This window comes from uncultured Ruegeria sp., assembly GCF_947497005.1.
Lineage (GTDB): Bacteria > Pseudomonadota > Alphaproteobacteria > Rhodobacterales > Rhodobacteraceae > Ruegeria.
On sequence record NZ_CANMFF010000015.1, the window covers coordinates 1 to 54,266 of the forward strand.

Consider the following 54,266-nt stretch of genomic DNA (forward strand, 5'->3'; position numbering starts at 1 on the left):
CGTCGACAACGCATACGGCGACAGAAACCTAATCTGCACATGCCCCCCAATGGAAGCGTACGAAGAAGCAGCAGAGTGAAGCCACCAAACCCTGCCGGACATCGGCGGGGTTTTTCGCCAATCGGAAACTCGTGTTCTGATTTGAGCCCCTTTCAGATGTCGTTTTTACCTAATGAAGTGTCTTTTCCACTTGCTGCAGGTGCGAAGGGCCCATAGGTCTGTCCGTGGGACACCCCTCCCCAACGAGGGGCGTGTATCTGGAAGGGTAATACACATGACGATTGAACAACCGGTGTCGCAGGACACCGTGCGCAAACCTGATATGCGGCCGACGAATCCGCGTTTTTCTTCGGGCCCCTGCGCCAAACCCCCCACATTTGATCTGACCAAACTGGCCGATGCCGCCCTGGGGCGTTCGCACCGTGCTGCTGTTGGCAAAGACAAGCTAAAGGCCGCCATTGAAGGCACGCGTGAGATCTTGGGTATTCCTGAGGATTATCGCATAGGCATCGTTCCCGCGTCTGATACTGGCGCGGTTGAAATGGCGCTGTGGTCGCTACTGGGCGAGCGCAAGGTCGAGATGTTGGCCTGGGAGAGCTTTGGTTCGGGCTGGGTCACGGATGTGATCAAGCAGCTTAAGATTGATGCTGAAGTCAAGACCTCAGACTATGGGCAGATTGCCGATCTGGGTTCTGTCGATTTCGCGAAAGATGTTGTCTTTACATGGAACGGTACGACCTCAGGGGTGCGCGTGCCAAATGGCGATTGGATTGCCGATGACCGTCAGGGATTGACGATCTGTGATGCAACATCGGCGGCTTTTGCGATGGACCTGCCCTGGGACAAGCTGGATGTCACCACGTTTAGCTGGCAAAAAGTGCTGGGCGGTGAAGCAGCCCATGGGATGCTGATCCTGTCGCCCCGTGCTGTGGAGCGGCTAGAAAGCTACACCCCCGCGTGGCCGTTGCCCAAGATTTTCCGCCTGACCAAAAGTGGCAAACTGATCGAAGGCATCTTTACCGGTGCCACGATCAACACGCCCTCGATGCTGGCGGTTGAGGATTATCTGTTTGCGCTGGATTGGGCGCGCTCGGTCGGAGGATTGCAGGGGCTGATCGCCCGTGCAGATGCCAATGCCGGAGCGGTGCACGCTTTTTGCGATCAGAACAACTGGATTGCCAATCTGGCCGAAGATGCGGCGACGCGGTCGAACACATCCGTGTGCCTGAAGTTCACCGACGCCCGAATTCAGGACGGTTCGGCATTTGCCAAGGCCGTTGCCAAACGACTGGAGGCTGAGAACATCGCGCTGGATATCGGGGCCTATCGCGATGCACCCGCAGGCTTGCGCATCTGGTGCGGTGGCACGGTCGAAACCTCAGATATTGAGGCGATGTTGCCTTGGCTGGCATGGGCTTTTGAGGCCGAGATCGCAGCGCAAGCCGAAGCTGCCTGACCTTTTTACCGGGCCGCTTTAGGCCCGGACCCTCCATATAATTCAAGGACCAGAGAACATGGCCCCCAAAGTACTCGTATCTGACAAGCTCAGCGAAACCGCCGTGCAGATCTTCCGCGACCGTGGCATTGACGTGGATTTCATGCCCGATCTCGGCAAAGACAAGGACAAGCTGGCCGAGGTGATCGGTCAATATGACGGCCTTGCCATTCGCTCGGCTACCAAGGTCACGCCAACTCTGCTGGAGAATGCAGATAATCTGAAAGTCATTGGCCGCGCAGGAATCGGCACCGACAATGTCGATAAGGATGCCGCATCAAAAAAAGGGGTGATCGTGATGAACACACCTTTTGGCAATATGATCACCACCGCCGAACACGCCATTGCAATGATGTTCGCCGTGGCGCGGCAAATCCCCGAGGCCAGTACCTCGACCCATGCGGGCAAGTGGGAAAAGTCCAAGTTCATGGGAATCGAACTGACCAACAAGACGCTGGGTGTCATTGGCGCGGGCAATATCGGTGGCATCGTGTGCGAACGCGCATTGGGCCTGAAGATGAAAGTCGTCGCCTATGATCCCTATCTGGGCGAAGAGAAAGCCGCCAAGATGGGTGTGGAAAAAGTTGAGCTGGATGAGCTGCTGTCGCGCGCCGACTTCATCACCCTGCACGTGCCGCTGACGGATCAGACCCGCAATATTCTGAGCCGCGATAATCTCGCTAAAACCAAGAAAGGCGTGCGTATTGTCAACTGTGCCCGTGGTGGGTTGGTCGATGAACAGGCTCTGGCTGAAATGCTGCAATCCGGTCATATTGCCGGCGCGGCGTTTGACGTATTCAGCGAAGAGCCCGCCAAGGATAACGCCCTGTTCAACTTGCCCAACGTGGTCTGCACGCCGCACTTGGGCGCTGCCACGACCGAAGCGCAGGAAAACGTGGCGCTGCAGGTGGCCGAGCAAATTTCGAACTATCTGTTGACCGGCGCGGTCGAGAATGCACTGAACATGCCCAGTGTAACGGCGGAAGAAGCCAAGTTTATGGGTCCGTGGATCAAGCTGGCTGGCCATCTCGGCAGCTTCATCGGCCAGATGACGGATGAGCCGATCAAGGCGATCAACATTCTTTATGATGGTGTGGCCGCTGAAATGAACCTCGCGGCACTGAACTGTTCGGTGGTCGCCGGGATCATGAAAAAGTTCAACCCCGAGGTGAACATGGTTTCGGCCCCGGTTGTTGCCAAAGAGCGCGGGATCAAAATCTCGACGACCAATCAGGACAAATCGGGCGCGTTCGAGGGCTATATCAAAGTCACCGTTGTGACCGACAAGCGCGAGCGTTCGATCGGCGGCACCGTGTTTAGCGACGGCAAGCCGCGCTTCATCCAGATCAAGGGCATCAATATCGATGCCGAGGTCGGTGCCCACATGCTCTATACCACCAACGAAGATGTTCCGGGTATCATCGGCGCGCTGGGTCAGACCATGGGTGAAAACAACGTAAATATCGCGAACTTTACCCTCGGCCGATCCGAGGCCGGAGGTGAGGCGATTGCATTGCTCTATGTAGACGAACCGGTTCCGGCCGAAGCGCGTGCCAAACTGGCGGAAACGGGTCTGTTCACACAGGTCAAGCCGTTGGAGTTTGATGTCGCCTGACGCGGTCTGTTGAGTTTGAGAAACAGTTCAGGACCCGGTTATGTCAATACCCGGGTCCTTTGTTCTCACAAGCCGCGATCTGAGGCACAAGCGAGCTGAACCTTACGGTGGGAGGATGTCTATGACACAGCCTGTCTATGTTATTGGTGATCTGCACGGGCAGGTGGTCGAATTGGAGCGTGCGCTGTCTCTGATCCAACGCGACGGCGGACCTGATGCGCAGATTGTGTTTCTGGGCGACTACGTGGATCGCGGCCATGACAGTCGCAGGCTGATCGACCGCCTGATTGCCGGGCGCGATGCGGGCCGAAACTGGATTACACTGCTGGGCAATCATGACCGCATGTTCGCCTGGTTCCTGGAGGACACGCCGCGTCACGATCCGCATTTGCTTGTGGGGTACCACTGGCTGCATGACCGGCTGGGCGGCGTCGAAACCCTGCGTAGCTATGGGATTGAATTCGAAGGCCAGATCCGACTGGAGGATCTGCATCAGATGGCGCGGGTGGCTGTGCCGAAATCGCACCTGACTTTCCTGCGCGATCTGGTGCTGATGCATCAAACGCCCGAGCTTGCCTTTGTTCACGCAGGAATTCGCCCGAGTGTGCCGCTCAATGAACAGCAGGCAAGTGATCTGGTTTGGATCAGGCAGGATTTTCACCAACATAAAGGCCCGCACCCCAAGCTGATCGTGCATGGCCATACGCCCGTGGATCAGGCAACGCACTACGGCAATCGCGTCAATCTGGATACGGGGGCCGGGTATGGGCGCCCGGTGGGCGTTGCCGTGTTCGAAGGGCAGACCTGCTGGGAATTGACCGATCAGGGCCGCTTGCCATTGATGCCCTGAGTTACCTCGTTCGGGTAGGACACTGGAGATTGAATATGTATGTCGCCACTTTGCTGACAAACCCGGCAGCACCTTCGCTGGACCGCGCCTTGCCCGAGTCGCTGCGCAACGCCTGGGGCGGTGGGGATGTCCTCTGGCTCAGCCCGGATGAGGCGGCAGAGTTCGAACTGAGCGATATGCCCGACAATCGCTGGGATGTTTGGACGGACCTTCAGGGGATGGGTGTCGACCTGATCGTGCATCCAGTAGACGGGCGGCGCAAACAGATGCTGCTGGCCGATATGGACAGTACGATGATTCAGCAGGAATGCATTGATGAGCTGGCGGATGAGGCCGGCGTTGGTGAACGGGTAAAGGACATTACAGCCCGGGCCATGAACGGAGAGCTGGATTTCGAAGGTGCCCTGATCGAACGGGTGGGTTTGCTGAAAGATCTGGATGAAAGTGTCATCGATAAAGTCCTGAACGAACGGATCACCCTGATGCCCGGAGGCAAAGAACTGCTGGCGACGATGCGGGCGAATGGCGCGTTCGCCGCGCTGGTGTCTGGTGGTTTCACGGCCTTCACCTCGCGGGTGGCAGAACTGCTGGGGTTTAATGAAAACCGGGCCAACACTCTGCTGGCGAAAAACGGCAGGCTGACGGGTGGTGTGGCGCGCCCCATCTTGGGGCGTCAGGCCAAGATCGAAGCGCTGGAGCAGATTTCCACGCGTCTTGGGTTGTCTGAAGATGACGTGATCGCCGTGGGCGATGGGGCCAATGACCTTGGAATGCTGGGTCGGGCCGGAACCGGCGTGGCGCTTCATGCCAAACCTTCAGTAGCCGCGAAATGCGACGTGCGGGTCAATCATGGCGACCTGACGGCACTGCTTTATCTGCAAGGTTACAGCCGCACCGATTTTGCAGGCGATTAACTGAGACTATCTTTTATTTAACATTTGTGTTAAATATCGGTCATGAGCACGCTTCTGACCGCCTTTTCAGCTTTGTCCGACGCCACCCGCTTTTCGATTGTCGAACAGTTGATGGAGCAAGGCGAGCTGCCCGCAGGTGACCTGATCGAAGGGCGCGGCATATCCGGTGCGGCGATCTCGCGCCACCTCAGAGTGCTGCGCGAAGCGGGGCTGGTGCAGCAGCGCGTACAAGGAACGCAGCGGATGTATTCCATCCGGTCTGAAGGGCTGCGGGCGATTGCCGACTGGGCCATTTCCAAGCGGCATTTCTGGGAAGGCAGCCTCGACCGTTTGAATGATATTATCGAAAGGGAGAATTCATGGCCGACCTGAAACTGGAACGGGAATTCCCCGTCAGCCCCGAAGAACTGTTTGCGTGGATCAGCGACGGCACCAAGTTGCTGCAATGGTGGGGGCCCGAAGGGATGCACGTACCCGAACACAATCTGGATTTTTCTCGCACCGGTCCGTGGTATTCGGTGATGGAGAATGGCGAGGGCCAGCAATACAAGGTCTCTGGCCATGTCACGCATGTTGACCCGCCCAAATCGGTTGGCTTCACTTGGGGGTGGCATGACGATCAGGATCAACGCGGCGCAGAAAGCCATGTGACCCTTTCCGTCGCTGTGACGGAAAACGGTGCCCGCCTTGTGCTGGACCACCGCGAATTGGCCGATGCCGAAGCAGCTGCGAACCACAATCAGGGTTGGACGTCTTCGTTGCGCAAACTCGAAGCGAAGTGCAAATAGGATTTTATAAGGGAGAAGTAATATGCCTCAATTTTTGTTTGTCTATCACGGGGGGCACACCCCAACCGACCCCGCCGAGATTGAGGCGACCATGGCCGCCTGGGGCGCGTGGTTTCAGGGCATGGGCGAAGCCCTCGATATCCCCGGCAACCCGGTCGGGCAGTCCTACACGGTCAGCAACAGCGGGGTTGTTGACAACGGCGGCGCGAATCCGGCCTCAGGCTTCACGGTGATCAAAGCCGACAGCATCGACGCCGCGACCGAGATGGCCAAAGGGTGTCCTATGGTCGTCAACGGTTCGGGCTCGGTCGAAGTGGCCGAGGTGCACGAGATCGAGATGTAAAGACCTTAGCCGGGAAATCCCGGCGCAGGTTTGATCACACCACATTCCAGCCCGCGTCGGCTGTATTGCGTGGCGTTCATGAATTTGCGGGTGGCCGGGTGATCGGCCTCCAGCACACCAAGGCTGACCAGAATGGCAGCAATCGCGCATTCGCTGGCGCGGGTGGTGCCATCGGTGATCTTCAACGCAACACCCATGCGTTTTTCCGGGATGATGGCGACAAACACGGCCTCGGCCCCGGTCTTGATCGCAACACGTCCGTTCATCGCGCGCATCAGCTCCGTGCAGGCGCGGGTCTCACCCGCGACCAGTTCAGGGTGTTTGACCATCGCTGCAACCAGTTGCGCCGCCGCGTCGCTGGAGCGGTCGGACCGGTCTGCGGCAGAAGCAAACCAAGCCATCGACCGGGCCAGACCGGTTAGTGATGTTGCGAAATTCGGGGCCGAGCACCCGTCTATGCCATAACCCGGGCTGGTCTCGCCCGTCGTCTCTTCGATCGCTGACAGGCAGGCTTGCTGGACCGGATGGTCGATCTCCAGGTATTCCAATCCCGCGCCCATATGCTGGCCCAGTGTGAGAAATCCGCAATGCTTGCCGGAACAGTTGTTGTGAATCTGGCAGGGCGTATCGTCGGCCAAAATCAACCGGTCGCGTGCGGCAGTATCCGCTGGTTCTTGTGGGCCGCAGCGCAAGACATGCTCGTTCAATCCCAGATGATCCAACCATGCTGTCACGCGGTCCGTGTGGATCGCAGCCCCGTTGTGTGAGGCGCAGGCCAGCGCCAGATGCTCACTGGTCAGCCCGTATTTCGCCGCTGCCCCGGATGTGATCAGCGGAAGCGCCTGAATCATCTTGGCGGACGATCGCGGATAGATGACCGCGTGGGGGTCGCCCCAGCTGCGCACAATTTGACCCGCGTCGTCACAGATGACCGCGTGACCCAGATGCAGGCTTTCCAGCAGAGCGCTACGCCACAGTTCTGTCATTGGTACGGGCTGCGTCATCTGGACCTCCGAAATTTATGCGCAAAAATCTGCCAATCGCCCTTTCGCCTGTGGCGAAACCTGCGTTAGTGTGTGTATGTCGGCAATCATCGGAATACGCAACGTAATAGACGAACCGGCAGGGTTCGCAGCGCTTCCGATGGGTATGAGGTAAGGGTCGAGCTAGGAGGCTGGACAAATGGGATCAATGCTCGTTCGTACGATTGCGGGTCTGTGTGTGGCAGGCATCGCCGCTTCTTCCGCAATCGCCCAACAAGCGACAAGTACAAACCGTGTCGCGGCAAAAACGGATTGGAGCGTATTTGTCGAAGACGATCCTACCGAATGCTGGAGCGTCTCGGCACCGAAAGAAACCGTGAACACCCGAGGTGGGCGTGTGGTTTCAGTGCGACGCAGCGACATCCTGCTGTTCGTGTTCTATCGCCCTAATGCCGAGGTCAAAGGGCAATTGACCTTTACCGGCGGCTATCCGTTTGCCGCAGGTTCGACGGTGAACCTGAATGTGGACGGAACCGAGTTCGAACTGTTCACGGAAGGTGAATGGGCTTGGGCCGCGTCGGATGCGGATGATGCCAAGATCGTCACCGCCCTGAAGCGCGGAACCGAGGCTGTTCTGACCGCCCGGTCGGAACGCGGGACGCAGACGAAAGACACTTTTTCGTTGCTGGGCTTTACGTCAGCGATCGAAGACGCTGAGAAACGCTGCACCAACTGATCCCACAGCACCACATGATACTTCGGCCTCGCCCATTTAGCGGGGCCTTTTACGTTTGGTCATCTGCTTGATATGATCCCAGTCAAAGTTTCGAATGTGACAATATGGATTCATTGCTTCAGTCACCAAGAGAGGACATTGTGATGAAGCAAAACACCTGGATCACTCTGGTTTTGGTCGCATCGGTTACTGTGCTGGGCGCTTGCGAGAAAAACGCTGACTCCTACCCGATATCGGGTGAGCAATGTGGCCCTGAAGATCCGGTCCAGACTCTGGACGCAAACGACTGCTACACGCCGCCGCCGGTAAACTGATCAAAAGGGCCCGGCATGTTCAACGTGCCGGGTCTGTCAGCATAGGAAACCTTTTGATCTTTGCGCAGGTTCCTATATAGAGGCGCATCCCAAGCCAGAATCCTTCGAGATACGCCTCAGAGAGCTCAAAATGTCGCCCAAAGCGCCGATCACCCAAGACGTCATGACCATCCCGCGCAAACTGCCTGAAGGGAAGGTGAACCTTGTCGGTCTTTCACGCGACCGTTTGCGCGAAACCTTGATTGAACACGGTACGCCGGAAAAGCAGGCCAAGATGCGCACGGGGCAGATCTGGCAGTGGATCTATCAATGGGGCGTGCGTGACTTTGCCGAGATGACCAATCTGGCGAAGGCTTACCGCGCGCAACTGGCCGATCATTTCGTGATTGAAATCCCCAAGGTTGTAACCCGTCAGGTATCCGAAGACGGCACCCGCAAATATCTGTGCCGCATCGCGGGTGGGCATGAGGTTGAGGTCGTCTATATCCCCGAAGAAGATCGCGGCACGTTGTGCATCTCGTCTCAGGTAGGCTGCACGCTGACATGTACGTTTTGCCATACCGGCACTCAAAAGCTTGTACGAAACCTGACATCTGCCGAAATCGTTGGTCAGATCATGATGGCGCGTGACGATCTTGACGAATGGCCGACCCCCGGCGCGCCGAAAGACGAAACGCGCCTGCTGTCGAACATCGTTCTGATGGGAATGGGCGAGCCGCTTTACAATTTCGAAAACGTCCGCGACGCGATGAAGATCGCCATGGACCCGGAAGGCATTTCCCTTTCCCGTCGTCGGATAACGCTTTCGACCTCGGGCGTTGTGCCTGAAATCGCGCGTACAGCGCAGGAAATCGGTTGTTTGCTGGCGATCTCGTTCCACGCCACCACCGATGAAACCCGCGATGTTCTGGTGCCAATCAACAAACGCTGGAATATCGAGGAACTTTTGCAGGCGCTGGCCAGCTATCCCAACGTGTCGAATTCCGAACGGATCACCTTTGAATACGTTATGCTGGACGGGGTGAATGACAGCGACGAGGATGCACATCGCCTGATCGATCACATCAAACGCCATAATATTCCGGCCAAAATCAATCTGATCCCGTTCAACGAATGGCCGGGCGCACCGTACAAGCGCAGCTCGAACAACCGTATCCGGGCTTTTGCGAATATCATCTATCAGGCGGGCTATGCTTCGCCCATCCGCAAGACGCGGGGCGAGGATATCATGGCCGCCTGTGGTCAGCTGAAATCGGCCACGGAACGTGCCCGCAAATCGCGCAAACAGATCGAGGCGGAAACCGGATTGAGCGGGTAGCTCCTTCTGCTTGGAAAACCGGACAAGCGGCCGGTCTGGCGCAGGGTATGGTGATCGCGTTTTACCTGTCTGGGATTGCCGTTTGCACGTGATAAGTGTGCCTGTAAACTTAATGTTTCAGGTGCTGAAACCACATGCATAATTTGCTATGTTTACTGTATCCGGCGCTGCCCTGTTTTTTCAAATCGATGCACAAGGTGGTGAGATTACCGGATCAGAGCTGGCAAGTTATTCCGAAGCCGCTAGAATTGGCGAAGTACTGTCAGGCGGCGCTCAGGCAAACTGATTTCAGGTGGGTCAACATAATGGACTCGAGACTTCTAAGACTTTTCCAACAAGGAACCGCTGCGATTGCTCTTTTCGTGCTTCCAGCAGGGCTGGCATCGGCAGACGGTCACAATGCCCATATTGCGATAGAAAACCCCGCTGAGTTGAGCAAGGAAGAGGCTGTGGCCCACTACCGTTCGCTAAACCGACGCATGGCGCGCGGGTATGCTGCTGCGCAACTGGATCTGATTCTCAACTATCAAAGCTGGCCGCTTTTCAATGATGCGCCCTATATTTCTGCCACGCACGGGCAACGGTTCGTGAACAGCTATGCCAATCGTATGGCGCACAACTACGGAACGTTGCAGGAGGGTGAAGAGCTGCCCATGGGTTCGGTTCTGGCCAAAGACAGCATGACGGTGACAGATGAAGGGCACATACACCCCGGCGCCATGTTCATAATGGAGAAACTGGCAAAAGGCACCAGCCCGGATACGGCAGACTGGCGCTATATCATGGTGCTGCCAGACGGATCCGTGTTCGGCGACACGATGGGTGGTCGCGCCGACGCAGTCGCCTATTGCCACGTTTGTCACGAACAGATGGCAGAACGGGATTACACGTTTTACGTTCCCGAGGAGTATCAGGCAGGCAACTGACCCGTGTTACGCGGTTTCGCCCGGCAGTTTCAGCTCCGTCGCCTCGCGGCGGCTGAGTTGTTCACCTTGTTTTCTCTTTAACAACACCTCGCGGGCCAGCGCGTATGTCTCATCTTGCCAGAAGATCAGGCAGCCGTTGCAGCCCTTGCCACAACACCCCTCGGTACCGATGCGGTTGGTCTTGAACCGGCGTTCGTTTCCATCTTGGCCGATCTTTTCGACCAGTTCATCCCGGCGGCGATCGTAGGCTGTCGGGTTGTCGCGGCCAGTGGTTTCCAGCCCCTGAACCAACTTGTCGAAGCGGATGCGGCTCCAGTGTTCGTCGGTCAGGGCGCGCTCTTTGCGCAGCACTGAATAGACCGGGAAACGGGCGCGCAGGTCATCGATATCCTCGTGATCGAACAGGGTGAAAGGCAGGCGGATGACGGTTTTTGTGCTGCCATGCACTATGTCCAGCCGCGCGCCGTCTGCAGCCCTCTCGAAGTCATAGACCCGCAGCAGAACCGTGTCGCGTGAGATGGGCGAGACGAAATCCAGTACGTCGCCCGGTTCCAGCTTGTTTTTCACTTCGACGAGAAATGCGTCTTCGGTCACTTCGGTGACGATCCCGGCATATTCCCATTGCGCGATGGATGCCGTGTGCTCGTAGTCATGCGCATAGTTGGTCAGTCGTCCCTCGTGGAAAGCCAGTGTATAGCCCCGGTTCCCAACAGTTTCGAGTTCGCGCATATAGGGTTTCGGGTCCCAGTTCTCAGGGTCGGCATTGTAGTCGTCAATCGCCATGCGATAGGCCCGCGCGACGATGGCGGCGTAGTATTCCGACTTGCCGCGCCCTTCCACTTTCAGGCTGTCGACCCCGATCTTCAGATATTCATCCAGTTTCGGCATGATGCAGAGGTCGCGCGAATTGAGGATGTATGAGCCGCGATCATCCTCTTCGATGGGCATCAGATCACCGGGGCGACAGTCTTCTTCCAGCAGGAACTCGAACAGGTCGGCATTTTCGTCGGTGATGCGCAGCTCTTGGTGTGTGCCGTCCTTGAGGCGCAGTTTCAGGCTATAGTTCCAGCGGCAGGAATTGGCGCAGTTGCCCTGATTGGCCCCACGCTCGGCCATGAAATTCGACAGCAGGCAGCGGCCTGAATAAGTCATGCACATCGCACCATGCACAAAGGCTTCAAGCTTGATGTCGGGGCATTTCTCGCGAATCTCGACCAGTTCGGGATAGGAAACTTCACGCGCCAGAACCACCAGCTCGGCCCCCTGATCCTGCCAGAACTTCACCGACAGCCATGAACAGATATTGGCCTGGGTAGAGATATGCAGCGGCAGTTCCGGTGCCCGGTCGCGGACATACTGGAACACGCCCGGATCAGCGATGATCAGGCCGTCGGGCTGCACCTTGCGGACGGTATCGATGTATTCGTCCAACTTCGGAATGTCTTTGTTATGCGAAAACAGGTTCAGCGTCAGGTATGCGCGCCGGCCATGGCTGTGGCAGAACTCGACCCCTTCGATCACTTCTTCCAGCGAGAACTCGGATTTCGTGCGCAGTGACATATCCGGCGTGCCCAGATACACCGCGTCCGCCCCATAGAGGATGGCGAGTTTCAACTTGCGCAGATTGCCTGCGGGCATCAGCAATTCGGATCTGGACTGGGTCATGGGGCTACCGGGCAAAGGATCAAGGTGGCCTTCTACGCCAAAACCCTAGCGCCCAAAACCCCGTTACCTGCGGCGGAATCGCGCTGTGCCGATGACTTCGACCAGTTGCTGCCGCACCGGTTCAGGTTGCGTTTCAACCGCGTTCAGGACCTCGCGCAACTCGGCGCGCAGCCCGTGCATCTGGTCGATCAGTGAGATCATCATCGACAGCGCATCGGCCTCCATGTCGTATTGCTCGTGCAACTCGCAAGCCAGTTCCAACCGGGCGACGTCGATACTGTGATAGACCAACCCTTGTTCCGATTGCTCGGGGATCACAATTTCAGCCGCCAGATACTCGGTCAGCCGGTCCGAGGTCAGGCGGGTGACGGTTTCGATCAGTTCCTTCTCGGTCAGGGTCATGACGGCATTCCTTTCCGCGGATCATAGCTGTGCGTTTCGCGCCAGGTCTCCATGAACTGTTTCAGGTCGTCGTCGATTGTGTCGGGCATCGAGACGGTCAGTTCGATCAACTGATCCCCGCGCTCGGATGAGCCGCGTTTCTTGACCCCCTTGCCACGCAATCGCAGAGTTTTTCCACTGCTTGTGCCCGCCGGGACTCTGACATTCACACCTCCATCGATGGTGGGTGCAGGAACTTTGCCGCCCAGAATGGCCTCATCAATGCCAATCGGCAGCGTGATGTGGATGTCGTCGCCCTGACGGTCAAACACCGGATGCTTGGCGACCGAAACAGTCACCAGAGCATCGCCTGCAGGACCTTCTCCGTATCCCGGAGCCCCTTTGCCGCGCAGCCGGATGGTTTGGCCGTCGGTGATCCCTGCCGGGATTTTCACCTCGATCCGGTCGCCATCCGGCAGGGTCAGTTTCTGACTTGCACCAAACACGGCATCCAGAAAGCTGATTTGCAGCGAATAGTTCAGGTTGTGGCCCGGAGCGTGAAACTCATGGCCGCGCTGGTCGCCAAACCCGCTGCGGCCACGCATGAATTCGGCGAAGATGTCGGACATGTCGTCAGGGTCCGCCTGACGCCCGCGATAGGGGTTTCCGGCCGCCTCTGCATAGTCTCGGTAATACTGCTGTTGCGGGCGCTCCTGACCAGAAGCGTCGATCTCGCCATTATCAAAACGCGCACGTGTTTCGGGGTCTTTTAACAGATCATAGGCTGCGGCGGCGGCTTTGAATTTAGCCTCAGCCTCGGCATCACCGGGTTTCAGGTCCGGATGGCATTCCTTTGCGATGCGCCGATAGGCTTTCTTGATCTCGGCGGCGCTGGCGTCCTTCGAGACACCAAGAACGGTGTAGGGATCGTCGCTCATCTCACTCTCACGGGTCAGGGACAGGTCTGATCTCTACCATGCGATTTCAACAGGTCAAAAGGAAGAGGCGTTTGAATTGCCTCGTAAAATCCTGCAGGTCTGATAATATCTGCATGTTTCTACTTGTAGATTGACGGAGACCGCCGCATGTCGCGCAGAATTAAATCCGCTCTGGCCTTGCTGGCCGGGAACGCCGTTGGGTTGTTGCTTGCCTCACTGATATTGTCGGGATTTGCGATCAAGCCGATCTCTTTCATCGTGGTTGTGATCGTTTTCACGGTTGTGCAGTTGATTGCTGAGCCTCTGATCCTGAAGCTGGGAGAAAAGAGAGCGCCTGCGCTAAAGGGCGGGATCGCTTTGATCGTGACCTTTGTGGGCTTGCTAGTGACCGACCTGATCACCGCTGGGCTGACCGTTGGCGGTGTCTCGAACCTGCTGGCGGCAACACTTCTGGTCTGGCTGGGGGCGTTGATCGCCAGCGTGGTGCTGCCGATCTATGTTTTCAAAGGATTGCGTGGCCCCAAGAAGTAGTCACACCTCGTTGAGGCTGGCCTCGATGGCCTGCCACAGTTCGTCCACTGGCTCGCAGCCTACCGACAGGCGGATGAAGGCCGGATCGACATCGTCGCCCCAACGCGCGCGGCGTTCGGCCGAGCTGTGGACACCTCCGAAAGACGTGGCCGGTCTCAGCAGAGGGCAATTGTTGATGAAGGCTTCGGCTTTGTCTTCGTTTTCCAGCGTCAGGGATAGGAGAAATCCGAAGCGTGCCGCCTGCGCCTGCGCCAGTTTGTGCGACGGGTCACCGGCCAACCCGGGGTAGCGAACCTGTTCAACGGCCGGGTGCGCCGCCAACCGTTCCGCCAATACCTGTGCCGAGCTACACATCCGGTCGAACCGCACGTCCAGCGTCTCAAGCCCGCGATGCAGCAGCCACGCTTCATGCGGACCGGGGATCGAACCGGATACTTTGCGCCATTCCTCGACCCGTTCCATGATCTGGGTGTTGCAGCTGGCAACATGGCCCATCAGCATATCCGAATGACCGCCCATCGCCTTGGTATCGGACGAGACAACCACATCGATGCCCAGATCCAGAGGGCGCTGACCCAGCGGGGTCATCGTTGTGTTGTCTGCGATGGCCACCCCTCCGGAAGCATGTACCTGTTCAGCAACAGCTTTCAGGTCGATCATGTCCAATCCGGGGTTCGACGGGCTTTCGACGAACACCACATCGAACCTGTCAAAACCATCGTCGGTAAATGCGGTTGTGGGGCGTTCCTCAACAACCACACCCAGACGCGACAGGAACCGATCTGCCAACAGACGCGTCACGTAATAGCCATCCGACGGGATCAACAGGCGCGACCCGGCTTGAACCGTAGCAAACAGCGCGGCCGAGATTGCTGCCATCCCTGAGGGGAAGCTGAGGCAAGGCGCGTCTTCCAAATGTGACAGGACATGCTCCAGATGCACCCAGGTCGGGTTATCGACACGACCATAACTGGACTGACCGTCGGGCGTGCCCGGCAAGTGGAACATACTGCTTTGGGTCAGCGGTAAGGCTACTGGGTCGCCCTTGTTCAGGGCTTTCCCGCGTAGATGCAACATTTCTCCGGTTTTAGGGGCCATGGCTCAGCGCCCGGGAATTTCGTCGCGAGGTGGAGCGGGCTCCCAGTTTTCGATGATCTCGACCGCTTCTTGCGCTGTGTCAACAAATCGGAACAGGTCAAGATCCTCGTCCGAGATGGTGCCTGCATCGGCCAATGCTTCCCAGTTGATGACCTTTTCCCAGAATGCGCGCCCAAACAGCAGGAAGGGCACACGCTCCATCCGGCCGGTCTGAATCAGGGTCAGGGATTCGAACAGCTCATCCATCGTGCCGAAACCGCCGGGGAAGATTGTGATTGCGCGGGCACGCATTAGGAAATGCATCTTGCGAATGGCGAAATAGTGGAAGTTGAAACTGAGATCAGGCGTCACGAAAAGGTTCGGCGCCTGCTCGTGCGGCAGTACGATGTTCAGGCCAATGGAACAACCGCCCGCGTCCTGCGCGCCGCGGTTACCAGCCTCCATCACACCGGGGCCGCCGCCGGTGACGATCACGTTCTCGCGGCAGCCGGTCTCGTTCGATTTCACTGTCATCAGGCGGGCGAACTCGCGCGCCTCGTCATAGTAGGTCGACAGACCCGCCAGTGTTTCAGTTCGCGCGGTGTGCTTCTGAGACGGTTCGGGAATACGCGCACCACCAAACATCACGATGGTTGAGGTGATCTGACGTTCGGTCATGATCATCTCGGGCTTCAGCAGTTCCAGCTGCAGGCGCACCGGGCGCAGCTCGTCGCGACACAGGAAATCATCATCGGCAAAGGCCAGGCGATAGGCGGAGGAGCGCGTCTGCGGCGTGTCAGGCACTTCGCTCGCGGTCGAACGGTCGGTCTGCGCGTCGCGGAAGGGGCTGAGGCGGTCTTCTCTCATGGGTGATCGATCCCTGCTTGCGTGTTTTTCAAACAGCTATAGGGTTCGCGGGCAGAGTGCCAGTCACGGAAAGACAAGAATGAATTGGAAGAGCGAAATATTGGCGGCGCAGGAGCGCATCATCAGACATGCGCAAGTGACACCGGTGATCGAGAGTCGAATTCCGGGTTATCCCATAGAGCTGAAGCTGGAGCACATGCAGCACACCGGAAGTTTCAAGGCGCGGGGTGCGTTCAATACGTTGCTCAGCCTGGATGTGCCCAAGGCCGGTGTCGTGGCCGCATCCGGTGGCAATCACGGTGCAGCCGCGGCTTTCGCGGCGCAGGCGCTGGGCTATCCGGCCAAGATTTTCGTGCCCGAGCTGGCGGGCGCATCCAAGATTGCATTGATCCGGCAAACCGGCGCGGACCTGAGCGTTGTATCCGGCGAATACGCCAACGCGTTGACACAAGCACAGGCGCATGAGGCTGAAACCGGAGCGATGCAGATTCACGCCTATGACGCGCCAGCCACGGTGGTTGGGCAGGGGACTTGTTTTGCGGAATGGGACGCGCAGGGTCTGCAGGCAGACACGGTTCTGGTCGCTGTTGGCGGTGGTGGGCTGATCGCAGGGGCTTTGGCGTGGTTCAACGGTGCACGCAAGGTTGTGGCGGTCGAGCCCGAAACCTCTTGTGCGTTGAATGCCGCTTTGCTTGCTGGCGAACCTGTGGATGTTTCGGTTTCCGGGATTGCTGCAAATGCGCTGGGCGCGCGAAGAATCGGGCAGATTTGTTTTGATCTCGCGCAAGACATGAGTTCGATTCTGGTGTCGGATGACGCCATCGCGGCGGCGCAAAAGACGCTGTGGCAGGCGCATCGCATTCTGGTGGAACCAGCGGGTGCAACCGCGTTGGCGGCGCTGACTTCGGGCGTGTACCAACCTGAGCCGGATGAACGCGTGGCCGTTCTGGTTTGCGGTGCGAATATTGCACCGGATCCGTTAGCAGGGTGAATTATCGGCTTGTGGATGGGCAGAGTGGATTTTATCTATAATTCATGAGTGCTACGATTTCCGACACGATTTACCAAAACCTCAGCCAGCAAATCATCACCGGAGAGTTGGGCGCCGGGGAAAAGCTGCGGCAAGACCACATTGCCCGCACTTTCGACACCAGCCATGTTCCGGTGCGTGAAGCCTTGTTGCGGCTTGAGGCGCATGGGTTGGCCCGGCACGAGCCGCGCCGGGGAATGCGGGTCACCGCGCTGGACCCGGCCGAGGTGCGTGAGGTGATCGAAATGCGCGTGGCGTTGGAAACGTTGGCGCTGCAGCAATCTGTGCAGAATATGTCGCCTACAGCATTGGAAAAGATCGATAATGCGCGAATCGCCTGTGACAAGGCGCAGTCAATGCCGCAATGGGAAGCTTTGAACAGAGCGTTCCATCGCGCCATCCTGACACCTTGTGGGCTGCCCCGTCTTTTACACACAATCGATGACCTTCATATTGCAAGCGCGCGCCATCTGTTCGCGCATTGGCGGTCGAAGTGGGCGCAGCGGGTGGATACCGACCACGCAGCCCTCGTGCAGGCGCTCAAACGCAAGGATCTGGCCACGTCATCAGCGATTCTGACGCGCCATATCCGGCGCGCCAGCTAATTACCGCCAGGCTCAGCCGCAATCGAGTTCGTCTACGTCGCATTGCGCCATGGGTTCGGCTTTCGTATAGGCCAAATCAACATGAACAGATTCTGTAGGGAGACTCCCCATGTCCAACGCGCAACTTGAAGCCGCCATCGAAGCCGCCTGGGAGGCGCGCGACACAATCACACCCGCCACCGCCGGTGAACAACGCGAAGCGATCGAAGACACGCTAAACGCGCTGGACAGCGGCTCGCTGCGCGTTGCGGAAAAGCAGGAGAGCGGAGACTGGCACGTGAACCAGTGGGCCAAGAAAGCGGTCCTGTTGGGCTTCCGCATCAAGGATATGGAAATCCAGACGGGCGGCCCACAGGACGGGGGTTGGTGGGACAAGGTGGACAGCAAGTTCGCCGGTTGGGGTGAAAACCAATGGCGCTCGGCCGGGTTTCGCGCCGTTCCCAACTGCGTTGTCCGCAAATCAGCCTTTATCGCACCAGGTGTGGTGCTGATGCCGTCCTTCGTGAATCTTGGTGCTTACGTTGACGAAGGCACCATGGTTGATACCTGGGCCACTGTCGGCTCCTGTGCGCAGATTGGTAAAAACGTCCACCTGTCGGGCGGGGTTGGCATCGGCGGGGTGCTGGAGCCAATGCAGGCCGGACCAACCATTATCGAAGACAATTGCTTTATCGGCGCCCGCTCGGAAGTGGTTGAAGGCTGCATCGTCCGCGAAGGCTCGGTTCTGGGAATGGGTGTGTTCATAGGCAAATCCACCAAAATTGTGGATCGCGAAACAGGTGAAGTCACGTATGGCGAAGTACCGCCCTATTCGGTTGTCGTTGCAGGCTCGATGCCATCCAAAAACAACGTCAGCCTGTATTGTGCGGTGATCGTGAAGCGGGTGGATGAAAAAACTAGGTCGAAAACCGGCATCAACGAATTGCTGCGTGACTGATCGTTCGGAATGAACAGAAAGGCCGGAGCAATTTTGCTCCGGCCTTTCTGTTTTCTGGGGTATCGCACAAGGCGATACCCGAGACTTGGTCGTATTCAGCGCTGAGATATGGCGAACCTCAAGAGACCACCGTTAGTGGGTTAGCGGTTTTCGCTCTGCATCGCGTCAACTTCAGAGTCTCCTGCGTTAGTTTCTGTGCCACCGCCTTCGGTTTCGCCACCGCCTCCGGTTTCGCCACCGCCTCCGGTTTCGCCACCGCCCTCGGTTTCACCACCGCCTTCGGTTTCGCCACCGCCTTCGGTTTCGCCACCGCCTTCGGTTTCGCCACCGCCTTCGGTTTCGCCACCGCCCTCGGTTTCGCCACCGCCTTCAGATTCGCCACCGCCTCCGGTTTCGCCACCGCCTTCGGTTTCGCCACCGCCCTCGGTTTCACCACCACCTTCCTGAGCGTATGCTGCACCCACCGTTACAAAAGACAAGACAGCGACAGCAGGTACGCCGGAAAGCGCAATCACACTTGCAGTTGTCATCATTAGTCTGGACAAAGCACTCATCCTAATTCTCCTGTTTCAAAATGGCCTTCGCAGTGGCACCACCGTAAAGCTGGCCTCGCCATGCTTTTGTGAAAGGCTGGTAATGCGCCGAAGCCAGCGGGAAATGGCCATAAATGAGGCGAAAATGTGGCGAAAATGTGCCCGATTCAACTCAGAGAATGGCGGTGAAACGCTTCTCAATTTTGAGTGGAAATCAAGGATCGAAATTTACTGAGTCGCTTTGTTCCTGCATTGCTTCAGAAGCCCAATGCCTCAGCGCAACGGCCTGCTTTATGGTAAAGCCAAACTCAGAGTCAGGATTTACGGAACCGGTTGACCCTTCAAAATACCGCGCGTAAGGCAAGGTCTATGGAAAAGCAAAAGAAACCCTCGCGTCAGCAAGTCTATACCCTTCTGGTCCAGATCGGTCGCAAGGATGGCGACGGGTTGCCCGAAGGCGCGACTGGTGCAGCACTGATGTGTTTTGCCAGTGGTGTAGATGAAGCCGAGGCGGTGCGCGAGACGGTGGCTATTCTGAAGCAGGCCGACACCGCACCTCTGGATGTCACGGGATACGGAACACTGGCCGAACGCGAGGCGCAAGGTCACGATATCGAACCGGACGAACGGGCACTGATGCAGCGTGCGCTGGATGAAAATGCGGTTATCGTGGCGCAGATGACGCCGTTCTTCGGAGACGAGGCGCAGGCCTAGTTCCGCATGCCGAACCACTTGCGGTAGATCTCTTCATAAGTTCCATCTTCGCGCAGTGAAAGCAGAGCCTGATTTACGTCCTCAACCAGAGGCGACCCGGTCGGAAAAGCGATACCGTAGTTTTCGCGCAGGAAAACGCCGCCTGTCATTGATGCGATCCGCCGCCCTTCATGGGCCGCGTAATAAGACAGGATCGGCGCATCGAATACCACCGCATCAAGGTCCTTGGCCTGGAAGGCGTCCAGCATCTGATTCAACCCGGAATAACCGGTGAATTCGATCTCACGCCGGCCCAGAAAGCTGGCCGCAGTCGAATCCGAGATGGTTCCGACATTCTTGCCATACAGATCGTTCACTGAATTCACACTGCCCGTGATCGCGTCCACGGTCATGACCGACGTGATGCGGGCTGTGAAAACCGATACGATGAACAGTGATGAAACGACCAGAACAACGCCCAGAAGCCGACCGAAGGGCGTGCGGGGCATTCTTTCTTCGAACCCGCCATTCACAACAAGGTTCAGTGCCCACCAGAAGGAAGGAAACCACGCCTCGTTCAGTTTGCGGTCGAAATAGGGTTGGGCGCGGCGCTCAAAGCTCCACATCATCATGCCGCCGCCCAGCAGGATGGCAAAAGCCAGACCGATGGCGATGAACAGTTCCTTGGACAATAGCGCATGCAGCAAGGATGGCTGACGGGCGGCCTCGGATGGCACCATGATCTGCAAGCCTGCCTCAAAGATCGGCTGGGTGAAATCCATCTGCGTTTCCCGCAGGGCAGTGATCGAGATATTGGCAACGGCAAGATCTGCAGATCCATCCTGCACCGCGTCCAGCATGTCCGAGAACGCATCCACGCGATTGACCGTGTACTCCCAGTTCAGAGACTCGGCCAGCGCGGCCAGCAAATCCATCGAGAAGCCGGTTTCAGCGCCGTCCTCCACATAGGAAAACGGGGGACGAGTCACCGTAGTGACCGAAAGGGACTGTGCCAGGCTCTGCTGTGCAATGACGGCGAAAGTCAGGCAGATCAGTGCGAAGAAAGCGCGCTTCATATTCAATTCACCTGTTTCGCGGCCCTGTAACGCGATTGTGCTGTGGGCAGCAAGATGGTCGCTGGGTAAACTACTATGATTTATTGGGGTCTCGCTTTGACATCTTCTCAATCCGGTTGGCGATTTATTTGCGGATTGGGGTTGGAAAACCGGCCAATTCGTTGAATCTGTGCACGAACCCGCGAAAGACACTGTTCCAGAGGCCAATACATGACCGATCCCGTTCAATTGACAGCCGATCTGATCCGTTGCCCATCGGTCACACCTGAAGAAGGCGGCGCGCTGGTCTTACTCGAGTCGGTTTTGTCGGATGCGGGGTTCGAATGCGCGCGTGTCGACCGTGGTGGCATCAGCAACCTGTTCGCACGATGGGGCCAGAAATGCCACGCGCGCAGTTTCGGTTTTAATGGACATACCGATGTTGTTCCGGTCGGCGACGAAGCTGCCTGGACTATGCCGCCCTTCGGGGCCGAAGTGCGGGATGGCGTGATGTATGGGCGCGGCACAACCGATATGAAATCGGGGGTTGCGGCTTTTGCGGCTGCCGCGATGGATTTCGTACGCGATACCCCGCCGGACGGAGCCATTATTCTGACGATCACCGGAGACGAGGAAGGCGATGCGCTGGATGGCACCACCGCCCTGCTGGATTATATGGCCATCGCGGATGAGCGGATGTCGGTCTGTCTGGTGGGTGAGCCCACATGCCCGAACGCGATGGGTGAGATGATGAAGATTGGCCGCCGCGGCTCGATGACTGCGTGGTTTACGGTTACGGGCGTTCAGGGGCATTCGGCCTATCCGCATCGGGCCAAGAATCCTTTGCCTGCTATGGCCCGGCTGATGGACCGGTTGGCGTGTCACGAGCTGGATCATGGTACGGATCATTTTGACGCCTCTACGTTGGCAGTAGTGACCATCGACACCGGAAACACCGCAACCAACGTGATCCCGGCCCAGTGCAACGGAACGGTCAACATCCGTTTCAATGACTTGCATTCCGGGGCCAGCCTGAGTGATTGGTTGCAGTCCGAGGCGGATCAGGTGGCTGCTGAGTACTGCGTCGAAATTGACGCTCGGATCAAGATTTCAGGTGAAAGCTTTCTGACCCCGCCGGGACCGCTGTCGGATCTGGTGGCCAAAGCTGTAGAGGCAGAAACAGGCCTAACACCCGAGCTTTCGACAACTGGCGGTACGTCGGATGCGCGGTTCGTCAAAAACCACTGCCCGGTTGTTGAGTTTGGGTTGGTCGGGCGCACAATGCATCAGGTGGACGAGTGTGTAGAGGTGGCGCAGATCGAACAGCTCAAGTCGATCTACACGCGCATCCTGACAGACTATTTTGCCTGACCCATGCAGCGCACATTGGTGATCATGGTGAAGGAACCGCATCCGGGTCGTGTCAAAACACGGCTGGGGCGCGATATTGGCATGGTTGGCGCGGCTTGGTGGTTCCGGCACCAGGCGCGGTCACTGATCCGTAGGCTGCGCGATCCACGCTGGCAGGTCGTTCTGGCGGTCTCGCCTGATCAGGAAGGGCTGACCAGCCGTGTCTGGCCTGGTGATCTGCCGCGCGCAGCGCAGGGGCGTGGCGATCTGGGCGACCGCATGAGACGGATGTTGCAGGGAATGCCAAAGGGCCCCGTTTGCCTGATCGGTGCGGATATCCCCGGGATTTCGCGCGCCCATATAGCCCGAGCTTTCGATGCGCTGGGGCGTTCTCAGATGGTATTTGGGCCAGCACCAGATGGAGGCTATTGGTTGATCGGAGCGCAGCGTTTTGCTCCCTTGCCACGCGGTTTGTTTCGTGATGTGCGTTGGTCGACTGAACACGCTTTGGCCGACACGCTTGCCTCGATCCCCAACTGTCGTGTGTCCCTTCTGGGCCACCTACGTGATGTGGATACAGTCGCCGATCTGAATACCTGAGGTTTTTTGGTCATGACGCGGTCGCAAACGCGTGCTAGGCCGGACGTATGACTCGCATCCCTACCAAGCAGGAGGTCCTTGACTGGATCTCGGCGAACCCCACCCTGACTTCGAAACGCGATATCGCCAAGGCTTTTGGCATCAAAGGCGCGGATCGGATTGATCTCAAACGTATCCTCAAGGAACTTGAGGCCGAAGGGCATCTGGAAAAGCGCAAGCGCAGCTATCGCGATCCGGATCGCTTGCCGCCGGTCAGCGTCTTGCAGGTAAAAGCTCCGAACGCGGATGGCGACCTGTTCGCGCGCCCACTTGAATGGCACGGCGAAGGGGTCGAGCCCATTGTCCTGATCATAGCCCGCACCAGTGACCCGGCGCTGGGCGAGGGTGATCGCATTCTGGCCCGTTTGACCGTCGTACATGAGGAAGACCACAACTACGAAGCGCGCCTGATCCGCCGTATTGGGACGAACCCGCGCAAGATCGTGGGTATCTTCCGCAAAGGAGCCGAAGGCGGACGGATTGTTCCAATCGACAAGGCGGGCCAAACTGAATGGCTTATCGATGACGGGGCCGTGCTGGGCGCCAAAGACGGAGAACTGGTCGAGGCGGAACAGGCTGGTCCCAAGAACCGCATGGGCCTGCCACGCGCGCGAATTGTTGAACGCTTGGGCGATCCGACAGCACCTAAGGCGGTGTCACTGATCGCGATCCATCAACACGGTATCCCGGATGATTTTCCGGACAAGGTGATCGCAGAGGCCGACAAGGCCAAACCCGTTGGCCTGAATGGGCGAGAAGATTTGCGGGATATGCCGTTGCTTACCATCGACCCCTCGGATGCGCGCGATCATGACGATGCCTGCTATGCCCATGCCGATGACGATCCCAAAAACCCAGGCGGGCATGTGGTCTGGGTCGCTATTGCCGATGTCGCAGCCTATGTGCAGCCGGGCACCGCGCTGGATCGTGAGGCACGCAAGCGTGGCAATTCCAGCTATTTCCCTGATCGAGTGGTGCCGATGCTGCCGGATCGACTGTCGGGTGATTTGTGTTCGCTGCACGAAGGCGTGCCGCGTGCCTGTATCGCCGTACGGATGCAGGTCAACGCAGACGGTAACAAAATCGGCCACCGGTTCGTGCGGGGCCTGATGCGCTCTGCCGCTTCGCTGAACTATGCCGAGGTGCAGGAAGCCATTGACGGCACCCCGAACGACCGAACAGGGCCGTTACTGGAGGCAGTGCTTAAACCGCTTTATGCGGCATACACTGCGCTGAAAAATGCGCGGTCAGTGCGACAGCCTTTGGAACTGGATCTGCCAGAGCGCAAGATTGTGCTCAGCGAAACAGGCGAGGTCGAAAGCGTCGCCTTTCGTGACCGGCTGGATGCGCACAAACTGATCGAGGAGTTCATGATCCTCGCCAACGTGGCCGCAGCCGAGACCCTGATCGCCAAGCGTCGCCCGCTTTTGTTCCGTGTGCACGAGGAACCGGCACCTGAGAAGCTGGAAAGCTTGCGGGAAACGGCGCAGGCGGCGGGGTTGAATCTGGCCAAAGGGCAGGTGCTGCAGACCCGTCATTTGAACGCGCTGCTGAATGCCGCCGCCGGAACTGAAGATGCTGAATTGATCAACCTCAGTACGTTACGATCGATGGCTCAAGCGTACTACAACCCCGAGAACTTCGGCCATTTCGGTTTGGCGCTGCGTAACTACGCGCATTTCACCTCACCCATCCGGCGCTATGCCGACCTGATCGTGCACAGGGCGCTTATCTCGGCCCATGGCTGGGGCAAGGACGGGTTGACCGAGGACGAAATCGCCCGGCTTGAAGAGACTGCAACGCATATCTCGGATACCGAACGCCGCTCGATGATGGCCGAACGCGATACAACCGACCGCTATCTGGCCGCATTTCTGAGCGAGCGTGTGGGCAACGAGTTTACCGGACGGATCAGCGGCATTGCCCGGTTCGGGGCCTTTGTGAAAATGGATGAAACCGGCGCAGATGGGCTGGTTCCAGTACGCTCGCTGGGGCGCGAATTCTTCCATTTCGACCGGGAGGCGGGGACGCTGATGGGTTCGGATACCGGGCTGATCATTGCGATAGGTCAGCGCGTCACCGTGCGGCTGACCGAGGCAACGCCAGTGACGGGTGGGTTGGAACTGGAACTGTTGTCCATCGACGATCAGGCCCTGCCGCGTGGACGCGGGTCAAAAGGACGACCGACGCGGCGCAAAGCAATCAGCACCAAGCGCAAGAAAGACAAAATCAAGCGCAAGGTTGAACGCAAACGCCGTCAGAGGTGATAAGTCAGCGCCCGGGCAATCAACCAACCATGTCGGGTGTGGTCAATCTGGCTTGGGTCATCGAACAAGATGGCCCGATTGCCGTCGATCCGATCCTCGCCCGGAAAAGCTGAGGTGAAATCACCCATCAACCGGCTTTGGCAGTGTACAAACAACGCGAATGCCGCGGACTTGTGGGCCCCAAGCCGGATTGTTGATCCTTTGGGGGCAAGATAGGCGGGCTGGCCCCAGCGCAACTCTTCTCGCAATGGATGAGCGGTGGGCAGAGATGCCGCCGTGTCAAAGATCAGATCACGAAGCGCAAAGGCCCCCGCGCGTGTTTGCGGGGGCAGGGCCTCAAAAGCTGAGGCAACCGAGGGATCATCAAAGGGTCTCAAACGGGAATCGCCTTTTCCATCCGGTCCACGTAACTGTTTAGCAGGTTATCTTGTTTGATGCGGCGCGTCAGGGGCGTATCTGCCGGTGTTGCGCGCATGGCGGCCAGCATTGGTCCGATGCTCATATCCGCCGATGTCAGTCGCTCCCCAAGCAGGAAAGGAGATTGCCATAGATAGGCTGAGATCGCCTCGAGATCGCGTTCGATCCGATCCAGTCGTTCGGGCAACGAAAACCGTCCGATCCCTTGTGACGTGATCCCTTTCAGAACAGATTTTCGGATCGCGTTGGACGCTGGTTTTCGGATCAGGGCCGGTATCTCTGTGAAAAAGGTTTCACGCAGGATCGGCCACACGTCATCATTGCCCCAACGATCCAGAACGATGTGGAAATACAGGTGTTCTTCGGCCATACGCACCAGGGCCCGGGACTGAGCCTTTTCAACATCCGTAAGCCCCTGGTCGAAATTCGCGCCCTGTTGTTCCAGCCAATCACGGATCAGATCGCTGTCTGGAACCAAGTGCTCGGGCGTGCGCAGAACCGGCAATTTCTGATGCGGCATCTTTCGGGGATCAAGCATATCCGAACGCTGCCAGGTCTGGCCGGAGTGCTGCAGCATCAAGGCTGACTTGACGCAAAACGGGCTGGCGCTGAACAGGCCGAAGGCGGAAGGATAGGTGAGAAGGGTCAGCATCATGTGGCTCCGTGGTTTGGGGATGCCAGATGAGTAATCCTTCTTAATGACAGTTTCTGTCATTAGGTTTAAACTACGTTACACCATGTCTCGCACCGCCCGATTGTTCCAATTGATGCAAGCTTTGCGTTCCGGCCCCTCGCCCAGAACGTCCGAGCAGCTGGCGCAGGATTTGGGTGTTTCCGGCCGAACAATTCATCGGGATATTGACGCCTTGCGTGGATTGGGTGCCGTCATCGACGGCGAGGCGGGGTTTGGGTTTACCCTGATCGAGGATGCGACCTTGCCCCCTTTGGGGTTTACCGATGATGAGCTTGAGGCTTTGGTTCTTGGCCTGCGGGAAGTTCAGGTGATTGGCGATCCGTCCCTGTCGGATGCTGCCGGTTCGGCCCTTCGAAAATTGCAGGGAAGATTGCCGCAGCGCCAATCCCATCGGCTTAGCCACGCCGTATTGGCGGCCACACGATTTAATCGCCCGCCTGAGCCAACGATAGATGTGGCCTCGTTGCGGCAGGCGACATGGGATGAGCGCGCGATAGAGTTTTCGTACATAGATGCGAAGGGCGATGCCACGCGCAGGCGCGTTAATCCGCTGAGCATCGTTTACATGGACCGGTCCAGCGTGCTGCTGAGTTGGTGTCACCTAAGGCGGGATTTTCGTGTCTTTCGATTGGATCGTATGCAGGACATGTCTGTTACGGATCAAAGCTTTCGGCCAAACCGCGTGCCTATGTTGCGCGAGGTCTTGGCGCGTATCCGCGCGGATCGCGAAGCACAAGAGCGCGAGGCGGACGTCTGAGCGCTTTGTGATTTGTCGATTTTGCGCTACCCTGAGGTTGAGCAGTAATCAGGAAATTTCGGAATGCGAAAATGCGTAGGCGGCATCATGACCGTCGCATTGTGGGCATCCATGGTGCAGGCGGACACGACAGAAAACACGAAAATGGGCGGACAGTGGAACATCGCGGGAAACGATACAGCTGGCTTCGGCGGATGTGACGGTATCGATCCGTCCGGTCCCGCGTCCGGCGGTTGAGGCCTTGCGGGTGTCTGCGGCAGCGACCGCACGGTTTCAGGTCTGGCTCGGTGCGTTTCAGGAACGCGCGCGGCAGCAGGGCATATCGCGAACAACGCTGAACATGGTGTTTTCGGACGTAACCTTTGACGAGGATGTACTGAAACGAGACAGAAATCAGGCCGAATTCTCGAAACCGATCTGGGAGTATCTAGATTCCGCAGTCTCGGAAACACGCCTGTCGAACGGGCGTGCCGCCATGCAACGACATCGGCAGGTGTTGCAGCAAATTGAGGCTGAATATGGCGTTGAAAAGGAAGTGGTCACGGCAATCTGGGGGTTGGAAACATCTTTCGGTTCTTACCGTGGCAGCAACCGGACGCTGAGCTCCTTGGCGACGCTGGCCTTTGATGCGCGGCGGGCGCAGTTCTTTGAAACGCAGTTGATCGCCGCCCTGCAGATCGTGCAGGCAGGCGATGTCAGCGCCGGAAATATGCTGGGCAGCTGGGCCGGCGCAATGGGCCATACGCAATTCATGCCGACCTCATATCTGGATCATGCGGTTGATTTCGATGGGGATGGGAGACGGGACATCTGGTCGGACGATCCGACGGACGCGCTGGCCTCGGCGGCGTCTTATCTGGCACAGCACGGTTGGACCAAGGGGCAGCCGTGGGGCGTCGAAGTGCGTTTGCCTGCCGAGTTCGATTATGCGGCGGCCCGTCGTGAATTTACCCTGCTGCCGTCTGAATGGGCCGCACGTGGTGTGGTTGCCCGGAATGGCAAAACCGTACCGGATCATGGGGAGGCTGCGGTTCTGCTTCCGGCAGGCGGGCAGGGCGTGGCGTTGATGATTTTTGACAATTTCAGCGTGATCGAGGCGTATAACGGGGCCGACGCCTATGTGATCGGCATCGGACATCTATCCGACCGGCTTGTGGGTGGAAAACCGTTTCAGTCCGGCTGGCCGCGAGGTGATCGGGTGCTGAGTTTTTCAGAGAAACGGGAATTGCAAACCCGCCTGACCAATGCCGGGTTCGATACAATGGGTATCGACGGGCGCACCGGGCCGAACACTATCAATGCGGTTCGTGCGTATCAGCTGACGCAAGGCTTGGTGCCGGATGGGTATCCAACTGCGGAGCTTTTGGAGCGACTTCGGTAGAAAAAAGGCGATCCAAGCGGGTCGCCTTTCATTTTAAGAAATCGCTGATTTCAGGAGGCGGCTTTCATCAACCCCTGTTTGATGATCTCGGCCTGAGCTTCGTCCAGAGATTTGTGGATCCGCACGAACATTTCGTCGATATCCGCGGGGGTCAGGATCAGCGGCGGCGAAATGATCAACCGATCGCCCACATGGCGCATGATCAGATTGTTGGCGAAACACCGGTCACGGCAGATATAGCCAATGGTGCCGGGCTCGGACGCGAACTTGGCCCGGCTGGCTTTGTCAGGGGTCAGTGCGATAGATGCCATCATACCGACGATCTTTGCCTCGCCAACCAACGGGTGATCAGCCAATGCCTCCCACTTTTCTTTCAGGTAAGGGGCGGCAACGTCGCGCACATGCTCAACGATCTTCTCTTCTTCGAGGATGCGCAGGTTCTCCAGCGCCACAGCAGCAGCGACCGGATGGCCGGAATAGGTGTACCCGTGATTGAACTCGGTCCCGCCGATCACCTCGGCGATCTCGTCATTCACGATGGATCCACCGATCGGTGCATAGCCCGAGCTGAGGCCTTTAGCGATGGTCATGATATGGGGCTTGATGCCCACGGTTTCTGATCCGAACCAGTTGCCTGTCCGACCAAAACCGCAGATCACTTCGTCGGCAATCAGCAAGATATCGTATTTGTCACAGATACGCTGAATTTCGGGCCAGTACGTATCCGGCGCAACGATCACACCGCCTGCGCCCTGAACAGGTTCGGCGATAAAGGCCGCAACACGGTCTTCGCCTAGTTCCTGAATGGCCTCTTCCAGCTCGCGGGCACGGGCCAGACCGAATTCTTCGGGTGACATGTCGCCGCCTTCGGCCCACCAGTTGGGCTGGTTGATGTGGTGGATATTTGGGATCGGAATGCCGCCCTGCGCGTGCATTCCCGCCATGCCACCCAATGAGGCCGACCCCACGGAAGAGCCGTGATAAGCATTGTGGCGGCTGATGATGATGTTCTTGTCCGGCTGACCCTTCTCGGTCCAATAGGTGCGCACCAGACGAATGTTGGTATCGTTGGCTTCTGACCCGCCGGCCGCGAAAAAGACATGGTTCAGGTCGCCCGGCGCCAGCTCGGCAATCTTCGCGGCCAGTGCAATGGCCGGAACGTGTGTCGTTTTGAAGAATGTATTGTAATAGGGCAACTCGCGCATTTGGCGCGCAGCGACATCAGCCAGCTCATCTCGGCCGTAACCGATATTGACGCACCAAAGACCTGCCATCGCATCCAGAATTTCCTCGCCTTCGCTGTCGGTCAGGTAAACGCCATCGGCGCGTGTGATCACGCGTGCTCCTTCCTGCCCCAGCGCACCATTGGCCGAGAAAGGATGAATGTGATGCGCCGCATCCAGCGCCTGCAACTCGGCGGTCGGCATATGGTTGGTGATGGTGGACATCGGGGAATCTCCTACGAAAAAGCAGTTGGTGATCACAATATGATCAAATTCTTTCCTGTCAATCGAATCACGTTGCGCTAGTCCGAGGTCAAAGCCTCTGCGATCAGTTCCATGCCCTGTTCGATGTCTTGTGCGGTTGCTTTGGCCACTTTTTCGGCATCGCAGTTGCGCAGCGCGGCGATGATGTCCTTGTGCCGATCCGGAAGGCTCTGCGTACCGAAACGCCCGCAGACGACACGCAAGGACGGTCCAAACCTGAGCCACAGTCTTTCAGCAAGGTCGCTAAGTATCGGAGCGTTTGCATGTGAATAAAGCGTTTCGTGAAAGGCCTGGTTCAATCGAAGGTAGCCGCCCACATCACCATCAGCGATCATGCGGTCCAAACGCCGGTCGATGCGTTCGAGGCGGTCAATATCTTCGGTCTGCAAGTTCGCCGTTGCTCGTTTCGAAAGCTCTGATTCTATTGAAATTCTGGCAAAGATCATCTCTGCGATGTCGCCTGTGGAGAGCAAGGGTACGCTGACACGGCGATTGCCCTGGAACACCAGGGCACCATCCGAGATCAACCGGCGGATCGCCTCGCGGACCGGGGTCATTCCGACACCCAGCGAATCAGTCAGCCCCTGGATAGTGACTGGCTGCCCCGGGACCAGTTCCCCAAACAGAATCTGTGATCTGAGTGTTTGGTAAACCTGCTCATGTGCCGGTTGTTTCCCGTTGTCGGCTGGGGGCACGGGCGCCTTATTTTTGATCAAATCCAATTGGTTCATCCTATTTCGACTAACCCTGACTTGTCAGGTGACAGACCTAGTAAAACCATACGCTGGATCGGGGGAAAACGCAAAACTTGATCAAATCCAAAAAAACGGGAAAATACCCGTACACTTGCAGGGAGAAGAAAATGAAAATTAAAACGCTGACCATGACAGCGGTCATCGCATTGGGGACTTCGGCGGCTTTTGCCGAAGAGGTGCGTGTTTACAACTGGTCCGATTACATCGACGAAGAGTTGCTGAGCCAATTCGAAGAAGAGACGGGCCTGACCCTGATCTACGACGTGTTCGACAGCAACGAAGTTCTGGAAACAAAGATGCTGGCCGGAGGCTCGGGCTATGATGTGGTGGTGCCGTCGGGCACTTTCCTGCAGCGCCAGATTCAGGCAGGCGCATTTCAGGAGCTGGATGCGGCCAAACTTTCGAATGCAGGAAATCTATGGGATGTGATCCAGGAACGTACTGCCGGGTATGACCCGAACAACGCCTACTCGATCAACTACATGTGGGGTACAACCGGCATTGGTGTGAACGTAGACAAGGTCAAAGAAGCCCTGGGTGATGACGTGGCCCTGAACAGCATGGACTTGGTTTTGAAACCAGAGAACATGGAAAAGCTGGCCTCGTGTGGCGTCCATTTCCTGGATGCACCAGCCGAAATGATACCGATGGCCTTGCAATACATCGGCGAGGACCCCGACAGTCACGATCCGGATGTGATCAAGAAGGTCGAAGAAGTTCTCACGAGCGTCCGCCCCCATATTCAGAAGTTCCACAGCTCTGAATACATCAACGCGCTGGCGAATGGCGATATTTGTGTGGCGGTAGGTTGGTCCGGTGACATTCTACAGGCTCGTGACCGTGCGGCCGAAGCGGATAACGGCGTGGAAATCGAATACTACGCTTTCGCAGAAGGTTCGCTGATGTGGTTCGACCAGATGGCGATTCCTGCGGATGCTCCAAATCCCGAGGGCGCACATAAGTTTCTGAACTTCATTTTGGACGCCAACAACATGGCGGCCGCATCGAACTACGTCTACTACGCCAATGGCAACAAGGCCTCGCAAGAGCTTCTTGAAGAGGATGTGATTGGGGATCCGGCGATCTATCCGGATGATGCGACCATGCAAAACCTCTATATCACAACGCCATACCCAGCGAAAACACAGCGTGTCGTGACCCGTATGTGGACCAAGATCAAATCGGGCACCTGATCCGATTTGTCCCGGCAAGGCGGTCACACCGCCTTGCCCCTTTTTTCAGATTGTCGAACGGGGGCCGTTTTGAACTCTGACGTCTTTGCGCCATGGGATGACCCACAGGCGAAACCCTTGATCCAGTTCCAGAATGTAACCAAGAGATTTGGTGAATTCACGGCGATCGACAACCTGTCGCTGGATATTTTTGAACGCGAGTTTTTTGCCCTGCTTGGTCCGTCCGGCTGCGGTAAAACAACGATGATGCGGATGCTGGCCGGGTTCGAAACTCCGACCGAAGGCCATATTCTGCTGGGTGGGCAGGATATCGACCCGATCCCGCCGAACAAACGGGCCGTGAACATGATGTTCCAGTCCTATGCTCTGTTCCCGCATCTCAGTGTCTGGGAAAACATCGCCTTTGGACTGCGCCGGGACAACATGCCCAAGCACGATCTGGAGGAACGTGTGGAAGAGATGCTGCGCCTGACCCGGCTGGAACAATTTGCCCGCCGTAAACCGCACCAGATCTCGGGTGGTCAACGGCAGCGCGTTGCGCTGGCGCGTTCGCTGGCCAAAGCGCCCAAGCTATTGTTGCTGGACGAGCCATTGGGGGCACTCGACAAAAAGCTGCGTCAGGACACGCAGTTCGAGCTGATGGATATTCAGGAAAAGACCGGCACCACGTTCGTGATCGTCACCCACGATCAGGAAGAAGCGATGACCGTCGCCAGCCGTGTAGCGGTGATGGATCAGGGCCAGTTGATGCAGGTTTCTACCCCGGATCGGATTTATGAAAACCCTGTTTCGGTTTATGTCGCCGATTTCATCGGAGATGTGAACATCATTGAGGGTCGTGCAGCTCCATCTGGGGAGGACAGTTATCAGATTGATTGGGCCGAAGGTCAGGCCCCTTTAACGGCATCATCGCCCACCGGTTTCTCAAACGGTCAGTCCTGCCATCTGGCGATCCGTCCTGAAAAAGTGACAATCTCTGCCGAACGGCCCAGCGATGCGGTCAACGCCGTTCAGGGCAAAGTTCACGACATTGCCTATCTAGGTAACCTGTCCACCTATTACGTTGAATTAGCAAACGGCATAATCATCAAGGCGCAAACGGCCAATACCCGCCGTATCTCGCGCCGTTCTTTCACTTGGGAAGACCCGGTCTGGCTGTCCTGGACAGCCACGGCTGCGGTTTTGCTGGCCAACTGATGCGCCGCGCCGTTCTGATCGCCATACCTTATGTCTGGCTGCTGGCATTGTTTCTGGTGCCGTTCTTCATCGTTTTGAAGATTTCGCTGTCAGATATCGCCCTCGCCATCCCTCCCTATTCTCCAACTTTGGACCTTTCTGCCGGTTGGGCGGGGATCAAAGAGTTCTTCAGTCAGCTCGATCTTGAGAACTATGTCTGGCTGACCGAGGACGACCTGTATTGGAAGGCATATCTGTCCAGCGTCAAGATCGCATTGATTTCGACCTTCTTTACACTGTTGGTGGGCTATCCAATTGCCTATGGCATGGCCCGCGCGCCTCAGGAATGGCGACCGACGCTGATGATGCTGATTATCCTGCCTTTCTGGACCTCATTTCTGATCCGGGTCTACGCGTGGATGGGTATTCTGTCGAACGAAGGGTACCTCAACCAGATTCTGCTCTGGACAGGCATCATCTCGACCCCGCTAACGATCCTGAATACGTCGACTGCGGTCTATATCGGCATTGTTTACACCTATCTGCCCTTCATGATCCTGCCGATCTATTCGGCGTTGGAACGCATGGACGGGTCGCTGATCGAGGCCGCCGAGGATCTGGGATGTTCCCGTTTTCAAGCCTTCTGGCTGGTGACCATCCCGCTGTCCAAACCCGGCATCATTGCGGGTTGTTTTCTTGTGATGATCCCCGTGATTGGTGAGTTCGTGATCCCTTCGCTTCTGGGTGGTTCAGGCACATTGATGATCGGCAAGGTTCTGTGGGAAGAATTCTTCTCGAACCGTGACTGGCCGGTGGCAAGTGCAGTGGCCATCGTGTTGCTGCTGATCCTGATCATTCCGATCGTACTGTTCCAACGCAACCAGCAAAAACAGGCGGAGGCAGAGGGATGAACAGATTAAGCTGGTTCAACACGGTTTCGCTGACGCTGGGTTTTGCGTTCCTTTACATCCCGATGATCATTCTGATCGTCTTCAGCTTCAACGAAAGCAAACTTGTCACGGTCTGGGCCGGGTTTTCGACTAAATGGTACGGAGAGCTGCTGCAAAACGAGGCGTTTCTAGATGCAGCATGGGTCACGATCCGGGTCGCGGTCTTTTCCTCGACCCTTGCAACCATTCTGGGGACAGCCGCTGCTTATGTGCTAGTCAGAGGTGGGCGTTTCTTTGGCCGGACACTGTTTTCCGGCATGATCTACGCGCCGCTGGTGATGCCCGAAGTGATCACCGGTCTGTCGTTGCTGCTATTGTTCATCGGCATCGGGTTGGATCGGGGCATTTTGACAATTGTTCTTGCCCACACCACTTTCTCGATGTGCTTCGTTTCGGTTGTCGTGTCCTCGCGCCTCATCACCTTTGATCGGTCACTAGAAGAGGCTGCACTGGACCTTGGATGCTCACCCGCGCAGGCCTTCCGGCTTGTTACGCTTCCGATCATCGCCCCTGCCGTGATCTCGGGCTGGTTACTAGCCTTCACCTTGTCGCTAGATGATCTGGTGATTGCGTCTTTCACCTCGGGGCCGTCGGCGACGACCTTGCCGATCAAGATATTCTCGGCTGTGCGCCTTGGTGTCAGTCCGGAAATCAACGCGCTATCCACGATCATGATCGCGGTCGTGACGGTCGGGGTAATCACAGCCTCGCTTGTGACCAAACGTGCGATGGTGCGTCAGCAGCAGGACGAAATGGCCGCTGCGCGCACCGAATGAGGCGGATATATCCCGACTACGCTTATAGCGACGAACCTCGTAACGGCTGTTGGTGGGACGAAACAGGTCCCAGCCCGGATTGGCCAGAGTTTCAGGGTGACCTGAAGGTTGATGTCGCCATCATCGGCGGCGGCTTTACGGGGATGTCCGCAGCCCTGCATCTGGCTGAAAAAGCTTCGGTTGCGGTGTTCGAGGCCGGCCCTCCCGGGTGGGGGGCGTCGGGTCGCAATGGCGGGTTTTGCTGTCTTGGTGGTTCAAAGCTGGGCCATGCGTCCATGGAGCACCGATATGGGCGCGCTGCGGCTCGGGCCTATGCTGGTGCAGAAAAGGATGCTGTGCAGTTGGTTGCCGATTTGTTGGCGCAAAACCAGATCTATGCAGACACCCACTCCAGCGGGGAAACCCAGCTGGCGCATTCCAGAAGGGCTATGGACGTGTTGCGCCGGAATGCAGACGAAACGGGGACCTTGCACGAAGTCCGGGATTTACCAGCACTTGGCTTGGGTGGCGCGTTTCATGGCGGTTACACTTTGCCGATTGGTTTCGCGTTGAATCCCCGTAAGTACCTGTTCGGGATCGCCAAAGCCGCTGAGGCCATGGGCGCACATCTGTTCCAGAACAGCCCGGTTCTGAACATCGAAAAAAAGGTATCCGGCTTTTCGTTGCAGACCAGGGCAGGGCCGGTCAATGCAGGGGCCGTGTTGGTGTGTACGAACGGCTATTCCAGCGAAGATATTCCGCCCTGGATGTCCGGACGATACATGCCTGCACAGTCAACGGTGATGGTCACGCGCCCTCTCAGCCAGGCCGAACAATTGGCGCAAGGCTGGACGTCGGATCAGATGTGTTACGACACGCGCAATCTTCTGCACTATTTTCGCCTGATGCCGGATGGGCGCTTTCTGTTTGGTATGAGGGGCGGTTTGCGATCCTCGGCACGTTCCGAAGCTGCCATTCGCGATAAGGTTCAGCAGGATTTCAAGCGTATGTTCCCGGCATGGGCGACGATCAATGCCACTCATATCTGGTCTGGTCTGGTGTGCCTGTCACGCGCCTTGACACCGTTCGTCGGCTCTGTTCCGGATCAGCCAGGGATGTATGCGGGGTTTGCATATCACGGCAATGGCGTTGCCATGGGCACTTACTGCGGTCGAGCATTGGCGCGGTTGGTTCTGGGGCAGGATGCCGGGTTGCCAAGCCCAATGACGCAAACACCACATCGATTTCCTATGGGCCACTTGCGTCGTGTGCTTATGCCGCCAGCCTACGCCATGATGGCGCTTGCCGACCTGCGATAAGGAAGCTAGTCACAGAATGGCGGTTTCCAGCTTCAACCCTTTCGCATAATCGGGTGCACCGTTTTCAGCACGCCATAGGCAATAGGCCGCCATGCGCCACGCGTACCACGGTTTGAGCTGTTGATAGCGCGCGACTATATCGGATCTGCCATAAGCCGAAAGAAACTGATCTTCCTCTGCCGCCGTCAGCGGAAAGCCGCGGTAGACCACTTGCATTGCCGGAGACAGAAAGAGCGCAAGGTCTTCGCAGGGATCGCCAAGGGCTGGGCATTGCCAGTCGATCAAAGTCAGACCGTCTGCCGAAACCAGGATGTTTCCCGCCACAAGGTCGCCATGGATCAGACAGGTCTGTTCTGTTGGTGCAACGGATATTGAAGGTTGCAGCTCTTCCAGTTTGCCTCGGGCTTCTGACGAGCAGCCCTGCAGAATTCTGTGCCCGTGAGCCCTCAGGTCCGCGCTGCCGTTACTCCCGTAAGGCGCTGGAACAATGATTGAAAGGGAGTGAAGCCTGCACAACAAGTCGCCAACCAGATCTGCCCCCTGTCGCCAGGGTGCGCCGGGGGCGTGGTCATAAAATACCCAGTGAGCTTCATTGTGTTGCCCTGCGGCACGCAGCCTTGGCACAAAACCCGTCGGGCCAAGAGCCGTCAGGCATTGGGCTTCCAACTCCGCATCATTTCGAAACAAGGGATTGCGCAATATCGTGCTGTACAGCTTCAGCACCTTGTCACCATCGCCGCCCAAGATCTTCCACACCCTGTTGGTACGTCCGCCGTACAGGGTTTCGAACTGCGGGCGGGCGCTGACCAATCCTTGCGTATGGAGATGGTCAACCAGATCACGAGGGGGGGCAGAAAGGTCGGGCAGAGCTTGCATCTCTTCTTCTGGGGAGTCGGATTGCCAAGCTTTGGCCCGTCCCACCCGACAGATCAAGCACCAGTTCGGACCGCGGTGATCTGAGTTGCAGGAATCACCTGACCGCCTTGCAAGGTCAATAAAATTGCATCGTCCCCAACCTGTGCTTCGACAACGCGATTGTACGCGGCAACAGATTGCTCAGAGAGCAATTCATCGTTTTTGTAGCTTTCCAGTGCCGCAGAGTAGTTGCCCGATGTCAGTGGGTTGCCCGAGGAATCCAGGCCTGCCCATACAAATTCAATGGACGTCGTAGGTACCGAGACACTGTCGATAACAGTTCCGTCACTGTCGCGGACCACCAGTTTGGTAGAGTCCGCGTCAGGATCGGCCTGAGCAAACATTGTTACTGGCTGGCCGTCAAAGTGAAAGGCCAAGGTCGAGCGGACGTCCATGCCAACCCAGCTTGCAAGTTCGTTCAGATTTATACCGCCCAATGTGTTGGCCAAGGCAGACAACAGATCATTGGTCTGGACTTGTTGTTCGACCATCGAGAACTGCGCCAACTGAGACGCGTATTCGGTAGAATCCATCGGCTCCAACGGATCTTGATTCTGCGCTTGTGCCGTTAGCATCAACAAGAACGTTTCAAAATCCGAAGTAAGTGCAGAACTCTGTGATGCCTCAGCCCTTTGCTGAGACATAACTGACTGCGTGGTATTGACGGGGTTGATCATTGGTCAAAACCTCATGTCGATGCCTCGACCTGAGGCAAGAATTTGTGGAGTGGGACTTGTTTGAGCGACCTGTTCGCCTTGAGCGGACACTGATCGCGAGGCGACGTCGGTTTCCGCGCTATTTGTATCCTGTTCGTGCGTGCCTGAACCCCAAGAGGACCCCAGATCAAAGCTCAGACCGCCGTAACCTGATTTCTGAAATTCTTCCGTGAGAACAGATAAATGGCGACGCATAAGGTCGAGGATTTCCGGACGTTCAGTTGCGATACTCATGTGCAGGCCGTCCTCCCGACCATTCAGCACAATTGACACACGCCCAAGTTCTTCATGGTTTAGCGTGACTTCCATTGCTCCTGATCCGGTCCGAGCCTGAATCGTCGCGGCCAGCTGACCGGCGATTGCACGAGCGACTTCCGCGCGGGCCGCAGTTGATGGAGCCGAAAGTTGAGATGCAGGCTCACGCGAGGTCTGCGGCACAGGTTCGTCCTTAGCGGCGTGCATGGCCTCAACTTCTTGAATCGGCGCTGCGGGTTCGGCTTCGACAGTGGTTGCCATCAGCTGAAGTTGCGCAGCAGATCGTACAAGATCCGGCGCAAGTGTTTTTGACGCAGAGGCGCCCGCTTCCGGGGGCAGTGCCCTTTCAGTGTCTGTGGGAACCAGAGTGGATCCCGTTCCGGTAACCCTTCTGCTTTGCTTGATAAATTGGTCAAACACACGACCGTTTTCGGCTTGGTGTGTCAGTTGCACCGGGTGGGATGCGGTGCCCTGCACGGACTCGTCCAGCGAGTGCGATGACGCCGGGAAGGTCGAGTTTCTTTGTGGAACCAATCCTGAGGGTGGCAATATTTGTGGCTGTTCTGGTGTTTCGAAGGTTTGGAGATTCGCTGTCGCAAGCAGGGAAGGCGTTGATATTGTCCCATCTTTGTAGGGTGGCTCGGTGCTTGCAATGGGGGTTTCTCGTTCGCTCGCCTGTCCTGCTGTTGGGGGGGGGATTGTTGTTGTCGCAGGCTCAGGCGGGGTCACAGCCTCAGCCTCTACCGCAAAATTTAATGCCTCTGAAGCATCAGCAGGCACCGCGTCGTCGGGTGTACCGCCGGGAAGATCCTCTTGCCCAAGGATGTCTTCAAAACTCTCCGAACCGGCTTTCTGACCCGGGCCCTTTTGGGACGTGGCGGGTTTGTCGGTCGCGGTCGGCGTTGCGGCCGCCAGTGTCAAGGGGTTGGGCATCTTGCTCCGGCTCCATGTGTCTGTTCGGAACACTGCCCGCAGGAAGTTACATTTTTTTTAACTGCTTTCGCTTTTGATCGAGAAAGTTCGAAGCAATTTTCGGAGAATACAATGAAGGTTTCGGCTCTGTCTCAGGCGTCTCAATCGTCGCTATCCCAGACTCGGCTCAAAGATGCTGCCATTGAGCTGGAAGCTGCGTTTCTCAGCGAAATGCTGAAGTCGGCCGGGTTCGGCAAAACACGTCAATCTTTTGGCGGCGGCGCAGGTGAAGATCAGTTTTCTTCGCTTCTCGTTCAACATCAGGCGCAACAACTGGCCCGTTCCGGCGGTGTAGGCCTGTCCGAAATTCTACTGAAGTCATTGATGGAGAAAACTGATGTCGTCCGAGGTTGAGGCAACGCTTATCAAGTCTCTGGAAGAAGTGCTGGATCTGGAGCGTGAGGCACTTGTGCAGGGGGATCTGGACCGTTTGTCGAACATGGTGCCGGAAAAAGAGAAGCTGATCGGGGCAATAAACGATCTTCAGGTGCTGGATAGCGAAGAATTAATTCGCGTTCAGCAGAAAGCCGAACGCAATCAGGCGCTGCTGAACAGTGCAGCCGAAGGCATCCGCGCAGTCGCCAGCCGCATGGCTGAACTGCGGCGCGTTCGGCAGGAATTCAGTACCTACGGCGCGGATGGGCAGCGTAGTGAGTTTACGGTGCGCAGCACGGCAAATCTGGAAAAACGGGCATAGGCATAGGTTTGATTCAAATCCGAAACTTCTGGTTCGGTCGTTTTAGCATTCCGTTAGGGGATCGGGTTCAAAAGTGGTGTTGCACCTGAAAACAGCAGGTGGCGCGAACAGCCATGCGGCGCATCGCACAGGTCAGAAAGACACCAATGCCTACAGATCCTGTGGGATGAACATGGGCGAAAATGGCCCGAACGGAAAAGGATGAAAGCAATGTCCAGCATTCTGACAAACAATGGCGCGATGGTTGCGCTGCAAACTCTCAAGTCGGTCAACAAAAACTTGGCGATGACCCAGAACGCAATCTCGACCGGCAAGGATGTCGCAACGGCCAAGGACAACTCTGCAGTTTGGGCGATTTCCAAAGTGATGGAGTCGGACGTCAAAGGCTTTAACGCCATCAAGGACAGTCTGGCGCTGGGGGAATCGACCGTTGCCGTGGCCCGGAATGCGTCGGAAACCGTCACCGATCTGCTGACCCAAATGAAGGGCAAGATCGTAGCAGCGCAGGAAGACAACGTCGATAGAGGCAAAATCAATGATGATGTGACCGCACTGAAAGATCAGATCGCGTCCGTTGTCAGCGCGGCGCAGTTCAACGGGCTGAACCTGGTAGATGGTTCTGCGGGCTCCGCCTCGGTCCTGGCGTCGCTGGATCGCGACAACACCGGGGCCGTGACCGCATCGTCCATCACAGTTGCCGGGCAAAACCTGTCGACCGGTGGATATGTTACCAAGCAGGTCTTTGATGGATCGGCCGGCGCGTCGACAGGCAATGATCGCGTAGGTGCAACAATCGACAATGGCGCGACCGCTGCGACTGCGTTGGTCACTGACGAATCCAGCGGCGCCTTTGCTGCCGGGGACAAGGTTGTTGTCGCCATTAACGATCAGGTCGTGTCCTATACCGTTTCTGCCGAAGATGCAGCAGCGACAACGACCGGTGATCTGGTTGCTGTTGGACTGAAAGCCAAGATTGAAGAGCTTGGTATCACAGGTCTGACGGTTGACTATGACTCCGGCACCGCTGGCACTTTGTCCGTCACCAACGGTACGGGCTCCGATGTCTCGTTCTCGGCTCAGTTCGTGAACGCGGGTGCTGGTGGCCTGGGCGCTCTGGCTGGCATTGATGTCTCGACAGGTGCGGGTGCGACCGCTGCCTTGGCCGCAGTTGAATCGCTGATCGATACATCGATTGACGCATCAGCTGCTTTCGGGTCCTCTCAAAGCCGGATCGAAACCCAGAAAGAGTTCATCTCGAACCTGTCCGACTCGTTCAAGTCTGGTATCGGCTCGCTTGTCGATGCGGACATGGAAGAAACCTCGGCGCGGTTGCAGGCACTACAGGTTCAGCAACAGCTGGCAACACAGTCGCTTTCGATCGCCAATCAGGCACCGCAATCCATCCTGTCGCTGTTCCGCTAAATCGCGCAACCGGTTGGGGCGCAAACTTCGCGCCCCAACACTGACTGTCTGAAGACGACCCCTTGGAAGGATTTCAAGTGACACCGCAAACCCTAGCCCATCGCACTTACGCGCAAACCGCTGCGCCGACACGAACACCCCGCGATACCGAATATGAGGCGATTTCCAGGATCACGCGTCGTCTCAAAGCGGCAACAGCGCGAAAGACGACGGATTTCGCGGCGTTTGTTCAGGCCGTGCACGAAAACCGGCGGCTATGGGGGGTTCTGGCAACTGGTGTCGCTGATTCTGAGAATGCGCTGCCCAACGATCTGAGAGCTAGAATCTTCTACCTGGCTGAATTCACCGAACAACACAGCAGCCGCGTATTAGGAGACGGCGCAACTGTTGAGCCTTTGGTGGAAATCAACACAGCTGTTCTGCGCGGATTGCGGCAGATGGGGGCAGCTTTATGAGTGGGCTGGTCTTGAAGCTCGCCCCGAAAGAGAGGGTTCTGATCAACGGGGTTGTGATCGAGAACGGGGATCGTCGCGGCCGATTTTCGATCATGACGCCACAGGCAAATGTCCTGAGGCTGCGGGATGCGATTCACCCCGAGGAAGTCAATACACCGGTACGCCGCGTATGCTATGCTGCGCAGCTCGTATTGTCCGGCGACATGGAGCCCGGGCAAGCGCGTCAACAACTGTTGCGCCGTGTAGAGGAACTGAGCCAGGTATTCACAGATGCCGACAGCCGTCGGGTTTTGGCCGAAGCCACCGACGCGCTGGTGGCGGACCATTATTACAAGTGCCTGAAATCTCTCCGCTCGTTGCTGCCGCGGGAAGAGCGGCTAATGGCTTACCAGCAATGACTTTTCAACCGGTCATTCCAGGCGGTGGAATCGTGGGTTGGCGGTTTCTGCAACGTACCTATGAAGGCCAGTTTCAAATTTATTCGTCTTCGTTGGTGAATGAGAGGGAAACAAAGTACTTTCTGGAGGAAATCGGCAAAGTTCTATCCGCTGAACAGTTGGTGTCGGATCGCAGATTGTTGCAGGTCGCTTTGGGTGCATTTGGGCTGGAGGGGGATTTGGACAATCGATTTTTCATCCAAAAAATCCTTGAGGATGGCACTCAGGCGGATGATGCGTTGTCCAACCGATTGGCAGACAAACGATACCGGGAGTTTTCGGACGCTTTTGGATTTGGTCCGGGGGCTGTCCGAAAGACTGCTCTGGTTAGCAACATGGAAGAGATTGCCCAGACCAATTTGACCGCCCGGTTTGAAATCGCCGTTGGAGACTCGGATGAGACGATGCGCATTTCACTTTTTGCACAGCGGGAGCTTTCGGATCTGGCCAACAGTGCCTCCAGTGCTGATACAAAATGGTTCGATCTGATGGGATTGCCACCCTTACGCAGCATGATGGAAACGGCCCTTGGCCTGCCTTCGTCCTTCGCTAAGCTAGATATCGACAAACAGCTGACCGAGTTCAAAGACAGGCTGTTTCAGCTGACCGGATCAGACGACCTGGCACAGTTTTCGAATCCAGATTCCGTTGAGAAACTGACCGATACCTATTTGGCCAGAAGTCAGATCGCCCAGCTTCAGAATACGATCTCGCCCGCGCAGACTGCTTTGATCTTGCTTGGGGCTGCTTAATCACTAATCGGCCGAAGCAATTATGGAACGAAATTTTCAAGAAAAGACTTCATTACAGCCTGACGCATGTTTGCGACACAGCGTTTGTCTTCACTTCCATAAACGGAAGGTATCAATTGTTCAGAATTTCATCTGCTTTAGTTCGTAAAGCATATGATCTGACGGGTTGAGATACGTTGTGCAGGTCTACAGCGCCCAGTGGCAAGGCGTTCGAGCAGGCTGGTTCGATATCTTCGGAAACAACTATGCGGTGCCCTTGAGTTTTGCCGAAATCCCCCAAACGTGCGGCGATATTGGCGGCCTGACCGATAACCGTAAAATCCAGGCGTTCACGAGAGCCCACGTTTCCGTAGGTGACGCGTCCATAAGCGACGCCAATCGAACAGTCGCAATGCACGTCTGTGCCCGCTTTGCGCAGCTCCCCCAAAGTCTCCACGATTTTGATGGCCGAGCGTTGGGCATTGATGCGGGCTGTACTGGCATTCTCGTCAGTTGCCGGGAAAACGGCCAGAACAGCGTCACCAATGAACTTCAAAACTTCTCCTTCATTGTCATGGACAATGCCCGAGACTGTTTCAAAGAAATCGTTCAGGATATTGATATAATCATTCCGGCCTAGCTTCTCTTCTAGGCTTGTTGAGTTGCGGAGATCGCAGAACATGATCGCAGCGTCGATCTCATCTCCGTCGCCTCGCCTGATTTCGCCGCCCAACACGCGTGCGCCAGAGCGTTTACCGACATATGTTTCCAGCAAGACCTGCGCGTTTTCACGCTGCATGAACACTTCGTAGAAACGGGCAATGACAGAGGAGCATTCAAAGACCAGGCCCAGATTTTGGGTGGTAAACCCGTCCGGGTGATCGCAGGTCAGTGTCAGAACGTTAGTCCGCCCATCGGAAAACGGCAACGGCATCGCGACATAATCTGTCGCGCCCTTGGCGCGCAAATCCTCCATGATCGGAAAGCTGTTATGCGGATTCTCATCGTTCAGCCTTTGCCGCACGCCGCCCAAACCGTTCGAAACATGCCGCAACGGGCTGTTGATGAAAGCCGGGTGATCATAGATTTCATAGGTCGGAGCCCGGGTCAGAATCTCTTCTTCGTCTTTCTCCCAGATATAGTGCTTGCCCGCGATCAAGGGGTGCAAAGACCAGGCCAGAATACTCAGGCGTTGGATCGCGATACCATGCTCCAGCATCTTTTCAGCCAAGGCTTTGGTAAAGCTCTCTGGCGTGGTTGCGATGGACGCACCGCGCATCAACCAATCGATCAGCGGCCCGCTGATATTGCCGTCATCGGGTTCGCGCAGGCGGTTGTGGCCCAAATCGATTTTTGTATAGGCGTTGGGGACAAACCCGATGCAGCCCTGAATGGCCGCGCTTTCTGGCAGGGCTTCTTCATAGGCCCAGACAGAATTGGCAAGATTTTCGGAACCCAGATTGATGTTGTGGTAAGTGGCAGTGCCTTTGAACGGGCAGAATGTTTGCAGGTCTGTTTCTTCGCTCAGATCAACACATACATCCGCGCGCGGAACGTAGATCGTAGGGGGCAGGCGCGTTTCATACATCACTTTGGCATTTGTACTTTCTGCCAAAAGGATATCGTTCCGGTAAATGGCAATTTTACCATTCAGCGGTTCAACTGAGATTCCATATCCATTGATCTTTGGTGCGGCGTGGACGTTCATGTGCGACCTCCCTTGCCTGAGGTCTGTCTAGAATGGGGCCTTCCGCACAACATTCCAAGAGGCTGAAACGGGAAATTATCCGACGCGAACGATCACTGCCCCATGTTCAGACCATCTGAATGACGTCTTTTTCGATGGACAGCATATAGCCTTTCTTGGCGATGTTCTTCACCAGAAGCTCGCTGACCATCTGGTTTCCCAGCGCATCGCGCAAGCGTTTAATGCGGGTGGCACCGGCGGCTTCGTCGCAATCTGCAGCATCACGGCCGGAAATCATGCCTTCGATCTGAGCACCTGACAGAACTTCGTCATCCAGCCGGGATTCCGCCAGAACAGACAGGGTTTCCATGGCGGCGGGCGTCAGCTTGAAGTCCATGTTGTTAAGGTAAACGGTGTTTTCCTCGCGGCTGATCAGCAGGGATGTCACCTGAATGCCCGTGCGTTCGATCTGCGCCATGCGTCGGTTCAGCAAGACCAACATCACCAGAAAGACCAGTGCCGAAACCATCATCGCACTGGCAAAAACCAGTAGCACATAGATGACCATCCGATAACTGGACAGCGTGTCTGCAAAGGCGGTGCCAGACTGGGCCAGAATTTCAAGCAACCGGATTTCGGTTTGCGAGGTCAGATCGGCTTCGACAAAAAGCCGCTCGACCCGCGCGTTGAACGCGTTGGCGTCGGGCAGGGTCCAGAACAGGAAAACGGCAGCCGTGATCAGAATGACGACAATGGCCGCGATGCCCAGCACAACCAGCCGGACACCCGACCGGCGCGCATCAGAAACGGAGATAGAATTGTCCGGCATTGCCTTTCCTCTGATCCAACCCTTCCGGCCCGAAAACCGACTGTACCTCAAGCAACGTCCAACCTGACGCGCTCAGGCGTTGGGCGATTTCCTGTTGGGCCTGCCCCTTGTCGCAGTTCGAAACCTGAATGACCCCGTAGTGCAGACGTAACGGGTTGTCTTTCTTGGCCTTGTAATCCGCATAGCAATCCGCAGCAGACGCGGCAGAGCCAAGCGATATCAGGGCTGCAAAGGTCAGAGAAGAGAAGATCTGTTTCATAGGCCGCATCCTGCGCATGAGTTACACCGATATTCAATAACCCAAGGGGATTGCGGGTTCTGATATCCGATAACACCGGGCCGCTATTGCTTGTCTGAACTGGTCGACCCCAGTGTCAGGGCAATCAGGACGCGGTCTGTCACAGGGTCGCCCGAGCATTCGAAAGGACACGCATCATGCATAAGAAATTCATCGCTTTGATCATTGCGACCGCTGTTGCCATTACCGGCGTTTCTGCCTCTCAGGCGCGGGCAGCCGATGCAAAAGACATCCTTGGGGGGCTGGCCGCCATAGCGATCATCGGTGCCGGGGTTCACTACTATAATAAGGAAAAGAAAAAGGACCGCGCGACGCGCCATCAGACTTATTCCCCTACGCCTTATACCCCGCAGCCCGTGCGCCCGTTGCCGCCGCGTGTGGCGCGTTACGATCTGCCCCAGCGTTGCCTGCGCACATATGACGGGCATTCACGGGATCATCCGCTGCTTGGACCAAAATGCCTCAAGAAACACTACAAACATGCCAATAGCCTGCCGCAAGAGTGCAAGGTTGGTTTCTGGAACGGCAACAAAGTCAAGCGAGCATACGAACCCGCGTGCCTGCGCCAGAAAGGATACCGTGTCGTTTATCAGTAACATCGGTTGAGCAGGAGCGGCGCCAAAGAAGCGCCGTGTGAGAGAGGGTGGTGTGGGCCGCCCTCTCTTTTTTTCTTGCGGTGTGGGGTGAAACACGTTTTTCCGATGGCATGACAAAACCGAATTTCGAACTTGAGCAGGCCCTGCTAGAGCAGGGCCATATCCGTATCGCCGGGGTGGATGAGGTCGGGCGCGGCCCGTTGGCCGGGCCGGTTGTAGCCGCCGCCGTGATTTTGAACCCGCAGGATATTCCTGAGGGGTTAAATGATTCCAAGAAGCTGACCGCCAAACGTCGGGCCGCACTGGACGCAAAGATTCGCGTCAGTGCCGAATTCGCCGTGGCCGAAGCCACGGTTGCCGAGATTGACGAGATAAACATCCTGCGGGCCTCGCATCTGGCGATGGTGCGCGCGGTTGAGACGCTGTCGCCAGCGCCTGATGTTCTGCTGATTGACGGCAACATGATTCCGCGTGGCCTGAAAATCCCGTCGCAGGCCGTTGTGAAGGGGGATGCCTGGTCGGTGTCGATCGCGGCCGCTTCAATCCTTGCGAAAAACTGGCGCGATCAGGTGATGGTGGATTTGGCGCAACAGCATCCGGGATATGGATGGGAAACCAACGCCGGTTATCCGTCAAAACAACACAAAGTAGCGCTGCAAAATCTCGGCGTGACCCCACACCATAGACGTTCGTTCAAGCCAGTGCACAATATCTTGTATCAAGAGTAAATCGTAAGTCGCTGATTCAAAAAAGAAATTGACGGCGAATCGTCTTTGACTCATCCTTGTCTCAACCAAATGAGCGCAAAAGCGCCGTGGATACTTGAGGCAGTGATATGACAACGACCACCAAAAAGGGCGCAAAAGCGCTCCCTATAAACACGATTTTATCCGGTGACTGCATCGATGTGATGAACAGTCTGCCCGAGGCGTCAGTTGACCTGATTTTCGCAGATCCACCCTATAATCTGCAGCTGAAAGGCCAATTGCATCGCCCTGATAACAGCCAGGTGGATGCGGTCGACGATCACTGGGATCAGTTTTCCAGCTTTGGCGTGTATGACCAATTCACCCGCGAATGGTTGAAAGCGGCGCATCGGCTGCTGAAACCCAATGGCGCGATCTGGGTGATTGGTTCGTACCATAACATTTTCCGTGTTGGCTCGGCTTTGCAGGATGCCGGGTATTGGATTTTGAATGACGTTGTGTGGCGTAAGTCGAACCCGATGCCGAATTTCCGCGGTAAGCGCTTTACCAACGCGCATGAGACGATGATCTGGGCGTCCAAACGTGAGGGAGCGAAGTACACGTTCAATTATGAGGCGCTGAAGGCCCTGAACGAAGGCGTGCAGATGCGCAGCGATTGGGTTCTTCCGATCTGCACCGGACATGAGCGGCTCAAGAATGACAATGGCGACAAGGCACATCCGACGCAAAAGCCGGAATCGTTGTTGCACCGCGTTTTGATCGGCTCGACCAATCCGGGCGATGTGGTGCTGGATCCGTTCTTTGGGACCGGAACAACCGGAGCTGTCGCCAAGATGCTGGGACGCGAATTCATCGGCATCGAGCGTGAGGAAAGCTATCGCAAGGTGGCCGAGAAACGCATCGCGAAAGTTCGCAAGTTCGACCGCGAGGCTCTCGAAGTCAGCGCCAGTAAACGCGCCGAGCCGCGCGTGCCCTTCGGCCAACTGGTTGAACGTGGAATGTTGCGCCCGGGCGAAGAGCTCTATTCCATGAACCAACGCCACAAGGCAAAGGTTCGTGCAGACGGAACGCTGGTGGGCGACAACGTCAAAGGCTCGATCCATCAGGTTGGCGCGCATCTGGAAAATGCGCCGTCTTGCAATGGCTGGACATACTGGTGCTTCAAACGTGACGGCAAAACGGTTCCGATCGACGTCCTGCGTCAACAGATCCGGGCCGAGATGAACTGATTTCAAGAACACCGCCGGTGCCTGTGGCCTGACACAAGGCACTATGCCTTGCCCCGCCGATCCTACGGCGGGGTCTTTTGTTTTTGGACCAACAGTGATTGCATGAAGTTGACCCTTACACTGCAAGAAAGATCACGGCCATGACCGAGACGACCGCGCAGCCCCGCCGCAGCCTGTTTTTCACGCAACCCGATACGTTCGATCTGGACAATAAGTATACTGAGGCCGCGTTGGAACGGCACAAGCGCGAAGGGTTGGAGCTGGCTGTGCGCGCGCGTTGGGTGGCGATGGCGCTGACCGGGATTCTATTGGTCTTCCTGAACCCGCAGTGGGAAGTGCTGTGGTATCACTTCATCCTGCTGCTGATCTGCGCCAATGGTTGGCTGATCCGCAGCGCAGGCCGGGTGGGGCAATCCCGGGTCGAGCTTTTGCTGATCTTTGTCGATCTGTTGATCATGACGCTTGGGATGATCGTGCCGAATCCGTTCAGCGACGATGTCCGGCCCTTGGCCATGCAATATCGGTTTGACAACTTTCAGTATTTTTTCGTCATTCTGGCGGCCGGGACTTTGGCCTATTCCTGGCGCACGGTCATTGCCATCGGAACCTGGACAGCGATGATGTGGACGGTGGGGTGGATCGTTGCCTGGTGGGTGGCAACCCCTATTGCGGGGATCAGCGAAAAGGTTGCAGAGGCCTTGCAGGGCTATCCGGATGTTGCCGAGCTGCTGGATCCCAACAGCTTCATGGCCCCTCAACGCATTCAGCAAGTGATCGTGTTCGTTATGGTGGCGGTCACACTGGGCATCTCGATGCGGCGACTCAACCGTCTGTTGATGAGCAATGCTGGTCTGGAGCGAGAACGGGCGAACCTCTCGCGGTATTTCTCACCCAACGTGGTAGACGAGCTGAGCCAGAACGATGAACCGCTGAAACAGGTTCGTAAAGAAGACGTGGCGGTTCTGTTCATTGATATTGTCGGGTTTACCAAATACGCCGCCGGGCGCGATCCCTATGAGGTGATCGAGGTGTTGCGTGGGTTCCATGCCCGTATGGAAACCGAGGTATTCCGGCATCACGGGACATTGGACAAATATCTGGGTGACGGTTTGATGGCGACCTTTGGAACTCCGGTGCCAACGCCCGTGGATGCAAGCAATGCCTTGGGCTGCGCACGCGCGATGGTGAGAGTGATCGATCGCTGGAATCTGGATCGCCGCAAAGCAGGAGAGCCCGAAATCCACGTCGGAATCGGGGTGCATTTCGGCTCGGTCGTCCTTGGCGATATTGGGGCCAACCGGCTGGAATTTGCGGTGATCGGTGATGCGGTCAATGTAGCAGCCAAGCTTGAGGCGCTGACGCGTGATTTCAAGGCGCGGATCGTGGTCAGTGATGCTGTTCGTGCGCGGGTTAAGGAAGAAAACCCGTCGGTACCGGATGACATGGCCGGTTTCATTGCCCATCGCGATCAACCCGTGCGCGGCGTCGAGGCCCCGATGGATATCTGGGTGATGAAAGGCTAGAGCCCTCCCGCCCATCAGAACAGCATCGAAGATGCAGTGCCAAAGGTTGGACCAGGCAGCGCGCAGGTGCGCGCTGCGGTTACGCTTCGGGGTTGGGATTCAACGCTTTGTTGTAGGGGTGCCAGTCGGTGATCTCGGGGTAGTAGCGGTGCCGCCATTCCCGGACGCGCGGGTTCATGACGCGCCGCCACAAAGGGGGAATCATCGCGGCCACGGTCATGACGGGATAACCATAGGGCAATTGCGGAGCCGCGTCTGGTGCGTGGTGTTGCAGCAGCGGAAACCGGCGGTTCGGTTTGTAATGATGGTCCGAATGGCGCTGCAGATTGATTAGCAACCAGTTTGAAGCTTTCTGCGAGGCGTTCCAGGAATGGCGTGGCAGAACATGTTCGTATCGCCCGTCGCCCATGTGTTTTCGGGTCAGGCCGTAATGTTCAACGTAGTTGACCAGCTCAAGCTGCCAGATCGCGACACCAGCCTGCAACAGAAACAGAGCCAGACCAGACCATCCCCCGATCAGGGCTGCCAATGCCAGCATCGTCCCCTGCAGTACCCAATATCGCCAAAACGGGTTGGAACGATCTGTCCAGGGGCGGTCTTTGCGCGCCAGCTTGTCACGCTCGGCGTTGAAGGCCGAGATCAGGCATTGCCATAATACGCGGGGATAAAAGCGGTGAAACCCTTCGTTGTACCGGGCCGTCACCGGATCGCGCGGGGTTCCAACATGGCGGTGATGGACCAGCAAATGTTCTGATCGGAAATGAGAATACAGCACCATGGCCAGCAGAATGTCCCCCAGCCAGCGTTCCCAGCGGCTTTTCTGGTGCATCAACTCGTGGCTGTAATTGATGCCAATCGTGCCTGAAATGACACCCATGCCAAAGAAAAGGCCAATTTTATCAATTGTCGACAGATGGTTGCTATGAGCTGCGTACCAGATCAGGCCAAAAAGGGTGAGGAACTGAATAGGGGTCCAAAGTTTTGTCAGCAGGATGTACCAGCGCAGCGCGTTGTCAGACGCATCCGGGTCGGCGTTTTGTGTATTGAGCCCGGTGATCCGATCCAACACTGCAAAGGCCCACCAGGTCGCAGCCGGAACCAACAGGACCGCCCATCCTCCGGTGAAAGCCGAGAACCAGATCAGCGGGATCAGCAGCAGAGACACCCAGAAGGGGGATGCCGATTGCCAGCGGGCCAAAGTGCCTGTTGCGATCATCTTCTCTGCTCCGACTTTATGGGCATACCCTAGCCATGACCCGAAGACTTGCACATCGGGCTTATTGTCCACTCCACAGATTGTATGCCTTGCGCATCACCGTTGGCAGGTCGCTGGGTTTGAAGCTGTGTTTGTCCACAACCGTCAGATGTTTGGGAATGCTATGATCATCGACCTCGGCAGCCCAGATCCGCAGAATCAGATGGAAATGTGTAAAGGTATGACGCACTTCACCCGACAGCACCTTCCACTCTGCGGGAAAAGGGGTGTGTTCAATGGGGGCCTCGTTCCATTCCGATCCGGGCCAGCCCAGCATTCCGCCCAGAAGACCTTTGTCAGGCCGGCGTTCCAGAACCATTGCCCCATCTGTTCTGCGCGCGATAAAGACGTGGCCATAACGGGTGGGTTTCGGTTTTTTCGGCGTTTTTTGGGGAAGACCTGCCTGAGTTCCAGCAACACGGCTTTGGCAGGGATCACGCAGGGGGCAGATGCCACATGCAGGTGATTTCGGTGTGCAGATGGTGGCCCCCAAGTCCATGACGGCTTGGGCGTAATCGCCTGGGCGGGTGGAAGGCGTCAGATTCGAAGCTTTTTCCTTCAGCAAGGGTTTGGAACCGGGTAACGGGTCGTGAATGTCATGGAATCGGGCCATGACCCGTTCGACGTTTCCGTCCAGCACTGTTTCGGGCCGATCAAACGCTATGGCCGAGATCGCAGCGGCGGTATAGGGACCAATACCGGGTAGATTCAGCAGGGCATCAAAGGTTTCAGGAAACCGGCCATCGTGATCTTGCGCGACAGCGCGCGCGCATTTCAACAGATTTCGGGCGCGAGCGTAGTAGCCAAGTCCTGCCCATTCCCCCATGACCTGCTCGTCCGGTGCAGCAGCCAGCGCCTGAACCGTAGGCCAGCGGGTGGTGAAGCGCAGGAAATAGTCACGCACCGCCGCCACGGTGGTCTGTTGCAACATCACTTCGGACAACCAGACCTGATACGGATCAGGTAGAACCCCGGCAGCACGATCCGCCGGGCTGGTGCGCCATGGCAATTCGCGGGCGTGGCGGTCATACCATTCCAGTAACACAGCACTGACAGTAAATTCAGCAGAGTCACGCAAGTTTTATCAATCTCCCTGTCGGGTTTCGCTGGTACCCGGTGTCCCGCTCATTACAATAGCGGCGTAGGAGTTGGAAACCAGATGCAACGCAGACGTTCTTCGACCCGCGGGTTCAAACGCACCGCATCTTTGCTGAACGACCAGATCAGGCGCGCCGGGGAAAGCCGGGGGTTTGCCGTCTCGCGACTTTTGACCCATTGGGCCGAGATTGTCGGGCAGGATATCGCCGCCATCGCCCGCCCGATTAATGTGGGTTATGGTAAGGGCGGTTTTGGCGCGACCCTGACTGTGCTGACCACCGGGCCACAGGCTCCGATGTTGGAAATGCAAAAGGAACAGCTGCGTGGAAAGGTCAACGCGGTCTACGGCTTTAACGCCATCAGTCGCATACGGATCACCCAGACCGCGCCGACCGGATTTGCCGAGGGGCAGGCCAGTTTCGACCACAAGCCGAAGCAAGCAAAACCCGAGATTGCACCTGACATTGCCGTTGAGGCTGACAAAGTGTCACGTGATGTAAATGATGAAGATTTGCGCGCGGCCCTTGAACGTCTCGGGCGCAACGTTTTATCCAGACAGAAACGCTGAGAAAGGGCTGAAAATGAGCCGTATTGCAACCGTAATTTGTGCGGCTGTCGCCGTAGCCGCTGGCGGCTATTGGCTGACACAGTCGAACACCAACGTAACCCTTCCGCTGGTCAGTGCCGCTGAGGCGCAAGAAGCGGAACTGGACACATCGACCATCGTCGAAATGGTGCAGGGCGCCGAGGATGCGCCCGTCGAAATCATCGAATATGCATCCTATACCTGCCCGCATTGCGCAAATTTCCATCAGGGCGTCTATAAGCAGCTCAAGAAGGATTTCATCGACACCGGAAAAGTTAAATTCACCTACCGTGAGGTCTATTTTGACCGTTATGGCCTGTGGGCGTCGATGGTGGCACGCTGTGCCGGTCCCGAAAAGTTCTTTGGCATCACCGACCTGATCTATGAAGGTCAGGCGGAATGGACACGCGCCGGTGGTCCGGCCGAGATTGTGGACGAGCTGCGCAAGATCGGTCGTTTGGCCGGTATTGACGGCGACCAGCTTGAGGCGTGTCTGCAGGACGGCACCAAGGCGCGGACATTGGCTGCGTGGTATCAGGAAAACGCCGAACGTGATGGCATTCAGTCGACCCCGTCCTTTGTCGTGAACGGAAAGAAAGTCGACAACCAGTCTTACGCAGACTTCAAAAAGTTGATCGAAGACGAACTGGGTAACTGACCCTTAACCGGTCGGCTCTGTTTGGGCCGACCGGGCTTATTGGGGTGAGGGTGCTGCGTTCAGCAGCATATCCCTGACCTTGTCACTCTCTCCGATGTGCAGCCGGACGGGCAGGGTGATCACCTTGCTGCGAAATGCAGCGGGCAGACGAACGGCGTCTTTCTCGGTCGTGATCATCTGAGCGCCCTGTTGGCGCGCATCGTTTTCAAGACGAGTCATTAGAGCCTGGGTCAGGGGCTGGTGATCATCGAGGGCTTCGGCGCGCACCAGATCTACACCTTGTTGCCGAAGGGTTTTGAAGAACTTCTCGGGGTGGCCAATACCGGCAAACGCCAGTGCGCGTGTTCCGGTCCAGTCCATCCCCGTTTGCAAGGGTTCAATTGCGCCTGTGACATGGGGAACGGTCAGCTTGTCGCTCCACTGATCTGCAAAGGCCTTTTGAGCCATGTCATCGCCTAAGGAAAGTACAAGATCGGCCCGCTTCAGCCCAGCATCAACGGGTTCCCGCAACGGGCCGGCTGGCAGGCACAATCCGTTTCCGAATCCACGTTGAGCATCCACGACAATGATCGAGAAATCCTTGGCAACCGAGGGGTTCTGAAAACCGTCATCCAACACAATTGCAGATGCCCCGGCCGCCGCAGCTGCGCGTGCACCTGCCGCGCGATCTTTGGCGACCCAGACTTCTGCGAACATCGCCAGAAGCAGCGGCTCGTCTCCAACTTCGGCAGCAGTGTGCTTGGCCGGATCAACTTGCACCGGTCCCTCGATAGAGCCTCCATGCCCTCGTGTGACGACATGCGGCTCATGCCAGGCGTTTCTAAGCTGTTCGAGGGTCCAGATCACGGTGGGCGTTTTGCCGGTGCCACCGGCGTTGAGGTTGCCGATACAGATCACCGGCACACCGGGCCTTTCACCGCCACCCGAGGCGATCCTTCGCGCGGTTGCGGCGGCATAAAGGCGTCCTAGCGGGGCTAGAAGACGTGCCTTCAGATCTGGTTGGTCTGGTGCTGTATTCCAGAAATCAGGTGCCCGCATGGTCCACACCCCGCTGATCCAGAATGTCCTGCACCATCTCGATCAGGGCGTCTGCCTGCGGTGCGCCTTCGGTTAACATTTGCCATCCCGCCAGCGCCATGCCTGCGGCGCGATCCGGGGCCAGAAGCTGTACAACGGCGTCGCCCAGTTCGGTTGCCGTTTTAACCTCTTTGGCTGCCCCTACCTGTTGCAGGCTGGAATAAAGCTCCTGATGGCGATGGACAAACGGTCCGAAAACGATGGCCGACCCCAACGCGACAGCTTCGGACGGGTCCTGACCACCTGCGCCGCGTTCAAGCGAACTGCCTATGAAGGTCACCGCCGACACGCGGTGCCACAGGCCCAGGTTTTCCGGATCCGAGGTCAATACAACCTGCGTGGTGTCTTCGATCAAACCACCTTCATCCCAGTTGACGCAGCGCAAATCC

The 54,266-nt window shown here is 57.0% G+C and carries 62 protein-coding genes (1 of these 62 running past the window's edge); 40 read left to right on the plus strand and 22 right to left on the minus strand.

Annotation, left to right across the window (positions count from 1 at the left end; all coding sequences use genetic code 11):
* Positions 1 to 274 precede the first annotated feature (274 nt).
* From Q0816_RS18735 to Q0816_RS18765, 7 genes are all read left to right on the plus strand, one after another.
* Complete coding sequence (locus tag Q0816_RS18735) at positions 275 to 1,456, plus strand: phosphoserine transaminase (RefSeq protein ID WP_298853517.1); 1,182 nt, start codon at positions 275 to 277, stop codon at positions 1,454 to 1,456.
* 58 nt (positions 1,457 to 1,514) lie between these two features.
* Complete coding sequence (serA, locus tag Q0816_RS18740) at positions 1,515 to 3,110, plus strand: phosphoglycerate dehydrogenase (protein ID WP_298853519.1); 1,596 nt, start codon at positions 1,515 to 1,517, stop codon at positions 3,108 to 3,110.
* Between the two features lie 121 nt (positions 3,111 to 3,231).
* Positions 3,232 to 3,960 carry a metallophosphoesterase gene (locus Q0816_RS18745; RefSeq protein ID WP_298853521.1) on the plus strand — a complete coding sequence of 243 codons (729 nt, stop codon included), beginning with the start codon at positions 3,232 to 3,234 and terminating at the stop codon, positions 3,958 to 3,960.
* 35 nt (positions 3,961 to 3,995) lie between these two features.
* Positions 3,996 to 4,874, plus strand: a complete 879-nt coding sequence (gene serB, locus Q0816_RS18750; RefSeq protein ID WP_298853524.1) for a phosphoserine phosphatase SerB — start codon at positions 3,996 to 3,998, stop codon at positions 4,872 to 4,874.
* Between the two features lie 42 nt (positions 4,875 to 4,916).
* Positions 4,917 to 5,246, plus strand: coding sequence for a helix-turn-helix transcriptional regulator (locus Q0816_RS18755; protein WP_298853527.1), 330 nt, complete (start codon positions 4,917 to 4,919; stop codon positions 5,244 to 5,246).
* Positions 5,234 to 5,662 carry an SRPBCC domain-containing protein gene (locus Q0816_RS18760; RefSeq protein WP_298853528.1) on the plus strand — a complete coding sequence of 143 codons (429 nt, stop codon included), beginning with the start codon at positions 5,234 to 5,236 and terminating at the stop codon, positions 5,660 to 5,662. The genes Q0816_RS18755 and Q0816_RS18760 overlap by 13 nt, the downstream gene beginning before the upstream one ends.
* A gap of 22 nt (positions 5,663 to 5,684) precedes the next feature.
* On the plus strand, positions 5,685 to 6,005 hold the full coding sequence (locus Q0816_RS18765; RefSeq protein WP_298853531.1) for a YciI family protein: 321 nt from the start codon (positions 5,685 to 5,687) through the stop codon (positions 6,003 to 6,005).
* 5 nt (positions 6,006 to 6,010) lie between these two features.
* On the opposite strand, the gene Q0816_RS18770 is transcribed toward Q0816_RS18765, so the two are convergent.
* On the minus strand, positions 6,011 to 7,009 hold the full coding sequence (locus Q0816_RS18770) for an asparaginase (RefSeq protein WP_298853537.1): 999 nt from the start codon (positions 7,007 to 7,009) through the stop codon (positions 6,011 to 6,013).
* A 178-nt stretch (positions 7,010 to 7,187) separates the two neighbouring features.
* Between Q0816_RS18770 and Q0816_RS18775 the strand changes: the two genes are divergently transcribed.
* The 5 genes from Q0816_RS18775 to Q0816_RS18795 all read left to right on the plus strand — a co-directional run bounded on the left by Q0816_RS18775 (position 7,188) and on the right by Q0816_RS18795 (position 10,282).
* Entirely contained in the window at positions 7,188 to 7,724 is a 537-nt protein-coding gene (locus Q0816_RS18775) for an invasion associated locus B family protein (protein WP_298853539.1), read from the plus strand.
* A gap of 143 nt (positions 7,725 to 7,867) precedes the next feature.
* Positions 7,868 to 8,038 carry a hypothetical protein gene (locus Q0816_RS18780; RefSeq protein ID WP_298853541.1) on the plus strand — a complete coding sequence of 57 codons (171 nt, stop codon included), beginning with the start codon at positions 7,868 to 7,870 and terminating at the stop codon, positions 8,036 to 8,038.
* Positions 8,039 to 8,168: 130 nt separating this feature from the next.
* Entirely contained in the window at positions 8,169 to 9,356 is a 1,188-nt protein-coding gene (rlmN, locus tag Q0816_RS18785) for a 23S rRNA (adenine(2503)-C(2))-methyltransferase RlmN (protein WP_298853543.1), read from the plus strand.
* A gap of 148 nt (positions 9,357 to 9,504) precedes the next feature.
* The gene (locus Q0816_RS18790; protein ID WP_298853545.1) at positions 9,505 to 9,642 is read left to right on the plus strand and encodes a hypothetical protein; all 138 of its coding nucleotides are present in this window, start codon (positions 9,505 to 9,507) and stop codon (positions 9,640 to 9,642) included.
* 19 nt (positions 9,643 to 9,661) lie between these two features.
* Positions 9,662 to 10,282 (plus strand): cytochrome P460 family protein, encoded by a 621-nt coding sequence (locus Q0816_RS18795; protein ID WP_298853547.1) that lies wholly within the window; start codon positions 9,662 to 9,664, stop codon positions 10,280 to 10,282.
* 6 nt (positions 10,283 to 10,288) lie between these two features.
* On the opposite strand, the gene Q0816_RS18800 is transcribed toward Q0816_RS18795, so the two are convergent.
* The 3 genes from Q0816_RS18800 to Q0816_RS18810 all read right to left on the minus strand — a co-directional run bounded on the left by Q0816_RS18800 (position 10,289) and on the right by Q0816_RS18810 (position 13,266).
* Positions 10,289 to 11,947, minus strand: a complete 1,659-nt coding sequence (locus Q0816_RS18800) for a U32 family peptidase (protein ID WP_298853550.1) — start codon at positions 11,945 to 11,947, stop codon at positions 10,289 to 10,291.
* A 63-nt stretch (positions 11,948 to 12,010) separates the two neighbouring features.
* Entirely contained in the window at positions 12,011 to 12,349 is a 339-nt protein-coding gene (locus Q0816_RS18805; RefSeq protein ID WP_298853552.1) for a hypothetical protein, read from the minus strand.
* Complete coding sequence (locus Q0816_RS18810; protein WP_298853555.1) at positions 12,346 to 13,266, minus strand: J domain-containing protein; 921 nt, start codon at positions 13,264 to 13,266, stop codon at positions 12,346 to 12,348. Before Q0816_RS18810 ends, Q0816_RS18805 begins: the two co-directional genes overlap by 4 nt.
* 147 nt (positions 13,267 to 13,413) lie before the next feature.
* Between Q0816_RS18810 and Q0816_RS18815 the strand changes: the two genes are divergently transcribed.
* Positions 13,414 to 13,797, plus strand: coding sequence for a hypothetical protein (locus Q0816_RS18815; protein ID WP_298853557.1), 384 nt, complete (start codon positions 13,414 to 13,416; stop codon positions 13,795 to 13,797).
* Here the strand turns inward: Q0816_RS18815 and Q0816_RS18820 are convergent, their stop codons facing one another.
* Together Q0816_RS18820 and Q0816_RS18825 are read right to left on the minus strand one after the other, a co-directional pair.
* Positions 13,798 to 14,895, minus strand: coding sequence for a cystathionine gamma-lyase (locus tag Q0816_RS18820; RefSeq protein WP_298853560.1), 1,098 nt, complete (start codon positions 14,893 to 14,895; stop codon positions 13,798 to 13,800).
* 3 nt (positions 14,896 to 14,898) lie between these two features.
* Complete coding sequence (locus Q0816_RS18825; RefSeq protein WP_298853562.1) at positions 14,899 to 15,741, minus strand: LOG family protein; 843 nt, start codon at positions 15,739 to 15,741, stop codon at positions 14,899 to 14,901.
* A 79-nt stretch (positions 15,742 to 15,820) separates the two neighbouring features.
* Here Q0816_RS18825 and Q0816_RS18830 point away from each other — a divergent pair, with 79 nt between their 5' ends.
* From Q0816_RS18830 to dapD, 3 genes are all read left to right on the plus strand, one after another.
* A complete protein-coding gene (locus Q0816_RS18830) occupies positions 15,821 to 16,732 on the plus strand; it encodes a threonine/serine dehydratase (protein ID WP_298853565.1) in 912 nt (303 codons plus the stop codon).
* 44 nt (positions 16,733 to 16,776) lie between these two features.
* Positions 16,777 to 17,376: a GntR family transcriptional regulator gene (locus Q0816_RS18835; RefSeq protein WP_298853567.1), complete on the plus strand. Its 600-nt coding sequence runs from the start codon at positions 16,777 to 16,779 to the stop codon at positions 17,374 to 17,376.
* Positions 17,377 to 17,485: 109 nt separating this feature from the next.
* A complete protein-coding gene (gene dapD / locus Q0816_RS18840) occupies positions 17,486 to 18,313 on the plus strand; it encodes a 2,3,4,5-tetrahydropyridine-2,6-dicarboxylate N-succinyltransferase (RefSeq protein WP_298853569.1) in 828 nt (275 codons plus the stop codon).
* A 140-nt stretch (positions 18,314 to 18,453) separates the two neighbouring features.
* Here dapD and Q0816_RS18845 read toward each other — a convergent pair whose 3' ends face one another.
* Entirely contained in the window at positions 18,454 to 18,867 is a 414-nt protein-coding gene (locus tag Q0816_RS18845; RefSeq protein WP_298853570.1) for a hypothetical protein, read from the minus strand.
* A 348-nt stretch (positions 18,868 to 19,215) separates the two neighbouring features.
* On the opposite strand from Q0816_RS18845, the gene Q0816_RS18850 reads away from it, so the two are divergent.
* Positions 19,216 to 19,560, plus strand: coding sequence for a hypothetical protein (locus Q0816_RS18850; RefSeq protein WP_298853572.1), 345 nt, complete (start codon positions 19,216 to 19,218; stop codon positions 19,558 to 19,560).
* On the opposite strand, the gene Q0816_RS18855 is transcribed toward Q0816_RS18850, so the two are convergent.
* Positions 19,557 to 20,615, minus strand: coding sequence for a transporter substrate-binding domain-containing protein (locus tag Q0816_RS18855; protein WP_298853574.1), 1,059 nt, complete (start codon positions 20,613 to 20,615; stop codon positions 19,557 to 19,559). The two genes, Q0816_RS18850 and Q0816_RS18855, sit on opposite strands and share 4 nt — an antisense overlap.
* Before the next feature lie 210 nt (positions 20,616 to 20,825).
* Between Q0816_RS18855 and dapE the strand changes: the two genes are divergently transcribed.
* Genes dapE through rnr form a run of 3 tightly spaced genes read left to right on the plus strand, consistent with a single transcriptional unit; the run spans position 20,826 to position 24,850 of the window.
* Positions 20,826 to 21,965: a succinyl-diaminopimelate desuccinylase gene (gene dapE / locus Q0816_RS18860; protein WP_298853575.1), complete on the plus strand. Its 1,140-nt coding sequence runs from the start codon at positions 20,826 to 20,828 to the stop codon at positions 21,963 to 21,965.
* 3 nt (positions 21,966 to 21,968) lie between these two features.
* Positions 21,969 to 22,544: a TIGR04282 family arsenosugar biosynthesis glycosyltransferase gene (locus Q0816_RS18865; protein WP_298853576.1), complete on the plus strand. Its 576-nt coding sequence runs from the start codon at positions 21,969 to 21,971 to the stop codon at positions 22,542 to 22,544.
* A gap of 47 nt (positions 22,545 to 22,591) precedes the next feature.
* Positions 22,592 to 24,850 (plus strand): ribonuclease R, encoded by a 2,259-nt coding sequence (gene rnr, locus Q0816_RS18870; protein ID WP_298853577.1) that lies wholly within the window; start codon positions 22,592 to 22,594, stop codon positions 24,848 to 24,850.
* On the opposite strand, the gene Q0816_RS18875 is transcribed toward rnr, so the two are convergent.
* Complete coding sequence (locus Q0816_RS18875) at positions 24,841 to 25,227, minus strand: DUF1801 domain-containing protein (protein ID WP_298853578.1); 387 nt, start codon at positions 25,225 to 25,227, stop codon at positions 24,841 to 24,843. The genes rnr and Q0816_RS18875 overlap by 10 nt on opposite strands.
* Positions 25,224 to 25,919, minus strand: a complete 696-nt coding sequence (locus Q0816_RS18880) for a glutathione S-transferase family protein (protein WP_298853579.1) — start codon at positions 25,917 to 25,919, stop codon at positions 25,224 to 25,226. The genes Q0816_RS18875 and Q0816_RS18880 overlap by 4 nt, the downstream gene beginning before the upstream one ends.
* Before the next feature lie 85 nt (positions 25,920 to 26,004).
* Here Q0816_RS18880 and Q0816_RS18885 point away from each other — a divergent pair, with 85 nt between their 5' ends.
* From Q0816_RS18885 to Q0816_RS18895, 3 genes are all read left to right on the plus strand, one after another.
* Complete coding sequence (locus Q0816_RS18885; protein WP_298853581.1) at positions 26,005 to 26,718, plus strand: YafY family protein; 714 nt, start codon at positions 26,005 to 26,007, stop codon at positions 26,716 to 26,718.
* Between the two features lie 63 nt (positions 26,719 to 26,781).
* Positions 26,782 to 26,955, plus strand: coding sequence for a hypothetical protein (locus Q0816_RS18890; RefSeq protein ID WP_298853582.1), 174 nt, complete (start codon positions 26,782 to 26,784; stop codon positions 26,953 to 26,955).
* Positions 26,915 to 28,099: a lytic murein transglycosylase gene (locus Q0816_RS18895; protein ID WP_367180538.1), complete on the plus strand. Its 1,185-nt coding sequence runs from the start codon at positions 26,915 to 26,917 to the stop codon at positions 28,097 to 28,099. Before Q0816_RS18890 ends, Q0816_RS18895 begins: the two co-directional genes overlap by 41 nt.
* A gap of 50 nt (positions 28,100 to 28,149) precedes the next feature.
* On the opposite strand, the gene Q0816_RS18900 is transcribed toward Q0816_RS18895, so the two are convergent.
* Both Q0816_RS18900 and Q0816_RS18905 read right to left on the minus strand, forming a co-directional pair.
* Positions 28,150 to 29,547, minus strand: coding sequence for an aspartate aminotransferase family protein (locus Q0816_RS18900; RefSeq protein WP_298853583.1), 1,398 nt, complete (start codon positions 29,545 to 29,547; stop codon positions 28,150 to 28,152).
* 77 nt (positions 29,548 to 29,624) lie between these two features.
* The gene (locus tag Q0816_RS18905; RefSeq protein ID WP_298853584.1) at positions 29,625 to 30,308 is read right to left on the minus strand and encodes a GntR family transcriptional regulator; all 684 of its coding nucleotides are present in this window, start codon (positions 30,306 to 30,308) and stop codon (positions 29,625 to 29,627) included.
* Positions 30,309 to 30,448: 140 nt separating this feature from the next.
* On the opposite strand from Q0816_RS18905, the gene Q0816_RS18910 reads away from it, so the two are divergent.
* The 5 genes from Q0816_RS18910 to Q0816_RS18930 all read left to right on the plus strand — a co-directional run bounded on the left by Q0816_RS18910 (position 30,449) and on the right by Q0816_RS18930 (position 35,734).
* A complete protein-coding gene (locus Q0816_RS18910) occupies positions 30,449 to 31,534 on the plus strand; it encodes a polyamine ABC transporter substrate-binding protein (protein WP_298853585.1) in 1,086 nt (361 codons plus the stop codon).
* A gap of 69 nt (positions 31,535 to 31,603) precedes the next feature.
* A complete protein-coding gene (locus tag Q0816_RS18915; protein WP_298853586.1) occupies positions 31,604 to 32,731 on the plus strand; it encodes an ABC transporter ATP-binding protein in 1,128 nt (375 codons plus the stop codon).
* Positions 32,731 to 33,621 carry an ABC transporter permease subunit gene (locus Q0816_RS18920; RefSeq protein WP_298853587.1) on the plus strand — a complete coding sequence of 297 codons (891 nt, stop codon included), beginning with the start codon at positions 32,731 to 32,733 and terminating at the stop codon, positions 33,619 to 33,621. Before Q0816_RS18915 ends, Q0816_RS18920 begins: the two co-directional genes overlap by 1 nt.
* Positions 33,618 to 34,436 carry an ABC transporter permease gene (locus tag Q0816_RS18925; protein ID WP_298853589.1) on the plus strand — a complete coding sequence of 273 codons (819 nt, stop codon included), beginning with the start codon at positions 33,618 to 33,620 and terminating at the stop codon, positions 34,434 to 34,436. The genes Q0816_RS18920 and Q0816_RS18925 overlap by 4 nt, the downstream gene beginning before the upstream one ends.
* A complete protein-coding gene (locus Q0816_RS18930) occupies positions 34,433 to 35,734 on the plus strand; it encodes an FAD-binding oxidoreductase (RefSeq protein ID WP_298853591.1) in 1,302 nt (433 codons plus the stop codon). The genes Q0816_RS18925 and Q0816_RS18930 overlap by 4 nt, the downstream gene beginning before the upstream one ends.
* A 9-nt stretch (positions 35,735 to 35,743) precedes the next feature.
* Here the strand turns inward: Q0816_RS18930 and Q0816_RS18935 are convergent, their stop codons facing one another.
* From Q0816_RS18935 to Q0816_RS18945, 3 genes are read right to left on the minus strand one after another with little or no spacing between them, the layout of a single operon-like run.
* Positions 35,744 to 36,610 (minus strand): aminoglycoside phosphotransferase family protein, encoded by an 867-nt coding sequence (locus Q0816_RS18935; protein WP_298853592.1) that lies wholly within the window; start codon positions 36,608 to 36,610, stop codon positions 35,744 to 35,746.
* A 53-nt stretch (positions 36,611 to 36,663) separates the two neighbouring features.
* Complete coding sequence (locus tag Q0816_RS18940; RefSeq protein ID WP_298853593.1) at positions 36,664 to 37,326, minus strand: flagellar hook capping FlgD N-terminal domain-containing protein; 663 nt, start codon at positions 37,324 to 37,326, stop codon at positions 36,664 to 36,666.
* Between the two features lie 3 nt (positions 37,327 to 37,329).
* Positions 37,330 to 38,553: a flagellar hook-length control protein FliK gene (locus tag Q0816_RS18945; protein ID WP_298853594.1), complete on the minus strand. Its 1,224-nt coding sequence runs from the start codon at positions 38,551 to 38,553 to the stop codon at positions 37,330 to 37,332.
* 111 nt (positions 38,554 to 38,664) lie between these two features.
* On the opposite strand from Q0816_RS18945, the gene Q0816_RS18950 reads away from it, so the two are divergent.
* The 6 genes from Q0816_RS18950 (at position 38,665) to Q0816_RS18975 (ending at position 42,355) form a co-directional block, all read left to right on the plus strand.
* Positions 38,665 to 38,946 (plus strand): rod-binding protein, encoded by a 282-nt coding sequence (locus tag Q0816_RS18950; RefSeq protein WP_298853595.1) that lies wholly within the window; start codon positions 38,665 to 38,667, stop codon positions 38,944 to 38,946.
* On the plus strand, positions 38,930 to 39,289 hold the full coding sequence (locus Q0816_RS18955) for a flagellar biosynthesis protein FlgN (protein ID WP_298853596.1): 360 nt from the start codon (positions 38,930 to 38,932) through the stop codon (positions 39,287 to 39,289). Before Q0816_RS18950 ends, Q0816_RS18955 begins: the two co-directional genes overlap by 17 nt.
* A 210-nt stretch (positions 39,290 to 39,499) precedes the next feature.
* A complete protein-coding gene (locus tag Q0816_RS18960; protein WP_298853597.1) occupies positions 39,500 to 40,711 on the plus strand; it encodes a flagellin in 1,212 nt (403 codons plus the stop codon).
* 77 nt (positions 40,712 to 40,788) lie between these two features.
* Positions 40,789 to 41,166: a flagellar biosynthesis regulator FlaF gene (gene flaF / locus Q0816_RS18965; RefSeq protein WP_298853599.1), complete on the plus strand. Its 378-nt coding sequence runs from the start codon at positions 40,789 to 40,791 to the stop codon at positions 41,164 to 41,166.
* On the plus strand, positions 41,163 to 41,564 hold the full coding sequence (gene flbT / locus Q0816_RS18970; protein ID WP_298853600.1) for a flagellar biosynthesis repressor FlbT: 402 nt from the start codon (positions 41,163 to 41,165) through the stop codon (positions 41,562 to 41,564). The genes flaF and flbT overlap by 4 nt, the downstream gene beginning before the upstream one ends.
* The gene (locus tag Q0816_RS18975) at positions 41,561 to 42,355 is read left to right on the plus strand and encodes a DUF1217 domain-containing protein (RefSeq protein ID WP_298853601.1); all 795 of its coding nucleotides are present in this window, start codon (positions 41,561 to 41,563) and stop codon (positions 42,353 to 42,355) included. Before flbT ends, Q0816_RS18975 begins: the two co-directional genes overlap by 4 nt.
* Before the next feature lie 112 nt (positions 42,356 to 42,467).
* On the opposite strand, the gene Q0816_RS18980 is transcribed toward Q0816_RS18975, so the two are convergent.
* From Q0816_RS18980 to Q0816_RS18990, 3 genes are all read right to left on the minus strand, one after another.
* Positions 42,468 to 44,042, minus strand: a complete 1,575-nt coding sequence (locus Q0816_RS18980) for a DUF427 domain-containing protein (RefSeq protein WP_298853602.1) — start codon at positions 44,040 to 44,042, stop codon at positions 42,468 to 42,470.
* Between the two features lie 106 nt (positions 44,043 to 44,148).
* A complete protein-coding gene (locus Q0816_RS18985) occupies positions 44,149 to 44,850 on the minus strand; it encodes a helix-turn-helix domain-containing protein (RefSeq protein WP_298853603.1) in 702 nt (233 codons plus the stop codon).
* Positions 44,822 to 45,109 carry a hypothetical protein gene (locus Q0816_RS18990; RefSeq protein WP_298853604.1) on the minus strand — a complete coding sequence of 96 codons (288 nt, stop codon included), beginning with the start codon at positions 45,107 to 45,109 and terminating at the stop codon, positions 44,822 to 44,824. The genes Q0816_RS18985 and Q0816_RS18990 overlap by 29 nt, the downstream gene beginning before the upstream one ends.
* Before the next feature lie 176 nt (positions 45,110 to 45,285).
* On the opposite strand from Q0816_RS18990, the gene Q0816_RS18995 reads away from it, so the two are divergent.
* The 4 genes from Q0816_RS18995 to Q0816_RS19010 all read left to right on the plus strand — a co-directional run bounded on the left by Q0816_RS18995 (position 45,286) and on the right by Q0816_RS19010 (position 49,203).
* On the plus strand, positions 45,286 to 45,744 hold the full coding sequence (locus Q0816_RS18995; RefSeq protein WP_298853609.1) for a hypothetical protein: 459 nt from the start codon (positions 45,286 to 45,288) through the stop codon (positions 45,742 to 45,744).
* Positions 45,745 to 45,854: 110 nt separating this feature from the next.
* On the plus strand, positions 45,855 to 46,472 hold the full coding sequence (locus Q0816_RS19000; RefSeq protein WP_298853610.1) for a ribonuclease HII: 618 nt from the start codon (positions 45,855 to 45,857) through the stop codon (positions 46,470 to 46,472).
* Between the two features lie 107 nt (positions 46,473 to 46,579).
* Positions 46,580 to 47,680, plus strand: a complete 1,101-nt coding sequence (locus Q0816_RS19005) for a site-specific DNA-methyltransferase (protein WP_298853612.1) — start codon at positions 46,580 to 46,582, stop codon at positions 47,678 to 47,680.
* A 140-nt stretch (positions 47,681 to 47,820) separates the two neighbouring features.
* Complete coding sequence (locus Q0816_RS19010; RefSeq protein WP_298853614.1) at positions 47,821 to 49,203, plus strand: adenylate/guanylate cyclase domain-containing protein; 1,383 nt, start codon at positions 47,821 to 47,823, stop codon at positions 49,201 to 49,203.
* 79 nt (positions 49,204 to 49,282) lie between these two features.
* Here Q0816_RS19010 and Q0816_RS19015 read toward each other — a convergent pair whose 3' ends face one another.
* Positions 49,283 to 50,419 carry an alkane 1-monooxygenase gene (locus Q0816_RS19015; RefSeq protein WP_298853615.1) on the minus strand — a complete coding sequence of 379 codons (1,137 nt, stop codon included), beginning with the start codon at positions 50,417 to 50,419 and terminating at the stop codon, positions 49,283 to 49,285.
* A gap of 61 nt (positions 50,420 to 50,480) precedes the next feature.
* On the minus strand, positions 50,481 to 51,536 hold the full coding sequence (mutY, locus tag Q0816_RS19020; RefSeq protein WP_298853617.1) for an A/G-specific adenine glycosylase: 1,056 nt from the start codon (positions 51,534 to 51,536) through the stop codon (positions 50,481 to 50,483).
* 81 nt (positions 51,537 to 51,617) lie between these two features.
* Between mutY and Q0816_RS19025 the strand changes: the two genes are divergently transcribed.
* The gene (locus Q0816_RS19025) at positions 51,618 to 52,124 is read left to right on the plus strand and encodes a DUF721 domain-containing protein (protein WP_298853618.1); all 507 of its coding nucleotides are present in this window, start codon (positions 51,618 to 51,620) and stop codon (positions 52,122 to 52,124) included.
* A gap of 13 nt (positions 52,125 to 52,137) precedes the next feature.
* Positions 52,138 to 52,800 carry a DsbA family protein gene (locus Q0816_RS19030; protein ID WP_298853619.1) on the plus strand — a complete coding sequence of 221 codons (663 nt, stop codon included), beginning with the start codon at positions 52,138 to 52,140 and terminating at the stop codon, positions 52,798 to 52,800.
* Positions 52,801 to 52,836: 36 nt separating this feature from the next.
* On the opposite strand, the gene lpxK is transcribed toward Q0816_RS19030, so the two are convergent.
* Both lpxK and Q0816_RS19040 read right to left on the minus strand, forming a co-directional pair.
* Entirely contained in the window at positions 52,837 to 53,838 is a 1,002-nt protein-coding gene (gene lpxK / locus Q0816_RS19035) for a tetraacyldisaccharide 4'-kinase (RefSeq protein WP_298853620.1), read from the minus strand.
* Positions 53,825 to 54,266: the final stretch of a glycosyltransferase N-terminal domain-containing protein gene (locus Q0816_RS19040; protein WP_298853621.1), read on the minus strand. It continues 797 nt past the right edge of the window; the window shows 442 of its 1,239 coding nt (coding positions 798-1,239); its start codon lies off the right edge, out of view — the gene reads right to left on this strand; the stop codon is at positions 53,825 to 53,827. Before Q0816_RS19040 ends, lpxK begins: the two co-directional genes overlap by 14 nt.

Excerpts from the sequence above, each read along its gene's own strand:
- Q0816_RS18735 (WP_298853517.1), top strand. The coding sequence starts at position 275 with ATGACGATTGAACAACCGGTGTCGCAGGACACCGTGCGCAAACCTGAT.
- serA (WP_298853519.1), top strand. The coding sequence starts at position 1,515 with ATGGCCCCCAAAGTACTCGTATCTGACAAGCTCAGCGAAACCGCCGTG.
- Q0816_RS18745 (WP_298853521.1), top strand. The coding sequence starts at position 3,232 with ATGACACAGCCTGTCTATGTTATTGGTGATCTGCACGGGCAGGTGGTC.
- serB (WP_298853524.1), top strand. The coding sequence starts at position 3,996 with ATGTATGTCGCCACTTTGCTGACAAACCCGGCAGCACCTTCGCTGGAC.
- Q0816_RS18755 (WP_298853527.1), top strand. The coding sequence starts at position 4,917 with ATGAGCACGCTTCTGACCGCCTTTTCAGCTTTGTCCGACGCCACCCGC.
- Q0816_RS18760 (WP_298853528.1), top strand. The coding sequence starts at position 5,234 with ATGGCCGACCTGAAACTGGAACGGGAATTCCCCGTCAGCCCCGAAGAA.
- Q0816_RS18765 (WP_298853531.1), top strand. The coding sequence starts at position 5,685 with ATGCCTCAATTTTTGTTTGTCTATCACGGGGGGCACACCCCAACCGAC.
- Q0816_RS18770 (WP_298853537.1), bottom strand. The coding sequence starts at position 7,009 with ATGACGCAGCCCGTACCAATGACAGAACTGTGGCGTAGCGCTCTGCTG.
- Q0816_RS18775 (WP_298853539.1), top strand. The coding sequence starts at position 7,188 with ATGGGATCAATGCTCGTTCGTACGATTGCGGGTCTGTGTGTGGCAGGC.
- Q0816_RS18780 (WP_298853541.1), top strand. The coding sequence starts at position 7,868 with ATGAAGCAAAACACCTGGATCACTCTGGTTTTGGTCGCATCGGTTACT.
- rlmN (WP_298853543.1), top strand. The coding sequence starts at position 8,169 with ATGTCGCCCAAAGCGCCGATCACCCAAGACGTCATGACCATCCCGCGC.
- Q0816_RS18790 (WP_298853545.1), top strand. The coding sequence starts at position 9,505 with ATGTTTACTGTATCCGGCGCTGCCCTGTTTTTTCAAATCGATGCACAA.
- Q0816_RS18795 (WP_298853547.1), top strand. The coding sequence starts at position 9,662 with ATGGACTCGAGACTTCTAAGACTTTTCCAACAAGGAACCGCTGCGATT.
- Q0816_RS18800 (WP_298853550.1), bottom strand. The coding sequence starts at position 11,947 with ATGACCCAGTCCAGATCCGAATTGCTGATGCCCGCAGGCAATCTGCGC.
- Q0816_RS18805 (WP_298853552.1), bottom strand. The coding sequence starts at position 12,349 with ATGACCCTGACCGAGAAGGAACTGATCGAAACCGTCACCCGCCTGACC.
- Q0816_RS18810 (WP_298853555.1), bottom strand. The coding sequence starts at position 13,266 with ATGAGCGACGATCCCTACACCGTTCTTGGTGTCTCGAAGGACGCCAGC.
- Q0816_RS18815 (WP_298853557.1), top strand. The coding sequence starts at position 13,414 with ATGTCGCGCAGAATTAAATCCGCTCTGGCCTTGCTGGCCGGGAACGCC.
- Q0816_RS18820 (WP_298853560.1), bottom strand. The coding sequence starts at position 14,895 with ATGGCCCCTAAAACCGGAGAAATGTTGCATCTACGCGGGAAAGCCCTG.
- Q0816_RS18825 (WP_298853562.1), bottom strand. The coding sequence starts at position 15,741 with ATGAGAGAAGACCGCCTCAGCCCCTTCCGCGACGCGCAGACCGACCGT.
- Q0816_RS18830 (WP_298853565.1), top strand. The coding sequence starts at position 15,821 with ATGAATTGGAAGAGCGAAATATTGGCGGCGCAGGAGCGCATCATCAGA.
- Q0816_RS18835 (WP_298853567.1), top strand. The coding sequence starts at position 16,777 with ATGAGTGCTACGATTTCCGACACGATTTACCAAAACCTCAGCCAGCAA.
- dapD (WP_298853569.1), top strand. The coding sequence starts at position 17,486 with ATGTCCAACGCGCAACTTGAAGCCGCCATCGAAGCCGCCTGGGAGGCG.
- Q0816_RS18845 (WP_298853570.1), bottom strand. The coding sequence starts at position 18,867 with ATGAGTGCTTTGTCCAGACTAATGATGACAACTGCAAGTGTGATTGCG.
- Q0816_RS18850 (WP_298853572.1), top strand. The coding sequence starts at position 19,216 with ATGGAAAAGCAAAAGAAACCCTCGCGTCAGCAAGTCTATACCCTTCTG.
- Q0816_RS18855 (WP_298853574.1), bottom strand. The coding sequence starts at position 20,615 with ATGAAGCGCGCTTTCTTCGCACTGATCTGCCTGACTTTCGCCGTCATT.
- dapE (WP_298853575.1), top strand. The coding sequence starts at position 20,826 with ATGACCGATCCCGTTCAATTGACAGCCGATCTGATCCGTTGCCCATCG.
- Q0816_RS18865 (WP_298853576.1), top strand. The coding sequence starts at position 21,969 with ATGCAGCGCACATTGGTGATCATGGTGAAGGAACCGCATCCGGGTCGT.
- rnr (WP_298853577.1), top strand. The coding sequence starts at position 22,592 with ATGACTCGCATCCCTACCAAGCAGGAGGTCCTTGACTGGATCTCGGCG.
- Q0816_RS18880 (WP_298853579.1), bottom strand. The coding sequence starts at position 25,919 with ATGCTGACCCTTCTCACCTATCCTTCCGCCTTCGGCCTGTTCAGCGCC.
- Q0816_RS18885 (WP_298853581.1), top strand. The coding sequence starts at position 26,005 with ATGTCTCGCACCGCCCGATTGTTCCAATTGATGCAAGCTTTGCGTTCC.
- Q0816_RS18890 (WP_298853582.1), top strand. The coding sequence starts at position 26,782 with ATGCGAAAATGCGTAGGCGGCATCATGACCGTCGCATTGTGGGCATCC.
- Q0816_RS18900 (WP_298853583.1), bottom strand. The coding sequence starts at position 29,547 with ATGTCCACCATCACCAACCATATGCCGACCGCCGAGTTGCAGGCGCTG.
- Q0816_RS18910 (WP_298853585.1), top strand. The coding sequence starts at position 30,449 with ATGAAAATTAAAACGCTGACCATGACAGCGGTCATCGCATTGGGGACT.
- Q0816_RS18920 (WP_298853587.1), top strand. The coding sequence starts at position 32,731 with ATGCGCCGCGCCGTTCTGATCGCCATACCTTATGTCTGGCTGCTGGCA.
- Q0816_RS18925 (WP_298853589.1), top strand. The coding sequence starts at position 33,618 with ATGAACAGATTAAGCTGGTTCAACACGGTTTCGCTGACGCTGGGTTTT.
- Q0816_RS18930 (WP_298853591.1), top strand. The coding sequence starts at position 34,433 with ATGAGGCGGATATATCCCGACTACGCTTATAGCGACGAACCTCGTAAC.
- Q0816_RS18935 (WP_298853592.1), bottom strand. The coding sequence starts at position 36,610 with ATGCAAGCTCTGCCCGACCTTTCTGCCCCCCCTCGTGATCTGGTTGAC.
- Q0816_RS18940 (WP_298853593.1), bottom strand. The coding sequence starts at position 37,326 with ATGATCAACCCCGTCAATACCACGCAGTCAGTTATGTCTCAGCAAAGG.
- Q0816_RS18945 (WP_298853594.1), bottom strand. The coding sequence starts at position 38,553 with ATGCCCAACCCCTTGACACTGGCGGCCGCAACGCCGACCGCGACCGAC.
- Q0816_RS18950 (WP_298853595.1), top strand. The coding sequence starts at position 38,665 with ATGAAGGTTTCGGCTCTGTCTCAGGCGTCTCAATCGTCGCTATCCCAG.
- Q0816_RS18955 (WP_298853596.1), top strand. The coding sequence starts at position 38,930 with ATGTCGTCCGAGGTTGAGGCAACGCTTATCAAGTCTCTGGAAGAAGTG.
- Q0816_RS18960 (WP_298853597.1), top strand. The coding sequence starts at position 39,500 with ATGTCCAGCATTCTGACAAACAATGGCGCGATGGTTGCGCTGCAAACT.
- flbT (WP_298853600.1), top strand. The coding sequence starts at position 41,163 with ATGAGTGGGCTGGTCTTGAAGCTCGCCCCGAAAGAGAGGGTTCTGATC.
- Q0816_RS18975 (WP_298853601.1), top strand. The coding sequence starts at position 41,561 with ATGACTTTTCAACCGGTCATTCCAGGCGGTGGAATCGTGGGTTGGCGG.
- Q0816_RS18980 (WP_298853602.1), bottom strand. The coding sequence starts at position 44,042 with ATGAACGTCCACGCCGCACCAAAGATCAATGGATATGGAATCTCAGTT.
- Q0816_RS18985 (WP_298853603.1), bottom strand. The coding sequence starts at position 44,850 with ATGCCGGACAATTCTATCTCCGTTTCTGATGCGCGCCGGTCGGGTGTC.
- Q0816_RS18990 (WP_298853604.1), bottom strand. The coding sequence starts at position 45,109 with ATGAAACAGATCTTCTCTTCTCTGACCTTTGCAGCCCTGATATCGCTT.
- Q0816_RS18995 (WP_298853609.1), top strand. The coding sequence starts at position 45,286 with ATGCATAAGAAATTCATCGCTTTGATCATTGCGACCGCTGTTGCCATT.
- Q0816_RS19000 (WP_298853610.1), top strand. The coding sequence starts at position 45,855 with ATGACAAAACCGAATTTCGAACTTGAGCAGGCCCTGCTAGAGCAGGGC.
- Q0816_RS19005 (WP_298853612.1), top strand. The coding sequence starts at position 46,580 with ATGACAACGACCACCAAAAAGGGCGCAAAAGCGCTCCCTATAAACACG.
- Q0816_RS19010 (WP_298853614.1), top strand. The coding sequence starts at position 47,821 with ATGACCGAGACGACCGCGCAGCCCCGCCGCAGCCTGTTTTTCACGCAA.
- Q0816_RS19015 (WP_298853615.1), bottom strand. The coding sequence starts at position 50,419 with ATGATCGCAACAGGCACTTTGGCCCGCTGGCAATCGGCATCCCCCTTC.
- Q0816_RS19025 (WP_298853618.1), top strand. The coding sequence starts at position 51,618 with ATGCAACGCAGACGTTCTTCGACCCGCGGGTTCAAACGCACCGCATCT.
- Q0816_RS19030 (WP_298853619.1), top strand. The coding sequence starts at position 52,138 with ATGAGCCGTATTGCAACCGTAATTTGTGCGGCTGTCGCCGTAGCCGCT.
- lpxK (WP_298853620.1), bottom strand. The coding sequence starts at position 53,838 with ATGCGGGCACCTGATTTCTGGAATACAGCACCAGACCAACCAGATCTG.